Annotated in this window: 55 protein-coding genes and 1 riboswitch (1 of these 56 cut by a window edge); of the genes, 4 read left to right on the top strand and 51 right to left on the bottom strand. The window is 40.3% G+C overall.

Annotation, left to right across the window (positions count from 1 at the left end; all coding sequences use genetic code 11):
• The 22 genes from ACOXXR_RS03920 to ACOXXR_RS03815 all read right to left on the bottom strand — a co-directional run.
• Positions 1-201: the 5' portion of a hypothetical protein gene (locus ACOXXR_RS03920; protein ID WP_445278781.1), read on the bottom strand. 288 nt of this gene lie to the left of the window's left edge; the window shows 201 of its 489 coding nt (coding positions 1-201); it begins with the start codon at positions 199-201; the stop codon falls past the left edge of the window.
• Positions 194-1546 carry an SNF2-related protein gene (locus tag ACOXXR_RS03915; RefSeq protein ID WP_445278780.1) on the bottom strand — a complete coding sequence of 451 codons (1353 nt, stop codon included), beginning with the start codon at positions 1544-1546 and terminating at the stop codon, positions 194-196. The genes ACOXXR_RS03920 and ACOXXR_RS03915 overlap by 8 nt, the downstream gene beginning before the upstream one ends.
• Complete coding sequence (locus ACOXXR_RS03910; protein WP_445278779.1) at positions 1497-1808, bottom strand: VRR-NUC domain-containing protein; 312 nt, start codon at positions 1806-1808, stop codon at positions 1497-1499. The genes ACOXXR_RS03915 and ACOXXR_RS03910 overlap by 50 nt, the downstream gene beginning before the upstream one ends.
• 243 nt (positions 1809-2051) lie before the next feature.
• Positions 2052-4406 (bottom strand): VapE domain-containing protein, encoded by a 2355-nt coding sequence (locus ACOXXR_RS03905; RefSeq protein WP_445278778.1) that lies wholly within the window; start codon positions 4404-4406, stop codon positions 2052-2054.
• A 10-nt stretch (positions 4407-4416) separates the two neighbouring features.
• Positions 4417-6348 (bottom strand): DNA polymerase, encoded by a 1932-nt coding sequence (locus ACOXXR_RS03900; RefSeq protein ID WP_445278777.1) that lies wholly within the window; start codon positions 6346-6348, stop codon positions 4417-4419.
• A gap of 35 nt (positions 6349-6383) precedes the next feature.
• Entirely contained in the window at positions 6384-6917 is a 534-nt protein-coding gene (locus ACOXXR_RS03895) for a DUF2815 family protein (protein WP_445278776.1), read from the bottom strand.
• Between the two features lies 1 nt (position 6918).
• The gene (locus tag ACOXXR_RS03890; RefSeq protein WP_445278775.1) at positions 6919-8061 is read right to left on the bottom strand and encodes a DUF2800 domain-containing protein; all 1143 of its coding nucleotides are present in this window, start codon (positions 8059-8061) and stop codon (positions 6919-6921) included.
• Positions 8045-8341 carry an rRNA biogenesis protein rrp5 gene (locus ACOXXR_RS03885; RefSeq protein ID WP_445278774.1) on the bottom strand — a complete coding sequence of 99 codons (297 nt, stop codon included), beginning with the start codon at positions 8339-8341 and terminating at the stop codon, positions 8045-8047. The genes ACOXXR_RS03890 and ACOXXR_RS03885 overlap by 17 nt, the downstream gene beginning before the upstream one ends.
• 13 nt (positions 8342-8354) lie before the next feature.
• Positions 8355-8879 carry a DUF7768 domain-containing protein gene (locus ACOXXR_RS03880; RefSeq protein WP_008282373.1) on the bottom strand — a complete coding sequence of 175 codons (525 nt, stop codon included), beginning with the start codon at positions 8877-8879 and terminating at the stop codon, positions 8355-8357.
• Positions 8880-9049: 170 nt separating this feature from the next.
• Positions 9050-10912 carry an ImmA/IrrE family metallo-endopeptidase gene (locus ACOXXR_RS03875; RefSeq protein WP_445278773.1) on the bottom strand — a complete coding sequence of 621 codons (1863 nt, stop codon included), beginning with the start codon at positions 10910-10912 and terminating at the stop codon, positions 9050-9052.
• A 222-nt stretch (positions 10913-11134) separates the two neighbouring features.
• Entirely contained in the window at positions 11135-11563 is a 429-nt protein-coding gene (locus tag ACOXXR_RS03870) for a YjdF family protein (RefSeq protein ID WP_000778909.1), read from the bottom strand.
• Positions 11560-12312, bottom strand: coding sequence for an alpha/beta fold hydrolase (locus ACOXXR_RS03865; protein ID WP_000992810.1), 753 nt, complete (start codon positions 12310-12312; stop codon positions 11560-11562). Before ACOXXR_RS03865 ends, ACOXXR_RS03870 begins: the two co-directional genes overlap by 4 nt.
• Complete coding sequence (locus tag ACOXXR_RS03860) at positions 12275-12736, bottom strand: SRPBCC family protein (RefSeq protein ID WP_000865291.1); 462 nt, start codon at positions 12734-12736, stop codon at positions 12275-12277. The genes ACOXXR_RS03865 and ACOXXR_RS03860 overlap by 38 nt, the downstream gene beginning before the upstream one ends.
• Positions 12737-13501: a cyclase family protein gene (locus ACOXXR_RS03855; RefSeq protein WP_000238214.1), complete on the bottom strand. Its 765-nt coding sequence runs from the start codon at positions 13499-13501 to the stop codon at positions 12737-12739.
• Between the two features lie 2 nt (positions 13502-13503).
• Positions 13504-13797 (bottom strand): carboxymuconolactone decarboxylase family protein, encoded by a 294-nt coding sequence (locus ACOXXR_RS03850; RefSeq protein WP_000343399.1) that lies wholly within the window; start codon positions 13795-13797, stop codon positions 13504-13506.
• A gap of 5 nt (positions 13798-13802) precedes the next feature.
• Positions 13803-14192 (bottom strand): cupin domain-containing protein, encoded by a 390-nt coding sequence (locus tag ACOXXR_RS03845; protein WP_001039061.1) that lies wholly within the window; start codon positions 14190-14192, stop codon positions 13803-13805.
• Positions 14185-15615, bottom strand: a complete 1431-nt coding sequence (locus tag ACOXXR_RS03840) for an AMP-binding protein (RefSeq protein ID WP_445278772.1) — start codon at positions 15613-15615, stop codon at positions 14185-14187. Before ACOXXR_RS03840 ends, ACOXXR_RS03845 begins: the two co-directional genes overlap by 8 nt.
• Positions 15608-15976, bottom strand: a complete 369-nt coding sequence (locus ACOXXR_RS03835) for a 4'-phosphopantetheinyl transferase superfamily protein (RefSeq protein ID WP_445278771.1) — start codon at positions 15974-15976, stop codon at positions 15608-15610. The genes ACOXXR_RS03840 and ACOXXR_RS03835 overlap by 8 nt, the downstream gene beginning before the upstream one ends.
• A gap of 1 nt (position 15977) precedes the next feature.
• Entirely contained in the window at positions 15978-16586 is a 609-nt protein-coding gene (locus tag ACOXXR_RS03830; protein WP_445278770.1) for a class I SAM-dependent methyltransferase, read from the bottom strand.
• 1 nt (position 16587) lies between these two features.
• Positions 16588-16815 carry a hypothetical protein gene (locus ACOXXR_RS03825; protein WP_000651810.1) on the bottom strand — a complete coding sequence of 76 codons (228 nt, stop codon included), beginning with the start codon at positions 16813-16815 and terminating at the stop codon, positions 16588-16590.
• A gap of 2 nt (positions 16816-16817) precedes the next feature.
• Positions 16818-17975, bottom strand: a complete 1158-nt coding sequence (locus ACOXXR_RS03820) for a beta-ketoacyl-[acyl-carrier-protein] synthase family protein (RefSeq protein ID WP_000213426.1) — start codon at positions 17973-17975, stop codon at positions 16818-16820.
• A gap of 9 nt (positions 17976-17984) precedes the next feature.
• Positions 17985-19232 (bottom strand): beta-ketoacyl-[acyl-carrier-protein] synthase family protein, encoded by a 1248-nt coding sequence (locus ACOXXR_RS03815; RefSeq protein ID WP_000883312.1) that lies wholly within the window; start codon positions 19230-19232, stop codon positions 17985-17987.
• A 231-nt stretch (positions 19233-19463) separates the two neighbouring features.
• Here ACOXXR_RS03815 and ACOXXR_RS03810 point away from each other — a divergent pair, with 231 nt between their 5' ends.
• Positions 19464-20318, top strand: coding sequence for a helix-turn-helix domain-containing protein (locus ACOXXR_RS03810; RefSeq protein WP_117277113.1), 855 nt, complete (start codon positions 19464-19466; stop codon positions 20316-20318).
• A gap of 161 nt (positions 20319-20479) precedes the next feature.
• Here ACOXXR_RS03810 and ACOXXR_RS03805 read toward each other — a convergent pair whose 3' ends face one another.
• The gene (locus ACOXXR_RS03805; protein ID WP_445278769.1) at positions 20480-20935 is read right to left on the bottom strand and encodes a hypothetical protein; all 456 of its coding nucleotides are present in this window, start codon (positions 20933-20935) and stop codon (positions 20480-20482) included.
• Complete coding sequence (locus ACOXXR_RS03800; protein WP_445278768.1) at positions 20932-22059, bottom strand: recombinase family protein; 1128 nt, start codon at positions 22057-22059, stop codon at positions 20932-20934. Before ACOXXR_RS03800 ends, ACOXXR_RS03805 begins: the two co-directional genes overlap by 4 nt.
• A gap of 242 nt (positions 22060-22301) precedes the next feature.
• On the opposite strand from ACOXXR_RS03800, the gene ACOXXR_RS03795 reads away from it, so the two are divergent.
• On the top strand, positions 22302-23306 hold the full coding sequence (locus ACOXXR_RS03795) for an HNH endonuclease (protein ID WP_125347290.1): 1005 nt from the start codon (positions 22302-22304) through the stop codon (positions 23304-23306).
• Positions 23307-23365: 59 nt separating this feature from the next.
• Here the strand turns inward: ACOXXR_RS03795 and ACOXXR_RS03790 are convergent, their stop codons facing one another.
• From ACOXXR_RS03790 to ACOXXR_RS03730, 13 genes are all read right to left on the bottom strand, one after another.
• Positions 23366-25906 carry a helix-turn-helix domain-containing protein gene (locus ACOXXR_RS03790; protein WP_445278767.1) on the bottom strand — a complete coding sequence of 847 codons (2541 nt, stop codon included), beginning with the start codon at positions 25904-25906 and terminating at the stop codon, positions 23366-23368.
• 251 nt (positions 25907-26157) lie between these two features.
• A complete protein-coding gene (gene rlmD / locus ACOXXR_RS03785; RefSeq protein ID WP_445278766.1) occupies positions 26158-27513 on the bottom strand; it encodes a 23S rRNA (uracil(1939)-C(5))-methyltransferase RlmD in 1356 nt (451 codons plus the stop codon).
• 64 nt (positions 27514-27577) lie between these two features.
• On the bottom strand, positions 27578-28903 hold the full coding sequence (locus ACOXXR_RS03780; RefSeq protein WP_445278765.1) for an LCP family protein: 1326 nt from the start codon (positions 28901-28903) through the stop codon (positions 27578-27580).
• A complete protein-coding gene (pheA, locus tag ACOXXR_RS03775) occupies positions 28900-29754 on the bottom strand; it encodes a prephenate dehydratase (RefSeq protein WP_445278764.1) in 855 nt (284 codons plus the stop codon). Before pheA ends, ACOXXR_RS03780 begins: the two co-directional genes overlap by 4 nt.
• A complete protein-coding gene (locus tag ACOXXR_RS03770) occupies positions 29745-30230 on the bottom strand; it encodes a shikimate kinase (RefSeq protein WP_154853185.1) in 486 nt (161 codons plus the stop codon). Before ACOXXR_RS03770 ends, pheA begins: the two co-directional genes overlap by 10 nt.
• Entirely contained in the window at positions 30223-31506 is a 1284-nt protein-coding gene (gene aroA / locus ACOXXR_RS03765) for a 3-phosphoshikimate 1-carboxyvinyltransferase (protein WP_445278763.1), read from the bottom strand. Before aroA ends, ACOXXR_RS03770 begins: the two co-directional genes overlap by 8 nt.
• A gap of 117 nt (positions 31507-31623) precedes the next feature.
• Entirely contained in the window at positions 31624-31962 is a 339-nt protein-coding gene (locus tag ACOXXR_RS03760; RefSeq protein WP_061564079.1) for a YlbF/YmcA family competence regulator, read from the bottom strand.
• Between the two features lie 102 nt (positions 31963-32064).
• Positions 32065-33171 carry a prephenate dehydrogenase gene (locus tag ACOXXR_RS03755; RefSeq protein ID WP_445278762.1) on the bottom strand — a complete coding sequence of 369 codons (1107 nt, stop codon included), beginning with the start codon at positions 33169-33171 and terminating at the stop codon, positions 32065-32067.
• Positions 33172-33183: 12 nt separating this feature from the next.
• On the bottom strand, positions 33184-34350 hold the full coding sequence (aroC, locus tag ACOXXR_RS03750) for a chorismate synthase (RefSeq protein WP_445278761.1): 1167 nt from the start codon (positions 34348-34350) through the stop codon (positions 33184-33186).
• Between the two features lie 20 nt (positions 34351-34370).
• The gene (aroB, locus tag ACOXXR_RS03745; protein WP_445278760.1) at positions 34371-35435 is read right to left on the bottom strand and encodes a 3-dehydroquinate synthase; all 1065 of its coding nucleotides are present in this window, start codon (positions 35433-35435) and stop codon (positions 34371-34373) included.
• A gap of 101 nt (positions 35436-35536) precedes the next feature.
• Positions 35537-36412: a shikimate dehydrogenase gene (gene aroE, locus ACOXXR_RS03740; protein WP_342992007.1), complete on the bottom strand. Its 876-nt coding sequence runs from the start codon at positions 36410-36412 to the stop codon at positions 35537-35539.
• Positions 36402-37079, bottom strand: a complete 678-nt coding sequence (aroD, locus tag ACOXXR_RS03735) for a type I 3-dehydroquinate dehydratase (protein WP_048716962.1) — start codon at positions 37077-37079, stop codon at positions 36402-36404. The genes aroE and aroD overlap by 11 nt, the downstream gene beginning before the upstream one ends.
• The gene (locus ACOXXR_RS03730) at positions 37076-38239 is read right to left on the bottom strand and encodes a class I SAM-dependent rRNA methyltransferase (protein WP_445278759.1); all 1164 of its coding nucleotides are present in this window, start codon (positions 38237-38239) and stop codon (positions 37076-37078) included. Before ACOXXR_RS03730 ends, aroD begins: the two co-directional genes overlap by 4 nt.
• 242 nt (positions 38240-38481) lie before the next feature.
• Between ACOXXR_RS03730 and ACOXXR_RS03725 the strand changes: the two genes are divergently transcribed.
• Positions 38482-40668 carry an LTA synthase family protein gene (locus ACOXXR_RS03725; RefSeq protein ID WP_445278758.1) on the top strand — a complete coding sequence of 729 codons (2187 nt, stop codon included), beginning with the start codon at positions 38482-38484 and terminating at the stop codon, positions 40666-40668.
• A 475-nt stretch (positions 40669-41143) separates the two neighbouring features.
• Here ACOXXR_RS03725 and pulA read toward each other — a convergent pair whose 3' ends face one another.
• From pulA to ACOXXR_RS03705, 4 genes are all read right to left on the bottom strand, one after another.
• Positions 41144-43441, bottom strand: a complete 2298-nt coding sequence (gene pulA, locus ACOXXR_RS03720; RefSeq protein WP_445278757.1) for a type I pullulanase — start codon at positions 43439-43441, stop codon at positions 41144-41146.
• A 76-nt stretch (positions 43442-43517) separates the two neighbouring features.
• Entirely contained in the window at positions 43518-44486 is a 969-nt protein-coding gene (locus tag ACOXXR_RS03715) for a diacylglycerol kinase family lipid kinase (protein ID WP_414282206.1), read from the bottom strand.
• Positions 44487-44494: 8 nt separating this feature from the next.
• The gene (ligA, locus tag ACOXXR_RS03710; protein WP_445278756.1) at positions 44495-46453 is read right to left on the bottom strand and encodes an NAD-dependent DNA ligase LigA; all 1959 of its coding nucleotides are present in this window, start codon (positions 46451-46453) and stop codon (positions 44495-44497) included.
• Between the two features lie 290 nt (positions 46454-46743).
• The gene (locus ACOXXR_RS03705; RefSeq protein ID WP_048716949.1) at positions 46744-47253 is read right to left on the bottom strand and encodes a QueT transporter family protein; all 510 of its coding nucleotides are present in this window, start codon (positions 47251-47253) and stop codon (positions 46744-46746) included.
• Positions 47251-47387, bottom strand: a riboswitch (PreQ1 riboswitch). Its footprint overlaps the gene before it by 3 nt.
• Before the next feature lie 28 nt (positions 47388-47415).
• Between ACOXXR_RS03705 and ACOXXR_RS03700 the strand changes: the two genes are divergently transcribed.
• Entirely contained in the window at positions 47416-47853 is a 438-nt protein-coding gene (locus ACOXXR_RS03700) for a GtrA family protein (RefSeq protein WP_287515929.1), read from the top strand.
• Positions 47854-47908: 55 nt separating this feature from the next.
• On the opposite strand, the gene ACOXXR_RS03695 is transcribed toward ACOXXR_RS03700, so the two are convergent.
• From ACOXXR_RS03695 to ACOXXR_RS03650, 10 genes are all read right to left on the bottom strand, one after another.
• The gene (locus ACOXXR_RS03695; protein WP_414293495.1) at positions 47909-48616 is read right to left on the bottom strand and encodes a B3/B4 domain-containing protein; all 708 of its coding nucleotides are present in this window, start codon (positions 48614-48616) and stop codon (positions 47909-47911) included.
• A complete protein-coding gene (locus tag ACOXXR_RS03690) occupies positions 48613-49077 on the bottom strand; it encodes a MarR family winged helix-turn-helix transcriptional regulator (RefSeq protein ID WP_287515927.1) in 465 nt (154 codons plus the stop codon). The genes ACOXXR_RS03695 and ACOXXR_RS03690 overlap by 4 nt, the downstream gene beginning before the upstream one ends.
• A 116-nt stretch (positions 49078-49193) precedes the next feature.
• Positions 49194-50162, bottom strand: a complete 969-nt coding sequence (locus tag ACOXXR_RS03685; RefSeq protein WP_006596065.1) for a YihY/virulence factor BrkB family protein — start codon at positions 50160-50162, stop codon at positions 49194-49196.
• Positions 50163-50250: 88 nt separating this feature from the next.
• On the bottom strand, positions 50251-51111 hold the full coding sequence (locus ACOXXR_RS03680) for a methionyl aminopeptidase (RefSeq protein WP_287515926.1): 861 nt from the start codon (positions 51109-51111) through the stop codon (positions 50251-50253).
• Between the two features lie 18 nt (positions 51112-51129).
• A complete protein-coding gene (spxR, locus tag ACOXXR_RS03675) occupies positions 51130-52407 on the bottom strand; it encodes a CBS-HotDog domain-containing transcription factor SpxR (protein WP_006596063.1) in 1278 nt (425 codons plus the stop codon).
• Positions 52400-52951 carry a GNAT family N-acetyltransferase gene (locus ACOXXR_RS03670; protein WP_048688090.1) on the bottom strand — a complete coding sequence of 184 codons (552 nt, stop codon included), beginning with the start codon at positions 52949-52951 and terminating at the stop codon, positions 52400-52402. Before ACOXXR_RS03670 ends, spxR begins: the two co-directional genes overlap by 8 nt.
• Before the next feature lie 12 nt (positions 52952-52963).
• Positions 52964-54226 (bottom strand): UDP-N-acetylglucosamine 1-carboxyvinyltransferase, encoded by a 1263-nt coding sequence (locus tag ACOXXR_RS03665; protein ID WP_445278755.1) that lies wholly within the window; start codon positions 54224-54226, stop codon positions 52964-52966.
• 238 nt (positions 54227-54464) lie between these two features.
• Positions 54465-54671, bottom strand: a complete 207-nt coding sequence (copZ, locus tag ACOXXR_RS03660; RefSeq protein ID WP_445278754.1) for a copper chaperone CopZ — start codon at positions 54669-54671, stop codon at positions 54465-54467.
• A gap of 48 nt (positions 54672-54719) precedes the next feature.
• Positions 54720-56948, bottom strand: a complete 2229-nt coding sequence (locus ACOXXR_RS03655; protein WP_445278753.1) for a heavy metal translocating P-type ATPase — start codon at positions 56946-56948, stop codon at positions 54720-54722.
• Complete coding sequence (locus tag ACOXXR_RS03650; RefSeq protein WP_287515919.1) at positions 56945-57379, bottom strand: CopY/TcrY family copper transport repressor; 435 nt, start codon at positions 57377-57379, stop codon at positions 56945-56947. The genes ACOXXR_RS03655 and ACOXXR_RS03650 overlap by 4 nt, the downstream gene beginning before the upstream one ends.
• Positions 57380-57671 lie beyond the last annotated feature (292 nt).

Raw genomic sequence — 57671 nt, 5'->3', positions numbered from 1 at the left:
CTTGTAGGATAAAGCTATGACCTCACTGCGATAAGGATTCTTACTGGTCTGCACCCTTGGTTCATCAGACCGACCATAGACCATGGTGTCCAGCATCTCATTTTCTGAGACGCCGACAAACTGGTCCAACTGGCTGCGTAAGAGCTTCATCTCCTTTTCCATGTTCTTATAATCATAGAAAAGGCTCTCTATTTTATCCATCCACTTCCTCCTCTCTCAATTCATATTTGACGGCATCAATCAGGGATTGCTGAGAGATGTCCTTTTCTCTCAATCGTTTCATGACATGTTCGTCTATGGTATTCTTCGTAATGATGTGGTGAAGAACCACCGTTTCTTTCTGCCCTTGACGCCAGAGCCTGGCATTAAGTTGCTGGTACAACTCCAAAGACCAAGTTAAGCCAAACCAACAAATGGTATGACCGCCGGCTTGAAGATTAAGCCCATGACCGCTGCTTGCCGGATGAATCAAGCCAAGGGGAATCTTTCCCTTGTTCCAATCCTCAATATCCTGATTTCTTTGAATCACTCTTGCTTCTGGAAAGCGTTCCTTGATGCGTTTCAAATCATGCTGGAACCAATAAGCGACTAACAAGGGCCGGCCGTTCATACTCTCCACCATTTCTTCAAGAGCCACTAACTTCTGATCATGCAAGAGTACAGTATCCCGATTCTCATCATAAATCATGCCATTAGCCATCTGCAGTAATTTATTCGAAAGGCTAGCACTGTTTACGGCATCCAGCACCTGTCCTTTAAGTGAAACCACCATCTCTGCTTTGAACTCCTTATAAATTGCAAATTCGGTCTCCGACATCTCAACTAGAACTTCATTGTCCACTCGCTCTGGCATATTAAGATAATCCACTGCTTTCATGGAAATGGTCATGTCCGCTATCTTATCGTAGATGGCTTCTTCAGCTCCAGCTTTAGGCTTATAGGAAAAGATAACCTGACCGTTTCGTTTGTCGGGGTCAAAATACTGATTGCGAAAAGCTGTGATGAAGCGCCCTAAACGCTCTCCGCCATCTAAAATACCAATCTCAGAAAACAGATCCATGATATTTCCAGGGGTTCCAGTCAAACCGACCATGCGCTTGATTTTAAATCGAACTTTCTTTAAAGCTTTGAATCGTTTGGCTTGATAAGACTTGAAGCTAGATAGCTCATCAATCACCACCATGTCAAAATCAAAGAGTTGATTCTGAATCAACCAGACGATATTCTCCCGGTTAATGGTATAGATAAAGGCTGTGCGTGATAAGGCATCTCTTCGTTCCCGTTCACTGCCAATAGCCATCGAAATATCAAGGCCCTTTAAATGCTCCCACTTATCCAACTCACTCTTCCAAGTATGACTAGCAACACGAAGTGGGGCAATGACCAAGACTTTTCTGACCTCAAATGAATCCAATATCAAATTCCACAATGCCGTTAAGGTAATAACGGTTTTGCCTAGTCCCATATCAAGAATCAAACAGGCTGTCTCATGCTCCTCAATGAATCGAGTCGCCACCTCTTGATAAGGATGTGCCTTGTATGTCATCTAGTATTTCTCCAATCTTTCCTTTATCATCCAGCACATAAACCAGAAAACCTAGTTTTCTTAACTGCTTCATGCGCCTTACCTGAATCTTTTTTGGCCTTTCTCCTAGAGCTTTTAACTCCACAAAACCAAGCCTACCTTGAGGTAAAATCACAATTCGATCAGGCACTCCTACCAAGCCAGGCGAGACAAACTTCATGGCAAGACCACCCCGCTTCTGACTTTCTAGTCTCAGTTTTTCTTCAATTTCTCTTTCTCGCACTTCTTCTCCTCCCAGGGTTTCCGATAGGGGTTGCCAAAAGGGTTCAAACTCCTTACGCACGTACGGGTGCCCATTACCCCTATTTTACTAGTAGTAACACTACTCTCTTAGAGAAGATAGGCAACTAAGGAAACTAGCACTAGAGAAACCACTATTGGCAACGGCTTTGAGAGGTTTCCCATTCGGTTGCTAAAAGGTAAAATCGAAAACCTGTGGAAACCAACTAACGGTTCCCAAGTTGCCTTACGTCATCCGAACAAAAGCACGCTGAGTGCCATACAGGGAAAATTTCATCTTACCAGTCGTGTTTCCAGTGTACTTATTCCAGCCACCGATTTTATTTAGAATCCCTTCAATTTCGTAGGAATCAGCCTTTTTGATATTCTGCCGTTCCTTGCCAAAACACTCACACCAAATTTCCATAATACAGACCCGGTCACGTTGCTCTGTCCCTTTCAAAGTCTGACTGCCAAAGTCACTACCAGCCAAGAAAGTCCGCCTCTCATATAAGTCCATCTTGGCCCAGGTATCGGGCAATAAGGTATCCAGGTACTCAACTACAATGCCTTCTCGGTCATCTGATTCCATAGCTTCCTGTCGCTCTTTATTCGCTTCATTTTCTGCTTTTCCTTTTAGAAACAATTCTTCTCCTGATTCATAATAGACCTTGGCTTCCGCCCACAGCTGGTCCACATCGACTAGTTCCCAAGGTTTCAACTGGCTGGTATCTGCTACTCGCACCGGCCAAAAGCGACGATTCCCAGTCACATCTCGTAAGAAGCCACCTTCTGAATTGGTTGACCCCACAATGATACAAGCGCGTGGGTGACTTTCGACATTCACCCCATAGGCTTGACGGAACTTATCATCCTGGCGAGATATAAAGGATTTGACAGTTTCCACATCCGTTTTTCGAATCCCAGTCATTTCAGAAATTTCTAGAATCCAATAGCCCTGGAGCTTCTCTGCTGCAGTTTTATCCCGCATATCAGAAATCGCCAGAGAATCCGAGAACCATTCTTTTCCTAGCTTGAGAAAGAAGGTAGACTTTCCTATCCCCTGTGGTCCATTTAAAACTAAGATAGAATCAAACTTAATACCTGGTTCATAAATTCTTGCTATCGCAGCCACCATAGTTTTTCGCATGACTGCTCGTGTATAAGCTGTGTCCTTTGACCCAAAGTAAACGATAAGGAGCGAATCAATACGCTCAACACCATCCCAGACTAAGGGTTCTAAATACTCCTTAATTGGATGGTAGAGCCGATAAGAAGTCACCACAGCTAATAGAGCATCCTTAAACTTGGTAGGTGACCAAATACCATAGACACGCTCAAAGTAGAGCTTGGCATTAGCTAAGTCCGAATCATTCCAGCCAGGACGTGACCGTCTCCAAGGCAGCTCACCAATCACATCAATAACATTCTTGAATTCGTTGTAGACAATGTTTTGAAGGTTGGGGTCAAAGTGGAGAATGGTTGCAATGTTGGATAAGGTATCCTTAACACGGCCAGTCTTATCCAGCTCTAAGCTCGCCTGCCAATTCTCCGTATCAGTGAATTCCAAAGTTGCATCAGCTAAGCGCTCTTTTGCCAGTGTCTCCTTGGTCACATCATCTTTTAGGACAAAGTCCTGCATAGCCTTATAAGACGGTTGCTTAGCTGAATCTTTCTTTTCCTCATCATCCTGATCACCAAAGAGATGCAGGCGAACCAGGTCAAAAGCCGATAAAAGCCTGTGACCATAAGGGTCGGTCGCATGATGGCTATATGCAAATTTGTCATCATAAAGAACAACCCCAGCACTAGTTGTGGCATGAATATAATCAAAACGACCTGGAATTCTGGAAGGCTTGTAAACATCTCCTAGAAATTTTTCAATTGCTTCTGTAATGGTGTAGGTTCGGTTAAAAGCCCCAATCAAACCAGATTTTCCTAGTGGGTCTGCTTGTTTGGCAATGGCTCGCTCCAGCAGTTTGTTCTGCCGGCTAGATACTGGCCACTCAGTTGTATCTTTCCAGTTTTGATAGCGTGCTAGAACCGTATCCGGATTAAGGAAATTTCCCTCCAGTTTTTTGAAGACAAACTCTCCGTCTTGCGAGGTTGAAGGCCAATACATGAGGCGACTTGGTTCATAGGTTGTATCATCAAATAGCTCCATACCGATATCTTCAGCCACTTTTCTGGCAACAGCCTGGTATTCTTCAGCCGTTACTTCCCGAGATAAGGGGATAATCAAACGTAGCCTTGGATGCTCTTTGGTATGTTTATGCGTTGAATAGAAATAGGCAAAGAAAGAAAAGAAGAGTTCGACTTCATCCATAATGCCAGGTGTCGCAAAGTCCATATCTAAAGTCAGAGCCGAGCGAGACAACACCGCATCTTTCTTTCGTCTTCCTTTGTCAAGTTTTCCTAAAACAAAACCGCCGACATCTTTAATGTTATCTTGTTTTGATTTCGCTAGTTTCTTATACTCTGCAACGGTCTCAGCCGTTCGGATAGTGGTTGAAATGCGGGCTTCAAACTGCTCCAAGCTATAACTGGTTTGCGTCCAAATCTTATCGGTTCGTTTGTTTCCTAATGAAATGATAAGTTCCATTCTTTCCTCCTTAATCTTTCTTATAAAATTCACAGGCATAGCCGTCGGCCCGTAAAGGCAGACCTTCGGCCCAGTCTGGCTTTGTGGCAAGTAGCTGGCAGACTTCTGCCACACTTCCTTCTCTCACTTCTACCACGGCTTCATCATGCACATGAAGAACAATAGCTAACCCCTTTTGCTTGAGCTGCATCATGCCATAAGCCAATAAATCTCGGGCGATACCCTGCACAATATTTTCGACTAACTTTGGCCCATAGGTCTCAAGTCGAGTCCATTTCTTACTCTCACCAATCCCTTCATAGGTTAAGCCAAGTTTTCCAAATGCATTCATGCCCATGCGAGGTTTGACATAAGCTAGCTTTCGTCCAGAAGGCAGCGTAATAAAGAGCATGCCAGATTGATAGCTGATGACGAGATTCTTAATCTTCTTCGGTTCTCTTGTTTCATATACCTGTTTTGCGACCTTGTCTATCTCCCACCAAAAGGTTACAATATGCGGATTGGCCGACCGCCACTGATTGACAAGTGGCTGCAGCTCCTCTTCTTCCAGTCCCATATCCAGTGCTCCCATAGCGGTTAAAGCACCAACTGAACCGCCATAGCCAAGAGCCAGCTCCGCAATCTTACCTTTCTGACGAAGGTGGCTATTGATACCGTGTTTTTCAACCGGTACTCCAAACATAGACGATGCGGATGCACAGTAGATATCCCCGCCCTGTTCAAAGACTTCTAACCGCCAAGATTCCCCAGAAAGCCAAGCCAGCACTCGGGCTTCAATCGCCGCAAAGTCAGCGACGATAAACTGATAGCCTGCTTTAGGGACAAAGGCAGTCCGGATGAGTTCGGAGAGGACACTAGGGACATTGTCATAGAGAGTATCCAAGGTTTCAAACGGTCCCTCCTTGACAAGACTTCGAGCAAGAGACAAATCCTTGAGTTTGTTCTGAGGGAGATTTTGTACCTGGACCAATCGTCCAGCCCAGCGACCGGTACGGTTTGCCCCATAGAATTGCAGGAGACCGTGTACCCGACCGTCTGAACAAACGCAGCGTTCGATAGCCTGGTATTTCTTGACGGAGGTCTTGGACATCAAGAGGCGCAGTTTCAACATTTCAAGGACTTCACCATCCGCTTCTTTTAGTTGTTTGGTCACATATTTCTTTCCCAGCGAATCCATGAAGATTCCCTGCTCTTTCAGCCAGACTTTTAATTGAGAAACGGAATTCGGATTTTCTAGGCCGCTTAGCTCATAGGCGCGCTTCGTCACTTGCTCCTTATAAGAGAGGTCACAAAGAATGGCCTGTTCAACCAACTGCTGATCTACTTCTATTCCTCGGTCATTGATTTCTTGATCCAGCTGATAGAGAAACTGCTCACTCTCAATTAAGGGATAGTTTCTTAAACGAACTCGAATGGCTTGTTCCACCTCTACATCTTGCTTGCAATAGCTTTTAAACAGTTCCCAGTCCTCAGGTGCATGATGAGGAAAGTTTCGCTTGCGCATACCATTTGCTTTTGTTGCTTTACAGGGCAGACAGAAATAGCGAATCAGTCTGGCTCCTTCTTTCATCTTTTGTTCTTTTATGTTGAGAACTCGTCCTACTCCTTCAAGGGATAATGGTAGACCTAAACTTGCTGCAAGCACTGCCGTACAGGACCAGGAATTAGCTGAAAGATGCTTTCCTAGAAGCTTGGAAAGACAGACCCTCTCAAAGTTGGCGTTGAAGGCCGTTTTTATAATGGCATCATCTAATAGAGCTAAACGAATCTCTTCAGGAATCTGCTCTCCCTGAGCCAAGTCTACCACCTGCGTTTCTTTCTCGTCCTCTTTATAGGCAAAGAGCAAAATCTCAAAGGCTAGACTATCCACATAGCGATAGACTCCGCATTTTGTTAAGTCTACATCTGAATAAGTTTCAATATCAATGCTTAGAGTTTTCATCCGTCCTCCAATAGGTAAAGAGGTGGAGACCCACCTCAGGCTAGAAAGTCGTCATCATCAACGGTTCCGAATTCATCTTCTGCTCGAACTCGGCCACCCAGTGGATCTCCGTCTTTCAATTTTTGAATGTTTCCAAGGCCAGCTGCTACCCCACGATTGCCATTGGAATTAAAGCCATAAAATGTCACAGATACCCGACCATAACAGCCTGAATAGACTTCCGCCTGATCTAGGATTGGCTGAACCTGCTGGTCTACGACCTGCGGCTTTTGTTTGGAATTGCAGTTAATAAAATAACTATTGGCATAAGCTTCATCATCCGGCCGGTCAATATCTCCGTCTCGGAGTGGTAGTTTCAGATTGGCTGGAATCTTCCCTCCAAATTTTGAAATAGCTTCTTGTTTGGCCTGCTCTACGGCTTGTTGGATTTTCTGAATCGTGGCCTTATCGCTCTTTGGAATAATAACTGATACAGAATATTTCGGTTCTGAACCATTGATAGATTGCGGCTCCCATACATTCGCATAGGATAGACGTCCAGGGACGATTACTTTTGTTTCTTTTGACATATTAGCTTCCTCCAAATTCAGCTGCTGCTGGAATATATTCTTTTCGTTTATCACTTTCAGGAACAAGGGTCAGCTTGCCTTGAGGTTTGCGGACCAAATGCCCTAACACTCGGTTAAATTCTTTCTTGCCCATCCGTTTCTCCAGTTCAGTCAGAGAAACCAGACTTTGTTTATAGATATCCGTGAAGCCTTCTGCTTCCGCAAGTTTGGCTACCTCATCCTCGTCGGTAAACTGACGGATAGACCGGCATTCGACCAGTTTAAACCCTTCCCATGATTTATGAGATTCAATAGCTACCTTGGTCGCATAGTCTTTTACCTCTGTCGCCCATTTGACCAGATCATCCACATGAAGAAGAATTTCTTCAATCTCTCCATCTGTCAAAAGATGAGGGGAAGCCAACTGGAATTGTTCAAGCTCTTTATGATAGTCCATTCGTGCCCGAAGAACGGCATTACAAGGTGAGAACTGACACCAAGGACCATAGGTGACCTCTCCTTCTCCTTTAAAAGCCAGTTCAGCCTTAGGTTTCAGATTCGTCTCAGCCCACTCTAGCAAATCTTCTCGTTGTAAAATAGCCGTTGAGATATTCCCTTTTCGTGGCTGAAAAATGGTCATCTTGACTTCTTCAATATCATAGAGAGCATCGTAGAACTCCAAGGCTCCCAGGGCATAGAGCTTCATCTGCGGGTTGTTCTCGGCTTCGACCAGCACCCCTTTGCCATACTTGAAGTCCACAACATGCAGGGTGCTGTCTACCACAATGACACAGTCAGCCGTCCCAAATCCTTCTGGAACATAGCGAGAAAAGTCAACTTTCTGCTCAATAAGAACAATTGGATCACTGGTACCTTGTTTCAGTTGTTCAAACTCATCTATGATGAAGGCAACATAATCTTCCGTGGCTTGTTCCATCTCAAGCGTCAACTCACCTTCCGGTTCTTCTGCTTCTATCCGAAGTGCACTTTTCAGCTTATACTCAGCTAGAGCATGGGCCAGTGTCCCCTCTTCTGCTGCAGGATTAGTCTTGTGTTCAAAGAACTCCTCTAAGCGAGCAAGAGGCGGCACCGTCAGCCAGCGGTGGCTGGAGGATGCTGATAATAGTGCGTGTTGTTTTCCCGCCATATCAGAGTCCTTTCGCATCTTCAAGAAGAGAAGAATAACGCTTATCTTCTACCGCAGAGAGCTTGTTTGCTCCATACTTTTGAAGGAGTTCTCGCACCCGTTCTGTTTTACCAGCTCGGGACTTTTCGGCCAGAACTTTACGGATATCTTCAATAGTGACTGTTGGTAAAGCTGCCTTTTCAGCTTTTTCCACAGGTGCTTCATCCGTTAAGTCGACTACACCACACAGTTCTTCCAAACTATCTGCCAGCATTCGTAAGTTGGAGACAACAGTTTCTAGTTTTTTCATTTGAGCCATAGCTTTTCCTTTCTTATTCTAAGAACATGCTTGGAAATTTCGACCAAACAGAATCTTTCGTATTAGTAACTCTTGGATTCTTTTCTCCTGCATAGCGAACTTTGTGGCCACTACATTGGAGGGCAAACAAGGGTTCTACCCGGTCATCAATTTCCATGGTATGTGGATTGATAGGCTGACCATTCTCGTGGAATAATCGGAAAGGTTTCCCCAGCTCTTTCGCCGTTTCAATCTCATACTTCATACCTTGAGAGATATTGGGACCATAGACCCAAATCTCATCACATCGCTTCAAAAGCTCCTGCCCCATGGTCAAGCCCTGGATTCGTTCATCAGGATTCCTGTCGTTTAAGAACTGTGTCAAAAGCAGATGCGGTGCAAGGGGGACATAGCCAGCTTTGGCAGCTTGCTTGGAATAGGCAATGGCCTTCTTTTCATTTTCTGCAACATTCCCTCGATAGGGTGAACAAATAAATACTATTTTCATTCGGAAAATTCCGTCCTTCATCAATTTTTTGGAGTTACTATCGATGGCCATCTCCAACTCACAAGACTAGTATAAAACCATTTGGCGAAAGTCAACAGAGCAAAAAATGAGGGGTTTTGAACGTTAAAATAAGTCTTTGATATAATCCATTTGTTTAAAAAAACCTGTTAGAACGCAAAAAAGCACCCCTCAAAAAATGAGGGGTGCAACATAAAAAATTTTTAAATTGTTTTCACATTCATCGATTTTAGTTTTTCATTTACTTCTTCTAATGAAAGGTGGTAACAACTTCTTAGAATCATTTTATAAGCACAGTGGTGAGGAAGCAGGTCATTAAAACTGTGAGTGCTCTTCCTAATCAAATCAAAGCTAAAATCTGGATACAGCTTTAGGCCGATACAGACGGCAATTATGTTCTTCAACTTACCATTCTCTCCGTGCTTTGTTTCCATTCTCTCTATTGTAGAAACACTAACGCCACTGTATTCTTCCAATTGTTCCTGTGTACAATTCTTCCTATCTCGGTGGAAACGCAATGTACCACAAAAATGATTCGGAAGAGATTCCATAATGCGCTGAATCTCAGGGAAAATATGGCCGGAGTATTCCGGGATTGAGTTGACTTCAATGATGTGTTCTGAGAAATCTATCTCAATTTTTAGTTCAGGCAGATTTCCACGATACAAGATATAATCATTGAAATCCTTAAAACTAATACTTTTCCGACCTGCATAGTGGATATCAAATACGAGACAGCATTCATCCATGTGAGAGTATGCATAATCAGTCATTTGATAAACTCCATATTCTACCATACGAACATACTTCTCAGAGTTTATGCAAAAATGAGAATCTACATAAACATATTTTCCCGAATCCATTAGCTCTCTAAAACGTTCATTCTTGAAGTTCAAAAAACAAGCATTGTTAAAAGAGATGGTAAATGTTTGATTGTTCTGAATCGCATCCGCTTCACAGGTATAGCTCTTGATGTATTCATGCCCCACATACTTGTAGATGCCTTCAAATTCGGTATAACCAAGCTGCATCATGCGAATCTTAACAGCCCATCGAGACACTTGAAAGAATTGAGCTAAATCATCAATCACCTGTTCAAACATAGTGATCCGTTCATCTTCATCAAAAACTAATGAATATTTGAGAAACAGTTCTTGGACCATCATTTTCGTAGTTTTTCTAGGCATCAAAATCCTCGCAGCAATGCCATTAGCCTGCCACTCCATCCAGTCATAAGTACTCCATTTATCTTCTTTGATAGCTGAGCGATTTAAATAGCTGGAAATTTTGGTATCTTTCGAACCAAATAAACTCTTATATTCATTGTGAGTACGATGTAGGAGCCAGTGAACACATTCATGAATAATGGTATTATTAAAGCTTCCCTGATTTCGAAGTCCTTTTACCTGAGGGTCAACGAGAGCGGTTCCGGCCTTCACAGTACGTTTCTTTTCTTGATCTCCATCAAAGAAAGTCACAAGACTATCTTTAAAAAACATCTCACCAAAAATAGAGCCATCTGAGGAAAGAGTAGCTTCTTCAACCTCAACTCCAATATTCCCTGCAAAATCATAGATGGGCAGTGCCATAGGAGCTTGTAGCATCTCTGGATAATATTGTTCTAAAATGTCTTCTGCAATACTATCCATATTCTTCGCGCTAACATAGGGCACAAATTCTTTTGAAAAATAAGGAACAGGCCCCTTCTCACTTGAAGGAACATAAGGCTTAATTTTTAAGACAGAAAATTGATGAAGACCATCTGCCAATAGGTACTTTACTTTTACTGAAAGCCAGATTTCAGCACTGTCATTTTCATAGCCAAATCGACCATGACCTCCAATATTTAAAAAACCAATTACAAGTAAATCCGAAACAATAAAGTCTCCACTTTTATTGCTTGCATGAATACTCTTTATAGAGAAGTCATCTAGTTTGGCAAAATTGATATCATCAATTGAATATGAGGATATATTTAAAGATTCTCTAGAGTTATAAACATACGAATTAATCTTAGCAAAAAGCTCATTATAAAATGTATTTTGGAATAAGGTTTGAAATGACATAACAATCTCCCTTTATAAAATATTTTTCTCCTTACATTTCGTCCTACCCCAAATTAGCCCTTTTAAAGCTAATCTAATTATATTCTTTGACTCCACTTTTAGTATCATTATAACAACAATTCTTGAAAAAAACTACTTTTTCCCATTGTATAATCTATATTCAACCTTATATTCTGTAAAAGCAAAGGGTATCATAATAATACTTTTAAAACCAAAATATTATTAATGCCCTTTTCTTTTTTCTAGGCGTTTTTGCGCCTTTAACTGAAATCGACGTTCCTTCATTTCCTCTTTACGTCTCTTGTTACTTAATCTTTTTTCTTTCTTCACTAACTCATGAACCTTAGATAATTCCTTCTGAGCCTTAGTAGATACTACAGGTTTATTTTTAGCCTTATTTATCTCTCTTTGCATCCTTTTGGGGTTAATTTTTTTATCTTTTGGTAATGTTTGTAACTCTGACGATGAAACTACAATTTTATTATTTTTTTCAATAAGATAGGGTAATTTTTTATAGATAAACTCAAAAACTTCAAAGTCTTTAGGTTCGCTACCAAATAAATGTTTAATTACTCTATAATTATTATTATAATCTGTATATTCAATTAGGCCATACCAAAAAGCATTATCAAAATAAATAGTTAATTTCATATCTTTTCCTCAATAAAACGGGCAATAGAACTGCTTATCAATTTTGGAGATTCATAGATTATATTGTGTCCGCCGGCAATAAATTCAGTAGTAGCATATGGAATTTTTTGCAACAATTTTTTAAACCTTCGATTAGAAATTACTTGATCGTATAATGGTCTTACTATCAATGTTGGTAGTTCAATGATTCTATTAATTGAGTTCAGACTACTATGTAGTTCAATATCTTTATTTATGACTGAAAGGCCTATTTCCCTCGTTAATTTAAAATACTCTTGTTTGAGGTCTCCTGTAACATCCGATTTAAATCCTTTTTCAAGACTATATTCAAATTCTTCATATGAGCTAAAAGTTAATTGACCTAACTTGATTGACTCAAATGGAGAGATTAAGACTCTCCCCTTTGGTAAAAATTTATTAAGTTGAAGTGTTATATAAGCTCCTAACGAGTGCCCTACAATAAAATAATTGTTACATTGTTGTATATGACATAATCTACGAATAACACATTCTAATATTTGTGATTCATTTTCAGAAAACGAAGAATCATATCCTGGCCTATATAACACACAGCATCTATATGTTGGTAAATAAGTAATAATCTTTTCCCAAACTAAGGGATGTTCTGATAGACCATGAATAAAAAAAAGTAAAAGATTATCTTTACTTTTTTCCCAAGATGAATTAATAGAATAGCACATTATTTTATTTTTAATCTTTATCTTTTTCTTTTTTAACAATGCGTTCATATCTTTCTTTTATATATTGCAATTCTTTTTGAGGACTATTCAACATATGTTCAATAAGGCGCTTTTGGTCAGCAGGATTCAATGATTTAGAAGGGATAAACTCTTGCTCCCATGACAATTTTGTCCCTTCCTTAACCCGTTCATAATACCATTTCAGTTTCATATAATCAAATGGAAAAACTGGATCTAATCTCTCACCTTCTACTGAAAACTTTTTTCTATCGGTCTTCCGTAAGGAAATCCATGAAATCTCTTTTTGACCATCATTCATAAATAATCTAAACTTTATACTATTTTCATCTTCTTCAAGTATTTCAACTTTTGTATAGTTTTTGAATAGCAACGGCCAGTTTCTAACATCATTCGTTATTTCAAAGACATCTTCAAGTCTATCTTTTATTATTATTTCATTCTTTACTTTCATCTACTCCTCCACAATTGCTATTGCCCTCACCCAAGCTGCATCCGCTTTATCTAACTTTATTGGAAATAAAGACAGCAAAAACCCCTCTTTAGGTAATTTATCTAGGTTGCACAGCTTCTCTATATGAACATATTCACGCGTTCTTCCAACGAAATGAGATGGCCATAGCACATTTCTATTTCCAGTAATTTTGAATTCGTTTAACATTACTGGAAAGGATCTATCAAATCCATAACTATCAATTCCTATTACCTTAACACCCAAATCTAACAAAAATTCTGTAGCTTCTTTAGACATCCCTGGCCCATCAGTAAAATATTCTTTTGTTCCATATAACTTATCCATATCCGTATAAACAAGTACGATGTCGTTTGGTTTAATTTCAATTTTTTCCTTTTCTAATACCTTTACTATATCTTCTTTCTCTATATTCTTTTTTCTAGGAAATTTTGAAAAGTTTAATACTTTGCCTTCACCATAAAACCATTCAAGTGGCAATTGGTCAACAGATTTTGTATTTATATTTTCTACATTCTCACTATCCCCAAAATGAATGGGAGCATCAACATGTGTTCCCATATGAGTCGATAAAGTATAGGTATCAAGTGTCAAAAATTCATTATTAGGGAAAGAAGATATGGGTATTCCTGCTTTTTGTGCTAGTCCCTTTGCTCCCTCTGAACTAGTTAACCTAGTGTGCTTAAATTTAGAGGGTTCTGAATCGTTATCTCCCACAGAAACACTTAGATCAATAAATTTAACCATTTTTATTTTTCTCCAAAAATTTTAGTTGCTTCTTTAAAAGCAAGATTAACGTCTGTAATTCCAACAACTGGAAGGCCTAATAAAATTGTATGATAAATTTCTTCCTCACTTGCTCCAGCAGATAATGCTCTATGAATATGAGTATTAAGTCCACTAATTCCTCGATTTACAAGGAACATTGCAATTAATATCAATTCTTTTTCTCTTTGTGAAAAATCAATTTCATTTGTAATTTCTTCCGTTAAGGCGAAAAAAGCTTTTACTACCTCAGGATTAAATTCTTTAATTTCATCCATATCATTTATCCTTTCTCTATGTAAGTATGTCCTAACTTTGGGTTGGGAGCTAATGGAAATGCAATGTAAATGACTTTGACCTCTGCATTTGTTTCATTCTCAATCTTATAAGCTTGACCTTTAGGTATAAATACACATTCTTCTTCATGAATATCATATTTTATATTATTGACATATATATTAAATTCTCCAGAGATACAAATAATGATTTCATCACTAAATTCATGAAGAAGTTCTTGGCTTTTACCCGAATTTAAACTAGAAATACCAAATGTGAAGTCAGGAGTAGTACTTAAATAGAAATTCTTTAGTATAGGTTTTACCCAACCATATGGAGTTTTTACATCCGTTAGCTCTTTTATATTAATTATTTTAAATAGATTGTTCTTATTCACTTGTCTTTATCTCCGCTCCTCTATTTATTTTTCCTGTAATTCCCTTTGGAATTTTAGGAACTCTAAAAAATTTATCAGGAATCCCATAATGAGGGATTCTCTTTCTTAATCTACTTTTTAGTTTCAAATCTGATATTTTTTGATTATCAGCCAAAACAATATATGCCTCAATTGAAGTTTTGTTGATCGGATTCACTCTAACCATCGCTTCATTAATTTCAGACTGCCTAATCAGTTCGTTTTCTATAGTAGAACTCTTAAACCAATTTCCATTAATTTTAAATAAATCATTTGTTCTTCCACAATAGTAATAGTTATTACCTGCATCACGGTAAAACAAATCCCCGGTGCTTATTTCAGAAACTTCTTTATTCCAGCAACTCCTTCCAGATACAAATAATTCCCCAACCTCATTAATTTCGGCTTCACTGCCATCTTTTTTGATAATCCTTGCTGAATATCCGGGTACAAGTGTTCCAACACTACCACTCTTTGGTGAATGTAAACTATTTATAAAAAAAATGTATAAAAGTTCTGTCGTTCCCATTCCTTCAACTAAATAATTATTTGTCCTTCTGCTCCATTCTTCAAATACTACATTAGGTAATGTTTCTCCACAAGAAATGCACATTCTAAACTTCGAACCTATTTCATTTATGTTATCATATAATTTTAGAATTGCATTAAAAAATGTCGGTACTCCAAAAACTACTGTAGGATTATTCCTACAAATACTTTTATATATCTGTGAAATGGAATCATATTCGCAAATGAATACTGTTGCACCTGCATAAAATGGTAGATATACACTATTTCCAAATCCATACGCAAAAGGAATTTTAGACACTGAAAAAATTAAATCCTCTGGTACAATACATGTAGAAGTAGCTTGAAAACTTTCTATACAATTAAGTACATCATCCAGAGTATGTGGAATAATCTTAGAATTTCCAGTGCTTCCCGAAGTACATAAATAAAAAGAAGGAACATCACTAGGTAAACAATCTATATTACTAAAATTCAATTCTTCAGTACATTTTTTTGTATTAAGGTAAGAACGTATATCATCAAGTTTCACTATTGCTTGATTGTCATATTCTAAATCAATATCACTAATTAAATAAACTGAGTTTGAATTAGAGTATAAATAATCTAAGTTTGCCCTATTCATTTTTTTATTTATTAAAATAGGTCTAATTCCCGAAAATATACATGCCCAAAATAAGAAAACATATTCTGGACAATCATTCATATATATTGATACTGTTTGGTTTTTATGAATAGAAAGCCTAGATAAATATTCCTTGAGACAAAAAATATTAAACAGTAAATCTTTATACGTAAATTTAGTTTTGTCAGTAATTATTGCTAACTTTGGATGCTTACTTGGATCAAAAAACATTGTTTTAATTAAACTATTCATACTCTACCTCTAAAATAACAGATGTGTAAATATTATTACGATCACATGTAAATGATAACAACGCATTATAATTATCTTTAAATAAACCTTCTTTAATATTTAAAATATAGGTTTGTTTTTCTATTTTTATCTCTATATCGCTATATTTAATTCCTCTAAAACCAGTCCCAAGTGCTTTTGACGCTGACTCTTTTAGTGAAAACAATAAGGTCGCTCTAAAAATACAGTCCGTATTACATTGCTTAATAAATTTCCACTCATTTTCAGTATATATGAGGTCAACCATTATTGAATCATATTTTTCTAACAATACACGAGTTCGCTCAAAATTTTGAATATCTATACCATGGCCATAAATCATATTATTTATACCAAATGGTGAACCATCCCAGTGGAAACTGCCTATCTTGGGTAGAAAATGATAGGATACGCTCAAGATGTTCTAACTTAAATTCAGGATAAAAAGTATCCAATAATTCTTCACTTGAGATTCTCCTTGGTTGTGCTCCAGGTGAAATTTTATCGGAAAAACAACGAAGAATAAACATACCGCCAGGTTTTAAGAATTTAAGGATTTGCTTAGCATAAATTTTCCTTTCATCATCTGTTAAATGATGAAAACACCCTTGATCCGTAATAACATCAAAACTGTTCTCTTCCAATTCCATTTCAAGAATGTCACCGACTTTCCAATCCACAACTACATCATATGCGCTAGCAATTTTTTTAGCTGTCAAAATAGCAGATTCTGAAATATCAACTGCAGTCACATTCATTCCCCTAATTCCTAAAAAGACTGATTCGGTCCCTAGTCCACAACCTATTTCTAAAATATGAGACTCTGGCTTAATTTTCTGCTCATATACTAAGTTAACTAACTCTGGATTGGCTGTCCCTGCTGTCCATTCATGAGCAGATGGACTCTCGGTTTTATATATTTTTTGATAATATTCTTTAATAAGTTTACTCATTTTATTTCTCCTTTTTTGAATAAATTTCATTAGATAAGTCAATCAAACTTTGTTTATCATCTTCTAAAGCAACTTCAACAAAATACTCCTGTTTTATAGCTAATGATAAATCTACTTTCTCTGTAGAATCCAAGTCGAAGTCCGATAAAGAACTACTGTTGTTGATTTCTTCTTTCTCAATTCCAATATTTTCCAATGCTTCTTTTAAAAAATTTAAAATATCCTTCATTTTTAGCTCCTATATTTTTTTAACAACGTTCCTACATTAATACCTTCTCTTGTTCTTGATGAAACTAATATTGTATCAACCTCATCAACACTACTTACCCTCATATTATTATTTCGAGTGTCAACTATACATATCGAATCCTCTATATACATAGTTCCAATTAATACGTCTGTTACCGTAGAGGCTCCATATTGATGACCAAATAGCTGTTTAGGGGTCGAAATAATAGTATTATCTGATAAAACATCATCAATGAATCGATCTTCAATCTTATCACATTCATAAACTCCACATGCTTCAGGCAAAAAAACATCTAAATTTGAATAAGTTAATTCTAAACCTGACATTAATTTATCCATACATTTTATATAGTCTCCTCTGTTAGATTTCGAGCCTACAATTTCTCCATATATTTTAGCCCCCCTACTTAAAGCATGTTCCAATTCCTCAAGTACTAAAAAACTACTCCCTTCACCTAGTACGATTCCATTCCCTCTATTATAGAGAGAATAGTACACTGCTTCCTCACTTTCATATAAGTCTTTTGTTTGCGAATAGCAAACTGTAGCTAGTTTAGTAATAGGAGCCTCAGTACCTCCACAAACAACAACATCATTAAAACCAGATTTAATTGATTCATATGCAAATTTTAGGCTCATCGCACCACTTGCTCTGTCTGCAACAAAACTCTTAGAATAACCATGGATTTTGTTAAGTATTGTGATATATCCCTGAGCTGCCGCAGGAAACCAAGCTGTTGCCTGCCACGGGTTAACAAATTCAGCTCCATCTATGTACAATTCTTTGAATCCTCTTTCAGAAATGTCCCATCCTCCTGAATTATTCCCGACAAAAACACCTGTCCTATATGAGTTGTAATTACTACATTCTTTAAATCCGCTATCCTCCATAGCTTGTTGAGCTGCATATACTGCATATCTAATAAAAGTATCAATTTTGTGATTAACTCTTCTAGAAATTACCGATTCGTCAAAATTATCAATAATTCCTGCAACTTTAATTCTATTTTTGGAAGTGTCATACCTCTCTATTTTTTTTATACCATTTTGCAGTGAATATAAATTATGCTTGAATTTTGATATTTTATTTCCTAAGGGATTGACAATCCCTCTTCCTGTTATAACAACTCTCGTGGTCATTTCAATTCCTCATTTCCCAATTATACAGGCAGAATGTATACCTCCAAAACCACTTGCAGTAACCAATGCAGTATTAATTATTTTATTTGTTGGTTTTAAGGTAATGTTTAATTCGCATTCGTGATCAGGGTATTCGTAATTTATATTTGGTGGAACTATTGAATTCTGAATTGCCCCTATTGTACTGACTAAGGCAACTAGGCTCGCACTAGATAATGGATGTCCCATCATGGATTTAGTGGAACTTACTGGAATTTCATCTATTAAACTACCAAATACATTGTGAAATGCCTCGCTTTCACATTTGTCATTCTGTTGTGTCGAACTACCATGAGCATTGATATAATCAATACCATTAAGATTTAATCCACTTCTTTGTATTGCTTGTCGTATGGTTTCTGATAAAGCTTCTGAATCTTTTAAATCGGTCATATGATTCGCATTACAAAGACTCGCTACTCCTTTTAGATAGCCATAAATACTTCTTTCCCTTTTTTCAGCTAGTTTCTTCTTTTCCAAAACTAGATAAACGGATGACTCACTTATAACAAATCCGCACCTTTTTTTATCAAAGGGTCTAGATGATTCACTAGGTTCACCTTCCCATTTTGATAAAGCTCCGATAGCATTTAATGTTGAATAGGTCAAAGTGCATAAAGGCGCTTCTGATGCTCCCACAATTGCTATATCTAATTCATTACTCTCTAATAACTGAATTCCAGTTATTAAAGCATCCAAACCTGCTGTACAACCTGTGGAAAGGGACACGCAAATCCCATTAAAGCCAAATATTTTAGATATTTCAGTAGCTGGATAATTAAACATCCCATTATTGTAAAATTTATCTCCTACATTTTTGTACTCTATATCATCTATACCTCCTTGTGTTATTTCTTCATAAATTTCTTGAATTTCAGGTGTTCCTCCAATCGCTGAGCTAGAGATAATTCCCACTTTTTCTTTATCAAGATAATTTATTATCTGTGCATCAAGTATAGCCTCTTTTGCTGCAATATAAGCATTCTTAGCAAATTTCGATTGATTTTTCAATGTCTGTTCTTCTATACTTTGAAGATGGTTTTCATAATTCAATTCTTTTATTTTTGAATAAGTAGATGATTTCATTCCAGCATTCATCATCTCTTTACTCTGTATAATAGCTGATTTCCCATTTAAACTATTTTTCCAAAATTCTTTTTTTCCGATACCTAAGGGAGACACGATGCCGATCCCTGTGATTACAATATCATCTAGCATACACCTACTCCTATAATATATGGAACTCCATAAGTTCTCTATCATACTTTTTTACGTGTTTTGTTAAAGTAACATAACATAGTTATTTATACCAATGATAATAATAATATCCAATATTAAAAAAAGGAATAAAAAAATTTTTTTCATAGGTTTAAGTCCTTTCTTTTTATTACCAGATATTGTATAATATTTTTTATCAAAATATTTTTTTGTTGTGAAAGTGGGAATATCATGAAATCATCTTTAGGCAAAACACTAAGAGAAGTTCGAAAGGGTAAACAAGTTAGTATCTGTAAAATAGCCGATGAATATCTTTCTAAATCTCAAATTTCAAGATTTGAGCGAGGCGAATCTGAAATATCATGCATCAGACTAATGAATATACTTGATAAGCTTAATATTACTCTGGAAGAGTTTTTGACCATTCATAGCAATGAAAATCATCCTAACAATTTTATTAATCTTATTAAATATATTCAGGAAGAATACTCTAAACAAAGATTCTCAAATATAAAGCTATTATTAAATGAAGATGTAACATACAAAATTTCATCATTAGAAAGGACAATGATAAAATCTATAATTTATACTTTTGATAAATCTATTAAGCCTACTAAAAATGAATTATTAGAATTGTCTGACTACTTATTTAAAATTGAAAAGTGGGGCTATTATGAAATTATTCTCCTCGGAAATTGTGTGAGAACACTAAATTATGATACTCTCTTCTTATTGACAAAGGAAATGGTAAAAAACTATTTTTACTGTTTTGTTAGTAAAACGAATAAAAGGTTAGTTACAGAACTTGCTTTGAACTGCTTAATCGCAAGTATTGATAATTATAGATTTAATCATTGCAACTTTCTAATACAAGAAATAGAATTGCTTTTAAAGAATGAGTTGAGCTACTATGAGAAAACTGTTTTCCTATATGCCCAAGGATATTTTGAGTTGAAACAAAATAATAAAATTGAAGGAAAGCATAAAATGAAACAAGCTTTACAAATATTCAAACTTCTTGATGACAAGCCGACTTTCATGAGATACAACGAACACTATTCATTAATATTTAAAGATGAACAATAGTTGTACGTTCTAACTTTTACTGTTTACTAAATGCCATAAATTTTTCTCTAAACAAATATTGATAAACAGGTCTAGAAAAGTGAATATACTAGACCTGTTTCTTTTATAATAATGGATTTTCAGCTTTATAAAGTTCATTACTTTTAAAAGCAATAGGAAATTTATAGATTCTTGTTTTTTCTATTTGCTAAGTCCTCCATATCATGGTGTGTCTGTTTACGAAAGTCCTCAAGAACCTCATAGCCTTTTAACTCAAAGACAAAGGCCCTATCCTCAGCAATGTATATACCTGGTACTTTATAGCGTTTCCCACTCTCCCAGTCTGGCATAATTGTCAAGATGGCTTCTTTCAGATTCTTATTCATCATCTGAACCACACCTTTTCTAATCTTTTTTGACTTGCAAAACTCATAAGACCCCTTGGTATTAGCATGGCATACCTGAATCCCCATGACTTTTGTGTCTTTGTTAAATGCCACAATGACATGACTAGGATAGTTCAGCTCAGCAGCTATGGCCTTGCTGAATGTTACGAAATTCTTATTGACAGTCATGCTGTAATCACTAGCAGTTTTCTCTATAGTAATAACCTGTAAATCGTAGTCTGAAAATCTCATGGTTTTTCTCCTTTAAATACAGTTTGAATCTCCTTCTTTTTCCAAGAAGAATCGAGTACAATAAAATCCTTCAGTATTCCTGACTTCACCCTTTTTACATAGAGTTTTGGCACAAGAGCTACTTTGGCAGATTTCGTTCTTGTTCTCGGTTGAGAGAGCAGCTCTTGAACCAAACTCCAGTCAGAGTCAGATATAATTGAAGGAATTCCATTTCTCAGTCGGTATTTCGGACGCTCACCATTATTCTTCCGCGTCTTATGACTAAAGCAGTCTACCGTATAGGTCTTCTGCATGATAATCTCACCCTTATATTTCTCATTCCTAAGGATGTTATTAACAGCAAGAGTAGACCAGTTTTCAAGTCCAGTAACCGTTGGAATATGGTGCTTCATTAACGCATCAGCAATCTCACGCGCAGTCCTACCATTCATATAGGAATCATAGATATACCTTACTACCTTAGCTTCTGAATCATCAATTACGATTTGACCATATTTGTCCTTGGTATAGCCAAGAAGATTATGCGTTGGAATAATAGGAATACCACGTTTGAAACGCTCAATTATCGACCAAGTAATAGAAGCACTCTTCTGTTCACTCTCTCCCTGAGCTACTATGGACATGACACCTAAAACAAGCTCACCTTTGGTATCCAGTGTGTTTAGATTAATGTCTTCTATTAAAATACCCACTGGATGAGGTAAAGCTTTCAGCTCCCGGTATATACTAATGAAATCTAGCTGATTCCGAGCAAAGCGACTGATACTCTTAACCAGTATCAAATCAATTTTTCCTTGCCTACAGTCTTCCAGCATGTTCTGAAACTGTTCACGTTTCTTGATGGTAGTACCAGATGCTCCCTGATCAGCATAAATTCCAGCCAACTCCCAGTTGGGAGTATTCTGAATCCTTTCCAAATAAGTTTGTTTTTGTAGTTCAAAACTGCCTGATTGGGATTCATCAAAAGTGCTCACCCGACAATAAGCTGCCACACGGGTCTTCTGCTCTCCCAAGCTAGCATTCTGCACCACTGCTGGAATGACCTCAACTGTTCTTTCGGACTCAAAAGCATTACGGATACGCTCTTGCTTCTTCGTTAATTTTTTAGAACTCCTTCTGACCATTTTTCCTCCTTTCCAGAAATCTGCATCTTAATTATAAGCGATGAAAGATGAAAATCTGGACTAAATTAGCAAATTCATAAAATAGGATTACTGCCGAATAAGTTATTAGGTGAGTACAAAATTACGATTCTTCAATCGAACACCAAATTTCAATGTAGATAGTTAAAATAGACATTGAAAATTGTTTTTAATCAGCTTTTGCGATACAATAAAAATAAGAAAACAGTACTAAGGAGAAAATCATGGCGCGAAGATCCCCCTATAGTAATTTAACTAAATCAAACCAAATTCGTTCTGAGCATGTAAAAGGTATGGGAGATATTGTTTTCAAAGGATTTAACTGTTTAAATCCTGACTGTAAGGAATTCATTTTTGTACGGGAAGATGAACTACCAGAGAATTTTACCATCTCTTGTCCAACATGTAATTATACTCATAAATCGGATGGAGAAACTAAATTTTATGATTATTCGATGGATGTTAATGATGAGAATGGCAATCCGATTTCTGTTAAAACTGGTGAATTTACAATATACCATGACGAATACATTGAAGAATCCAAGCAATATAAATACTGTATCATTTGTAATACTATAAAACCGCTTGAATTATTTGATAAGCACTCATCACGTGCATCAGGGAAGCAAGGTGAATGTCGCCTTTGTAAAAAGGCATATAATGCTATAAAAAATGGTACTCGACTTTCGGATCAACACAGAGAAGCTGCACAAAAAAGACGCCTCCTTCTTAATATTGCGGGAAATCCCAAAATCAATAGCTCCGAAATAGAAAAACGATATGATCATAAGTGTTTTTGTTGTGGAAAAGATCTTAGTGCAGTCACTGATAATAAAGAAAAACCTCTTGACCATACTTTGCCAGTATACTACCTTTGGCCGTTATCAACCGAGAACGCAACATTATTATGCCGTGACTGCAACGGTCGTAAATCCGGTAGCTGGCCTGCAAATTTTTATGACGATAAACATCTCAGAAAATTAGCTATTTTAACTGGATTTGACTATCGTCTACTATCGGGCAAACCAAAGTATAATCCTGATGCGATTCAAGCATTAAATGATCCTAATAAAGTTAAAGAGCTACTTGAAAAATTCGCCGCATATATACCTGAAGTGATTAAACTGAGAAATAGAATTTTACGAGATACAGGATTTGACTTTTTTGCTGTATATAAAGACATTTCCCCTGCATATGTTCGTCAAGCCGATGATCTAATGAAATCATAACCTCACCTATGTAAAAAGGTAGTATTTCAAAGCTAAAACTCTAGCTCTGAAATACTACCTTATTTTTTTATTAAAAAGATAAACTGGTGCGCAATGGTAGAACCGATATCCACTACACCATGATTTTCTCCCTCAATTAATTCCTCTCCAACAGCTACAGTATCAAACCACTCCCCACATCTCTGAAGAAGCTCTTTAGACATATCAAATTGTTTTGATTTTCCAACATGTAGTATAAGTTTGCCGTTTTCTTTTAACATTTCATTGCACGCTTTAAAATATGAATAGTAGATATCCATATCTCGATTTTGTTTATTGTCAAAAAAGAAAGTATCTGCTTTCTCAAAAGTTTCGGGCTCCCAACCCGAAAACCATAATCTAAGCCAATTTTGAGTATAGAACTTAAAAGATGATGCAAATGGTGGAGAAGTGATTATTACATCTGATTTTTCTTTTAAATATTGACCAAGCTCTAAAATATCATAGTTATAGGCTTCCCCAATATTCCATACTTCTTCCCCTTCAATAATTCTATAACTTCTAAGTACTTTTTCTCTTAGATGTTTTATCAAATTCTTATAAATAAACTCTCCTTTAGGAGCATAGGGAGTCAGAGGGTGAGAATTCCTAGAAAGTGCATAAGGTCTATTACCATGTAAAATATGCATTAAACATGACATCGTTAAACAATCACTCGATGACAAATCTCTATTCATATAAAAAGCCCTAGCAGCTAATATTTCTTTCATAGTTTCCGGATGGTAATACTCAATAATCTTTTTATTCAATCCGAAACGCCTAACTTCAGAATTATCAGAATACTTTTCTTTATTGTCTTCTATAAACTTTTCTAGTTCTGAAATATTTGCCTCTACATCCTCAAGAAGCGGCCTCTCCACCTTCGCTCTCGAAATAATGTAAGCCATTTCGCTTAGATCATTTGCAATTCCTATTCTACCTTGTAAGCTAGCTTCTAAAGGAATTGTTCCAACTCCACTCATAGGGTCTAAAACCCTATCACCTGGTTTGGTAAATCTTGTTACTAATTCATTTGCTATCGCCGGTTTCAATTTACCTCTGTAGGAACATAAAGAATGCCAAGGGTGTCCCCAATTCCTCCCCTTTTCTTGATATTTCATTTTCTTTAGAAATTCATAAGCTTCTTTTTCATACTCTGATTTCAACCTATTCACCTTTTTTGATAGATTAAAACGAAGAATTCTCTGGGTTAACTCAAGACCGCTTTTAGATTTTCTTGTCCTAATGACTTCATTTTCATAAAGTACAAAACCATGATTTTTAGCAATTTCAATTAGAATTTCATGAGTAGGGACATGTACCCCCGCAAATTGAGAATCACCAATATCAAGTATCAACTTTCCACGATCTTTAATTGCTCTACTTAAGGATTCAAATACTTCATTCATATCATTAAAATATGCAATAATCATCTTTTGAATTCTTGAATCATAGCTTACATCATCTAACTCTTTGATAATATGTTTTACTAAATTTATGGGTTCATAAATTCTTGCACCAACTGACACATTATTTATTCCAGCAACTATTCCTTTTTTATGCATTGCCGCAAGCTCCTGTTCAGAAGATACATAGTCTAATAACTTCAATTCTAATTTAGTATTTCTGATATAATTTGTGCCGTTTAGATAAGGTGGGGAAGTTATTACAACATCAACAATATTTTCACTTGAAATATTTCTGGCATCGTTAGTAAGGAATATTGATTTTCCTACTTTTATATTCCTAATTGATTTCAGGTCAGAGTGGATTCTATCTAGCTTCTTTTCAATTTCAATTAAGAAATTTTTACTAGTTTTGTTTAATTCTTTCCCCTTAGCGTATCTAAGGTCGCCACGTCTAATCATTTTTGAAACATTTACAGCAACCCCTGCTAGGGCAATCTTAAATACATTCTCAATAATCACATCATCAATCTTTGAGATAAAATGTTTGTATTTCTTAATATAAAAAATATTTTCTTGTTCAAAATATTTTTCAAATCCCTGCATCTCTAACTTCTCACGAGTATTGTATTTAGAATCTTCCAAATATTGTATCACTCCAACCTTATAGTCATTGAATTTTTCCATCTTCTCGGGATCAGATGCTAGCTTAAACGAATCTTCTGTTTTTATTTTAGAAACAAATGCCATTATAGGATTTGTTTCACAGTAATAGCTTGTTAAGCCATTAAAAACTCCAACTAATGGTGTTGTCCCTGAACCACTAAATGGATCCAATATAGATGTTACTCCATCTAACTTACTTAATTCGGTTTCAACTAATGATTTTGAATATCCCTCTAAATATGAAAACCAATTATGAATATCTTCGTTTTTATTAGGTGTAAAAGTTCCTAAAGAATCATCTATTTTATAGGGAGTATATACATGCTCAACAATATCTCCAATATCACATTCCAAATATTCACATAACCTGTGTAGTACTTCCATACTAACATTTTCATTTTTACTTAACTTTGCTAAGGTAGTAGGAGTTATTCCAACATGTTTTTTTAGGTCTACTTTTTTTAGGCCTTTATCTTTTATCAGTTTCCATAGTTTTTCGTAATCAAACATTTAAATTCCTCAAAGTATATATTTATGTATCTCGATTATACCATATTCAAATCACATACTCAATAAAGAAAATTGTTTCCTAGCGTATAACATCCACTCAGTCGTCTATGGAAATAAATAATAACAACCAGCCTGGATATTATGGCAATATAGCAACAACTACAGTTTTAGTTGTTACTTTAATACATCCCCACTAAGACTAAAAAGCCACTGTTTCCAGTGGCCTCATAAAGCCTTTCGCTAAAAGGTTTCTAGGCTTTTACGAGCAGAGAAACACACTCGACGTGGTGCGTTTGTGGAAACAAATCCACCGGCTGGACTTTCTTCAATTCATAGCCCAACTCTTGATAGAGCTTTATATCACGCGCCATGGTTGCGACGTTACAGGAGATATAGGCGATGCGGTCAGCTCCTGTTTGGGCGCTTGCTTTAATAAAGCTTTCGGTCAAGCCCTTGCGTGGTGGGTCGACCAGGATGGCAGTTGGTTGGATGCCTTCCTTGAGCCAATTCTTCATGGCATTTTCTGCTGTATCACAGACATAGTGAGCATTGCTGATACCGTTCAATTCTGCGTTCTTCTGGCTATTTTCAACGGCTTCAGGGATGACTTCGACCCCATAGACCTCCTTGACATGTTTAGCGACTGATAAGCCAATGGTCCCGATTCCTGAATAGGCATCGATCACCACATCATCTTCTTTTAACTCCGCAAAGTCAATGGCTGTCTGGTAGAGCTTCTCTGCCATTTCTGTATTGACCTGGTAAAAGGCTGGTCCAGAGATTTGGAAGCTATTCCCCAACATTTGGTCCGTAATGTAATCTTGACCATAGAGAACCCGCCATTCTTTCCCAAAAATGGCATTGGTATTCTGGTCATTGATATTTTGCATAACAGACACAATCTCTGGGAACTGCTTGATGACTTGTTCAATCAACTGTTCAACTCGGAAAATTTTAGGACGAGTGGTCACCAAAATAACCATGATTTCTCCAGAATGATGCCCACGACGAACAACAAGGTTACGAATCAAGCCAGATTGTTCCCTTTCATCATAAGGCTTGAGGTCAAACCGACGAATCAAATCACGAAGCGCCAAGACCACTTGGTCAATGACTGGATCTTGGATATAGAAATCTTCAATCGGCATCAAATCATGAGAGTTCTTCCGAAAGAAGCCTGTCTCTACCTGACTATTGACACGACGGACAGGGACCTGGGCCTTGTTGCGATACTGGACGGGATGGTCCATTCCCAAAGTGAGGGGCACTTCGATATCGGATATTCCTGCTATCTTGTAGAGACTATCCTTGACTTGTTTGGCCTTGAATTTCAGTTGCTCCGGATAAGCCAGGTGGCCCAAGTCAGCAATGCCGCTTCGCAAGTAAGCCAGGTCCAGTTCTTCATTGCGGTGAGGAGATTTTTCCAAGTACTCCTCTACTTTACCGTAGCCGATCTTTTTGTTGACTTTAAGCACGCGCATGCGGATCACTTCTCCTGGTAGGGCATTCTCCACAAAAAAGACCAGGCCATCGACCTTAGCCACCCCTGCTCCCTCATGGGTCAAATCGACAATATCAACTTCTACAATATCATTTTTCTTTAACATGGTGTTCAATCTTTCTACAAATTAAAAGGGATGGAGTTTTCAAAACTCCTATCCCTTAATTATATCATCTTAAGCCCATTTGGGACAATTTCTTTTTATAAGCATCGAAATCGACCAGCAATCCTTGTCCGCCATACATATCATAGGCATCGACCCAATCACCATTTTCTGGAATGGTAATGCGTTCAATCCCCTTGCTAGCACTTCCGACTAAGCCAATTCCGTTTGTCAACAGGAAGGAGAAGGGTACATTGGTTGAGGTCATAGCGAAGACCTTTCCTAGTGCTTCAGATCCAGTAAAGAGCTTGGTTGGATCCTTGATTTGGTGAACAATGGCAGACATAACTTCTTGTTGGCGTCTTGTCCGGCCAAAGTCGCCCTCATCATCCTTACGGAAACGAGAATAGTTGAGGAGGGTGCGGCCATCCATCCGTTGTTTTCCGACCTTGATGGTTTGCTGAGGAACGACACCGTCTTTCATGTTCAAATCGTCTGGCACTTCCACTTCACTGACCTTTTCACCATCAATAGTGGAAAACTGCGCATTCATCTCGACCCCATTTGGGAAGAGGGTATCAATGGCTGTCGCAAAGGTTTGGAAATCGACCATGGCGTAGTATTGGATATCAATGTCAAAGTTATCCTTGAGCATCTGACGGACCAATTCCGCCCCTTGGTTGTTATTCTGCTCTCCAATGGTAAAGGCCGTATTCAACTTCTGGTCATAATAATCTTGATATTCTGGATCTGTTTGCTGGCTCACGCCATCAATATGTACCAGAGTATCCCGCATGAAGCTGACCAATTTTACCTTACCGTCCTTGTTGTTGACATTAACGACCATGATAGAGTCCGTTCGCGTCTCAGACGAGTTTTCCCCTATTCGACCATCTGTTCCCAAGATCAGGATATTGACCCCGTCTTTGGTCTTCTGACCGTTGAAATACTCTTTAACAGCTGGTTGGGCGTTGGTCCCACCAGGTTTGCTATTCAAGCCTTTGAGAAACATAAAGACCATTCCACCAAGGACCAACAAGACGAAAATGGCAATCCACTTTAAAATACGTTTGAAGCGGATTTTTTTTCCCTTCTTACGTTTGGGAAGAGCTACTACTTCCTCTCGTTTCTTTTTATTGGTTTGGGTTTTATCCTTTCGGCTCCGTGATGGATAGACTGGTAATTCATCAGACTCGTTTTCGCTTCTACTTGAGGAAACCACAGACTCTTCTGCACTTGCTGAAACGGAGTCATCTTGGGATCGTCCCTCTGATTTATTCTTTAGATACTTGTATTCCAACTGCTCTTTCTCATTCAGATAATGATAGTTGGAATAAAGATAATCCAATCTCTTTTGTTCATGATAGGATAGGTTTTCTGATTCTCTACTCATACGTTCTCCATTTCATTGTTGTTTAGCACATAGACCGAATAGTGGCCCAAGGTTTTGATAGATGCTCCTAAGGATTCCAGTTCTTGATAGGCAGAAGCAAACAGTGATTCGTCAGCATCCACCACATCGATAATAAAAAAATATTCCCCTAGGACCGTCTTTAAAGGACGACTCTCAATTTTTGTTAAATTTAATTCTCTGGAAGCAAATGTAGCTAAGGCCTGGCATAAAGAACCTGCAATATTACTTGGTAAGGTAATGGCCAGACTATTCTTACAGGAAACTTTCTTTAAGGAATGACTACCTTTAAAAGGTCGCTGACCAAGAATCCAAAAGCGGGTATAATTTTGATCCATCTCTTGAATATTACTGGCCACCACTTCCAGACCATATTCATCCTTGGCCTCCAAAGGCGCAATGGCTGCAATAGGAAGCTCTGGATGTTGAGAGACATATCGAGCTGCATAGGATGTCGAAGTTGTCATCTCTAGTCTGGCTTGAGGAAAATGTTCCTGAACATAGGCTTTCCCTTGAGCTAATGCTTGAGGATGCGAATAGATCACTTCAATGGATTGATCCTGCTTAACTGCCAAAAGTTGTTGCTTAATGGGATAAACCACTTCTGCAATAGCCTGGAAACGAGCCTGGTGAAAGAGGTAGTCAATCGTCTCATGGACACTGCCTTCGATGGAGTTCTCAACAGGGATAACCGCATAATCTACTTGGTCGGACTCATAAGCTTTGATCACTTCTGTGATAGACCCGTAAGGGCATAAGGTCGCCTCTTCAAAACTTTCAAGGGCTACATGATGGGTAAAGGATCCCTTAGGACCGAGATAAGCTACAAGCATCGGATGATCTCCACAATTTCTTCTGGTGTCTTATCAGCAACATCAATCACATGTGTGGCTACTTCTTCATAAAGGGGCAGGCGTTGCTCATACAAGGCACGAAACTCTTCTGGTTTTTTATTAAGAAAGAGGGGGCGCTTAGTTGCAGGATCGGCAGCCAGTCTTTGATAAAGCCGCTCAAAATCAATCCGCAAATAAATATTATAAGCATTCTTCTTGAGAAGCTTGCGATTTTCTGGTTTCAGGACGATGCCCCCACCAGTTGAAATGACCGAGCTCTCTTGATTGAGTAACTCATGCAACAAAAGCGACTCTTGCTGGCGAAAACTGTCTTCTCCATAGCGAGCAAAATAGTCAGAAATCGGCATTTCTAAGCGTTGGACCAAGAGTTCATCCATATCTGCAAAAGCTGGGTCCAATAAAGAGCCAATGGTCGTTTTCCCTGCTCCCATAAAGCCGAGTAGTACTTTAGGCATGAGACACCTTTTCTAAATCTGCAAAGAAGGTTGGATAGCTGGTATTAATAGCTTCAGCACGCACAAGTTCCACTTTACCATCGCTTACAAGCAGGGCTGCAATAGCTCCCATCATACCGATCCGGTGGTCACCAAAGGTTTGTAGGCTAGCACCATGTAAGGGCGTTTTCCCCTCAATAATCATCCCATCCTCTGTTGGTGTGATGTTAGCCCCCATGGCATTTAGACTATCTGCCACTACTTGGATGCGATCCGTTTCCTTGACTTTCAATTCTTCAGCATCTTTGATAATGGTTTGGCCAGAAGCTTGAGTTGCCAAAAGAGCAATTATTGGAAGCTCATCAATCAAACGAGGAATCAAATCACCCGAAATTTCTGTTCCATGGAGGTCGGAAGTCTCTACGACAAGCGTCGCAGCCTTAGCAAGGGGATCAACATCCAATATTTGAAGCTTGCCTCCCATTTTTTCAATAACCTCTAGGATACCTGTACGAGTCTCATTGATCCCGACATTCTCTAGACGAATCTGACTATTAGGGACAATCAAACCAGCTACCAACCAAAAGGCTGCACTGGAAATATCACCTGGTACCGTCACCTCACAGGCATGGAAGCTTTGAGGCCCACGTAGGCGAATTTCTTTGCCCTTCACGCTGATCTGGCCACCGAACTGCTGGATCATATCTTCAGTATGATTCCGTGTCAGTTCTTTCTCTAGAATGACTGACTCCCCTTCTGCTTGCATGGCAGCAAATAGAAGAGCTGACTTGACCTGAGCAGAGGCTATCGGTAATGAATAATGGATTGGTTGTAATTCTTTTGTCCCATGAAGGTGAAGAGGAAGCATATCTCGCTCAGTTTGCCCCTGGACAGTGACTCCCATCTCTCTTAGGGGGATCGCCACCCGATCCATTGGTCGTTTGGATAAGCTGTCATCTCCAACCATGGTGACTGGGAATGGACTTCCTGCTAAGACACCCGCTATCAATCGAGTGGAGGTGCCTGAGTTCCCCATATCCAGATCATTCTTAGGTTGTTGAAAGGCTTCAAAGCCTTTCCCCTCGATGGTGATCACTTGACCATCATCTTGGATAGAAACGCCTAGGTCTCTAAATACTTGAATAGTGGATAAGACATCTTCACCACGTAGGATATCATAGACCTTAGTGGTTCCATGCGCAAGGCTACCAAAGATAATCGAACGATGACTGATCGATTTATCCCCTGGAACACGAATGATTCCATTTAAACCCTTACAATTCGTTTGTAATTTCATGGCTTACCCCTTCAAGCTTTTCTAAAAATTTTACCATAAAAAACAGCCATTTTCAACGTTCACTTGGAAGGTCCTCTAAGATGGGAGAGAAAAAGAGGTGGGCTCTCCACCTCTCCCTTATTTAAATAAATCTTGAACTGGATCAAAAATAATCCGTTCAATATCTCCTAGATAAACAGACAATTGCTGTTGTTTGGTGAAAAACTCATTTACAATTGGGTTTCCTTGTAACTTCCCAGCGAAGTCTTGCATTTTCTTTTGTTGGTCTTCAGTTGGCATTTGTCCAGACTGGATGACTCCATGAATTTCTTGTTGGAAAGCCAGGTAGTCTCCGAATAACGCTTTTGCATCGGCATCGGCATCAATGGCTTCCTTACTAGCAAGGACAGCCTTGTATTCTGGTAAGTCACGAATTCCGCGTGACAATTCATTGGCTAGATCATAAATATTTGACATGTGATTTCTCCTTAACAATTTGGTTTTGTTCTATTATACAAAGATTCTGTTACATCTTGTGTTAGAAACTGCTATTTTTGTAAAAATCCTACTTAGGACCTACTATTTGATCACCACACTATAATCCGTTTGCTCGGTGATCAGGGCTTCAGCCCGCGCTTGATCTGCAGCCGTCTTAAAGGAAATCTGAAGAATCCCGTAGACATCTTCCCGGTTTTCCTCATTAATATGAATATTGACCAAGGAGGTACCTCGAAGCAATTCGAGGATCCGAAGGATGACATCTTCTTCGTCTGGGACATCCACAAAAATATCGAAGGTGCTTTCCACCCCGCCTCTTTTATGGATCTGCATATGTTGCCGTTGCTCTCGACTGTGATTGAAGAAAGACCAGATATCTTCTTCTTGCCCTTGGCGAATCATCTCAGCAACTTGGTCAAGGCGAGCCTGAAAGTCTACTATCCGATCGAGAACAGCAGCTGGATTGGATAGCAAAATGGAGGTCCACATGCTGGGCTCACTCTCCGCAATCCGCGTCATATCACGAAATCCTCCTGCAGCAAAGCGACCTGTTAGGCTGTGATCTTCTGTATAAGCAGCTGCTTGTCCCATCAGGGTAGCTGCCAATACATGAGGAAAGTGACTGATCTGGGAAGTGACCCGATCGTGTTCCCTTGGATCTACCTCGATGAAACGGGCTCCAAGCCCTGAGAGTAGAGCCTTCAATTCCAAGACCGAACTCGGGTCAGTCGCAGCTGTTGGGGTAAAAATGTAATAGGCATTTTCAAAGAGGGTGGAGTCAGCTGAGGCAGCACCTGTCTTGTGACTTCCCGCCATGGGATGCCCGCCGACAAAACGGACTGGGAGATGTCTAAAAGCATTTTCGCCAGCTTCTACAATGGCCCCCTTGGTAGAGCCCACATCTGTCACAATGACTCCTTCTTTCAGTGGCATTCTCGCCAGTTGCTGAAAGGTTTGAATGGTTTGCTTGACAGGTAGGGAGACGATGATGACATCAGCTCGAGAAGCAAACTCTTCCAAATCAGCCGTCACCTCATCAACAATTCCCTTCTTTAGAGCAATATCTCGTGAGGCTTGACTACGATTATAGCCTAGTAAAGTCATTTGCGGATGAGCTTTTCGGATTCCCATAGCTAACGAAGCTCCAATCAGTCCTAGACCTACGATATAAACAACCTTTTCTTCCATCTATTTCTCCAGTTAGAAAGCTTTGGTATAGGCCCGATGACGCTCGACAGCTTCCTTCAATTCTTCCAGATTATCAGAAGAGAACTTGTCCAAGACTTCTGTGGCTAAGATCGTTGCCACCACAGCCTCCATGACAACCCCTGCAGCTGGAAGCGCTGTTGGATCACTCCGCTCCACCGTTGCCTTATACGGTTCGTGCGTTTCAATATCGACACTCATGAGGGGTTTATAAAGAGTTGGGATTGGTTTCATTACTCCACGGACGATAATTGGCTCTCCATTGGTCATGCCGCCTTCAAATCCGCCCAGATGATTGGTTCGACGAGTATACCCATCTTGCTCAGACCAGAGAATTTCGTCCATGACTTGACTGCCTTTTCGACGACCTGCTTCAAAGCCTAGCCCGAACTCTACACCTTTAAAGGCATTGATAGAGACAACCCCTTGAGCGATCTTGGCATCCAATTTCTTATCCCATTGGACAAAAGAACCCAGACCGACAGGCACACCACCTACAATCGTTTCGACGATCCCTCCGATGGTTTCCCCTTCTTTCTTCACACTATCGATATAGGCCTTGATTTCCTCTTCTCGCTCTCGATTAACGATGGAAACCTCGGATTGAGCAACCGCTTCCTTGATTTGGGAAACCGTTAGATTTTCCGGAACCTCTACTTCGATGCCACCGAAATTGACGATGTGGCTGGCTACTTGAACCTCAATCTCTTCCAATAGACGTTTGGCTACTGCACCTACTGCTACCCGCATGGTTGTTTCCCGAGCGGATGACCGTTCCAAAGAATTTCGCAAGTCATCAAAACGGTACTTGATGCCACCGACCAAATCAGCGTGGCCTGGACGAGGCTTGGTAATTTTCCGGAGGCCCTTCTTCTTTTCCTCCACATCACTAACAGACATGATTTCCAGCCATTTTTGATGGTCTAGATTGGTGACATTCAAGGTGATAGGACCTCCCATGGTCAAGCCATGGCGAACACCAGAGGTGATCTCGACCTGATCGCTTTCAATCTTCATCCGTGCTCCACGACCGTAGCCTCCTTGGCGGCGTTTTAATTCGACGTTGATATAATCAGCTGTCAAAGGGAGCCCTGCTGGCACACCTTCGATAATAGCTGTAAGTCGTGGTCCGTGTGATTCTCCTGCTGTTAAATAACGCATGCTATCTCCTTTGTCGCTTTCTAGTGTAAGAAGTCTCTCATCTCTTCCAATGGGACTGGATGGATCTGACAAGTTCCAATTTCTGGTACCAAAACGAGTTTCAATTGATTGCCCCTCGCCTTCTTGTCCAAGGTCAAGGCCTGATAAAGCTTTTCCTTATCCCAAGTATGGAATTCTACTGGTAAGCCAAATTTTTGACACATTTGGCGAATAGCCTGCGTTAAACCGGCTTGAACCAATTCCTTAGCTTCTGCCACCTTAGTAACTTGCACCATTCCAATCGCTACGGCTTCCCCGTGCATGACCTGGCCATAACCGGCTGTTGCTTCGATCGCATGGCCAAGGGTATGACCGAAATTCAAATAAAGACGAATGCCCTGGTCTAGCTCATCTTCGACGACCATCTTGCGCTTGACTTGACAGGAATGGGCAATCAGGGATTCTGCATGCTCATAAATAGACTCAATGGAGCCATCCATTTGATCCAGTTCTTCCCATAAGGCAGGATCTTCGATGAGACCGTACTTAATGACTTCCCCCATGCCCTCGATCAACTCGCGTTTGCCAAGAGTCCGCAGCACTTCAGGATCAATCAATACCCCATCCGGTTGGGCAAAGGTTCCTACCATGTTCTTAGCATAGAGTGTATTGACTCCGGTCTTACCTCCGATAGAGGAGTCAACCTGAGCCGTCAAACTAGTCGGTACTTGAACGAAATGTATGCCCCTCATATAGGTGGAAGCTACAAAGCCAGCTAGATCACCAACAACACCACCCCCAAGAGCAAGGATGCCATCAGATCGTGTCATGCCATTCTTGGCTAAGAATTCATAGACTTTTTGAACGGTCGTCAGATTTTTACTAGCTTCTCCTTCCAGGAACTCATAGCTAATCACTGTAAATCCTTCACTTTCAAGGCTTTTTACCACCTGACTTGCATAAAGAGACCCTACATGATTGTCTGTAATGACTGCTACTTTTTGAGCTTCCCATAAATGACTGAGCCAGGTTCCAACCTTTTGGATCGCTCCATTCTCAATGACAATCTCATAACCATTCTTTGGTAGATCAACATTCACCTTCATAAGGATCTCCTTTCAAATCCATGTGAAAAAGATTACAATTTCACTATTGTATAAAAATAGAAAACAGAGCATACTTGATTAAGTTTTTCTGTTTTCTTCCATCATTTTTCTAATACATAATCTGGGTATTCCAATTTCAAAGCTTGCCAGACTTCCTCTTCCGGGAAAGTTTTATCCGTCATCAGTTCGAAGGCAACGGCAGCTTGTTGGAAGAGCATTCCCAAGCCATTTAAGGTTTTTGCCCCTTGTTCTTCTGCTAATTGAAGAAATGGTGTCTTGGCAGGAAAATAAGCTAAATCAGCCACTAGACAACCTTTAGGAAAGATAAAGTCTTTCGGAATAGGGAGAGAAGACCCGTCCATTCCTATTCCTGTAGCATTGATCAATAAATCGGTCCCCTCTATCGTTGCATTTAACTGATCCCGACTGGATAAGTCATGAAGGACAATTGAAACAGCAAGAGCTTCAGATAGTGGAGCAAAGATAGCCTGATACTTATCTAAGCTTTCGGGACGAACAAATAAATGAATCTCGCCAACTCCTTGCCGACTGGCCTCTACAACAATAGCAGTCGCAGCACCACCTGCTCCTAAAAGGACAAGTTTCTTATTCTTTATCGAAAAAGTCTTGGGGAGACTCTTTAGAAAACCAAGTCCGTCTGTGTTGTAGCCTGTTAAACGACCATCTTTCTGAACAACCGTATTGACCGAACCAATAAGTTGTGCACTTCCATCTACCTGATCTAAAAATGGCAAGACCTTTTTCTTGTAAGGCATGGAAATATTAGCGCCCAACATATCTAGTACCCGTAACTGTTGAAGACTTTGTTCGACTTGTTCTTCTTCCACTTCCCAAGCAAGATAGACTGCATTGGTCGCGGTTAGTTGGTAAGCTTGATTGTGAATAAAGGGTGAGATACTATGACGAATGGGCTTAGCAATCACAGCCGCCATTCGCGTATAGCCATCAATCTTCATCTAAGATCTCCCGAATCTTGTGCATGCTGGACAAGCTAATTTGTCCTGGTGCACTTTCCACTCCTACACTAGCATAGGACCAAACAGAACCAGTTAAATCGGCAGCAATGCGAGAGATTCGGCCGATTTTCCCCATAGAAATGGTAACGAACTCTTGTTCTGGATTTAGCGTCTTAAAACCACGTGTATAGTTCATTAGATCCAGAACATCCTGCTCGGTATGAGCCATTACAGATACCTTGACCAATTTCGGTGTAAAGCTGGTTAACTCTGACATAATTTCCATCATATTTTCAGGGGTTTCCTGAAAATTATGGTAGCTTAAGCAAAGATTGGAATAATCCATCATCTGGTTAAACTCGGCCTGATGACCAAAGTACTCAAAATCGACATAATCCGGATGGTAGATGTTGTTGATATCATGGATAAGAGCTACGTACTCTTCGCCAGAAAGCTCAATTTCTCCTCCCTGCTCCCGAGTCCGTAGCGTAAATAAAATTTCACGGCCTGCAAATTTCTCAAAGATGGCAGGCGCCACTTGTAAGATATCATTTTTGTCTAAATAATCCGCACGCCATTCAATGACATCTGCATCCTGATAACGACTGGCATCAATGGCCTGTGCTTCTTCAAAATTTCTTGGCATTACAGAAACGACTAATTTCATTGATCCACCTTAATTGTAAAAACTTTCAAGTAATTACTACTTTCTTCCCTTTCATTGTATTGAAAATCAGCTGGAAGTCCTACTTCACTGATATAGTGATGCTTTTGGCCTTTGAAGCCCTTTTCAATTTCTTTCTTAAATTTATCCCGACTGACATTGGCAGCATTCGTACTAGCAATCAAAATACCTTTTGGTTTCAAGATCTCTAGGGACTGCTCGATTAGTTTGTGGTAATCCTTCGCAACTGAGAAAGTTCGCTTCTTATTGCGAGCAAAACTCGGAGGATCTAGAACGATCACATCATAAGTCAAGCCATGACGCTTAGCATACTTATAATAATCAAAAACATCCATGACGATAAAGCGGTGCTGGTCCAATGCTAGACCGTTTGCCACAAAATGGGCTTCAGAGAGTTCACGACTCCGCTTGGCCAGATCAACAGAGGTTGTTTCTACTGCTCCTCCCATAGCCGCTGCTACCGAAAAAGCCGCTGTGTAAGAAAACATATTGAGCAAGCTTTTACCTGCAGCTAAGCCATCTACTAAGCTAGCACGCACATCGTGTTGGTCTAAGAAAATCCCTGACATCAAGCCATCATTCAGAAAGACTTGGTAGCGAACACCATTTTCCAAAATCAAAAAATGCTCTGGAGCTTCTTGACCAAAAAGATGGGCTGACTCATAACCTGGATCCTTGAAACGGATTTTTTCATATCCTCCCAAGACCTCTGGAAAGACTTCTTGAAAAGCCGCAACAAGCAGCTCTCTGATTTGATAAACAAAGGCATTGTAGATGGAAAAGACGGCATAATCTCCATAGAGATCAATGGTCAAGCCACCAAATCCGTCGCCTTCTTGATTAAAAATTCTAAAAGCTGTATCCAATTCCGACTGATAGTAAGACTGACGCTTGGACTTAGCTTTAGCAAATAGCTGACTAAAGTAAGCCTGATCCAAGGTGATTTTCTTGGTGGAAATGACCCAACCAAGACCCTTGTTTTGCTCTGAAAGATAGCCTGTCCCTAGAAAATGACCTGAAGCTGTGACCAGCTCAACCACCTCATTGTCAAAGGGGAATTGACCAAAGTCAATCTTTTCTAAAATCTTATAACCTTTATGGATTTTCTTCTCAACTTGTCGGTTAATTGTCAGCTTTTTCATACTCTCTATTGTATCAAAATTTTCAAAAATTCACAAAGTCTCCTAGTGAAAAAACCGATAACAATCGAGTGTCCCATGTCTTTTTAAACATTCTCCCTCTTTTTGTTTAGTAATGAAAGACAAATCTCAATCTTATACTTTCTGTCGCCTTTAATCTGCTTGCTTTATTTTCAAAACGTTTTAAATTATGGTATACTGTTGTAAGAAAATTTTTAGGAAATAAGGCAAGGAAGTATATTTTTGTGAAAAAAATTACCAAAACGATACTCGATGCTATGAGTACCAGACTAGGATTTGTCTTTACCCTACTGTTGCTTTATTGGTTTAAAACCATGTGGGCCTATACAGTAGACTTTAATTTAGATATTCAAGGCTTCTATCAGGTTTTTCTTGCAGTCATTAACCCGATACCCTTAAGCCTCTTATTGATTGGTCTCGCTTTTTATATTAAAAGAACCAAACTCTTTTATTTGCTATCTTTTAGCATCTATGTCATTTTATTTATCTGGTTGATTTCCAACTCGATTTATTATCGTGAGTTTACAGACTTCGTAACGGTTAATACCATGCTGGCCTCTAGTAAGGTTTCCGCCGGTCTTGGAGCTGCAGCCTTAGAATTATTCCGTCCCTGGGATATTATCTATGTGTTAGACTTCCCGATTCTAGCTTTCCTCTTCTTAAAGAAATTGGTCAAACTAGATCACCGTCCCTTTAACAAACGGGCAAGTTTTGCAGTGACTTCGCTCTCTGCTATGCTCTTCTCGGCCAACCTTTTCTTGGCAGAGATTGACCGTCCGGAATTGTTAACGCGTGGCTTCTCCAACTACTATGTGGTTCGTGCGCTTGGTTTACCTGCCTTTTTGGGTTACAGTGCCAACCAGACTTACATGGCCAATAAAGAACGATCAAAGGCTTCTGAGGTTGACTTGAAGCCAGTTGAAGAGTATGTTGCTAGCCATTATGCTCAACCAAACCCTGAAACCTTTGGTCTTGCTAAAGGTCGTAATGTTATCTATATCCACTTGGAAAGCTTCCAACAATTCTTGATCGACTATAAATTGAAAGTCGATGGCAAAGAATACGAAGTGACCCCTTTTATCAACTCGCTCTACCATTCAAACGAAACCTTTGCATTTGCCAATGTCTTCAACCAGGTAAAAGCTGGTAAAACATCGGATGCAGAGACCATGATTGAAACGGGCTTGTTCGGTTTGAACCAAGGTTCCTTTATGGTGAACTACGGTGGGACCAATACTCAGCAAGCAGCTCCTTTCATTCTTTCTAAGAATGGCTACCAATCCAGTGCAGTTTTCCACGGAAATGCCGGAAGCTTCTGGAACCGTAATACAGCTTACAAACAATGGGGCTACCATTACTTCTTTGATGCCTCCTATTTTACCAAGCAAGATGATACCAACTCCTTCCAGTATGGACTTAATGATAAGATCATGTTGAAGGATTCCATCAAGTACTTGGAACACATGCAACAACCGTTTTATACTAAGTTCATTACCGTTTCCAACCACTATCCTTATACGACGAGTCTGATTGGGGACGAAATCGGCTTCCCTCTTGCAGAGACGCAAGATGAAACCATTAATGGCTATTTTGCAACAGCCAACTACTTGGATGCTTCCATCAAGGCCTTCTTCGATTATCTTAAAGCTTCTGGTCTTTATGAGAACTCCATTATTGTTCTGTACGGGGACCACTACGGTATTTCTAATTCTCGAAATCCAGCTCTGGCTCCTTTGCTAGATAAGAACTCTGAAACTTGGTCAAGTTATGACAATGCCATGTTGCAACGTGTACCGTATATGGTGGTCATTCCTGGTATGAACAAGGGAAAAGTCATTGAGACCTATGGTGGAGAGATTGATATGCTTCCAACATTGGAACACTTGTTAGGCATTGATTCTAAGAACTTCCTTCAAGTTGGTCAAGACTTGTTATCTCCAAATCATAGCCAAATCGTAGCTTTCCGTTCTGCTAACTACTTTGTGACTCCTGAGTATACAAGTTACAGTGGCCGAACCTATTACACCAAGACTGGTGAAGAAATCACCAATCCAGACGAATCAACGAAAGAGCAACTGGATAAAATCCGTGAGGCAGCGAATCTACAACTCAAGATTAGTGATAGTATCCAAACAGGAGACCTCTTACGATTCTATACAGGAAATAATCTTGGAAAAGTCAACCCAGATGACTACTCCTACAATAACTCGATGAAAGCATTGAAGAAAATTGAAAAAGAAAAAGGGGATGCCTCAACCAGCCTCTATAGCCAAAGAGGCAATCAATCAACCGTTGATCTCTTCAAAGCGCCAAGCTATAAGGAACTACACCCTGAACAGTTCAGTTCATCTTCTTCAAGTGAAGATTCCAGCTCAAGTAGCTCAAGCTCATCTTCATCAGAAAAAAAATAAGATTGGGACCTCCCAATCTTATTTTTGAATATAGACAAACTGTTTTTACTTTAAGGAAGCTGGACTGTTTTTCAAAAAACACTTCTATTACCTTGGATTATTAAAGCAAATCTAAAACTTTCCGCTGCGAGAAAAGTACTTGAAACATAGTGTTTCAAGTACTCGGGAGTTTTGAAACTTTAGGTTCAAAACTAAGTCTTGGAACTTCCTGGATTGCTGAAATCATCCACTGGATAATTTCACCTAACCTCCGTACTCACCTAAGGAAAGTTTTTAAGAGGGCATTATCTTCTATTTGAAATAAGATTGGGACAAAAGTCCTAGCCTCTCAATTATTTTTGGATTGTCGAGCAAGACGCAGTGGTTGAGTGGGCTCTACTACGCTGATTTCATCAGCTTTTACAGCCCTACTCAACTGTGCGGAGGTGGGACGACGAAATCGAATTCTAACGAATTACCGATTTCTGTCCCACTCTCATTTCTTCCATTCAAAGACAGATGCTGTTAAATTCTCTACATAGAATGGACGTTTGTTTCGGCTATTTCCAACAAGGAGCTCAAGATGATTTGCGTTCTGGAGATAGAATGGTAGTCCACTGGTGTTAAAGATAACATAATAGTGTTTATCCCAGGTCAATTCAAAGACCACAACACCACTACCCATATCGGCAGTATGTACAAAGACATGTTGATAAATCTCCTCATAAGATTCGAGGGACAAGGCAGGTAGGGTCTTCTTCAAATGGATGATTTGACGAACATATTCGATTGTATCCTTGTTGACAGATACTAAATCCCAATTGACTTGGTTGACGGCATCAGGCGCATTATAAGAATTCATAGCCCGTTCTCGATCTTCCTGTGTCACTTCGCCATCTTCGCCCGTTGCAACTAGTTTGGTTCGTAGGAACTCTTGTCCAAGCTGCATAAAGGCCATCCCTTGGAAGAGGAGATTCATGGCTGTCGCCATTTCTACCTGCTTCTTAATTTTTTCATGAGAATCATTTGGATGGACATAAGAAAGTAAATCATAGAGGTTATAGTTATCATGGGATTCTACATAGTTGAGGACCTGACTTGGGGTTAAGAAAGATCCCAACTCTGCACTTCCAAGTACGGAGCGCGCAATGATATCTTCTGTAGACTTCCGACTGACATACCCACGTTTGATGGATCCGAAGACTTCAGCTCCCTTTATGGCATCTCGAGAGGTATCATTAAAGAAACCGACTTGGGCCATTTGATAAGCATTGTCCTTTTTGGCCTTATCTTCTGGAGCCAATCCTGTCCCCATATCCCAACCTTCTCCATAAAGGAGAATCCGTGGATCAATCGCGTCCATGGCTTCACGGATTTCATTCATAGTATCCACATCGTGAATCCCCATTAAGTCAAAGCGGAAACCATCAATCTTATATTCTGTTACCCAATACGTCAAGGAATCAATCATGAATTTGCGGTACATCTCATGCTCACTGGCCGTCTCATTCCCAACTCCTGTACCATTTTGGAAGGATCCATTTGGATTCATCCGGTAGTAATAATCAGGAACAGTTGTTTGGAAAGCTCCATCTTCTGTCGAATAGATATGATTATAGACCACATCCATGACTACCGAAATACCCGCTTCATGATAGGCGTGTATCATTTCTTTTAACTCGCGCATGGTGGTCTTAGGATCGTGAGGTTTGGTCGAGTAACTAGTCTCTGGAGCAGAGTAATTCTGCACATCATAGCCCCAATTGTAGAGGACATTCCCGTCTTCATCATAGGTCTTATAGCGGTCGGTCACTGGTTGCAGTTGAACTACATTGACCCCTAATTCCTTGATATAGTCAAAGGCTGTGGCATCCCCTTGGGCGTTCTTTGTCCCAGTCTGGTGAGCTCCTCGGTAGGTTCCTCGATAGGCTTCATCCACACCGGAAGTTGGAGAGATGGTCAAATCCCGGACGTGCATTTCATAGACAACCGCCTGACAAGGATTATCCAGACGCCAGTCAGCCTTTTCATAAGCTTCTGACTGAAAGGCGGGGAAGATGCAATCCTGATGAGAAAGAATGGCAGATTTTTTACCATTTTCACTGGTAGCGATCGTATAAGGATCACGCGCAACCTCTGTATGGTAATCAAAATAAACCTTATACTGATAGGCTAGTCCACTGAGGTTTCCCATGACATCTGCATACCAGACACCACAGTTATTGCGAACATGGTCGCTAGATTCTCTCTGACCACGAACCATTGGGACAACCTTCCAGACCTTGCTGTCATTGGCGACAGAATCATAGATAAGAAGGTCTACTTTATTGGCAGTAGGTGCCCAAAGTTTAAAGCGGTAATCATCATCTTGCTGGCGATATCCCAACCAACCCTGATAGCCCCATTTGGCATCAAATTCCTGGTAATGAGTCGCCATATCAAAAGCGTGTGGCTTCCGACGGCTGTATTCATGACTGGTCATTGCAGCCTGCAAGGAATAATAAACGGTGTCATCTCCTTGAATCAACCAGACTTCCCGCACTTTCCCTTCTGGCAAAAGCTCAATATGGTATTCATCCGACTGACTAAGCCAGTTTCCTTCCTTGATGATGACATGGCCAATGTGTTGAGGTGTCTCACAGTTATAAACTAGGAGCCCCTCAACTCCAAAATAATCGAGCTTGGAGAAGGAGACTTCCTCTCCCCATACTCCTTCATGCCACTTCCACATATCACGGGCAAAATAGTCACCTACGGGATGATGGTAGTGGATTTTTACTTGATACTGATGCATCGTATTGTATTTCCTATTTCCTAATTAACTAAGTAAGAAGAAACTGGCATTGCCCACTCTCAGCAATATGTCTCCATTATTCTTCTGATTTGTATTCTGAATGGACCAAGGCATCGTCATTAATTTCATCGATGTTGGCGAAAAATTCTAAGTGATTGTGAAAGACTTCCAGTTCTACTGGCGTATCGCCACCATATTCACCATCTAAATTGATTTTAAACTCTTCCTTGTTGTCCAAAACTTCAATCTTCAATTTAGAAGTCTTGAGGTATTCAATATTTGAATCGTTGACGTGTTTTCCACCATTAACGGCTTGCATAATGAGGGACAACATATCAAATAATTTAGCGGTTTTCACTAAAATCAAGGTGAAATTCCCATCATCAAGTTTAGCATCTGGTGCCACACTTTCAAAGCCGCCGATTGAATTGGTCAAAGCCACGAAGACAAGCGAAACTGGTCCAACATAGACCCCATTGTCGTGCTCAATCCGCACCTTGCGGGTTTTATTCTTAGGGAACTTCTTCACTGCCTCCGCTACATAAGCAAAGTAGCCATAGCGCGACTTCACCTCACTCGGCACACTAAAGGTCAATTCAGACAAAGTCCCTGCAGCGGCAATATTGATAAAATATTTACTTCCGTAAGCACGTCCGATATCCATCTGAATGGTTTGATTCTTCTCAATGATCCGTGCAGCTGCAACTGGGTCTCCCATCGGAATCTTCAGAGCACGTGCGTAATCATTGGTTGTACCAGTAGGTATAAAAGCCATCTTTGGACGGTGTTCGAGGCTAGCAACCCCATTGACCACCTCATTAATGGTCCCATCTCCTCCAGCAGCAACGATCAAATCAAAACCGGCTTTTGCAGCTCGCTCTGCTTCTAACTGGGCTGATAAGGGCTCAGGAGTGGTCTGATAGGCACTTGTTTCGTAGCCTACATCCTCTAACACATCCAAGACTTCTGCGATGTTCTTTTTAATGATTTCCTGACCAGAAGTCGGATTATATATCACTCGTGCTTTTTTCATCTTATTTTCCATACATGCCTCTATAAACTTTCAAGCCAGGCTTCATCCTGTATTTCAATCGATAATTCCTGCGCTTTGCTTAATTTACTTCCCGCATCGCTACCTGCAACTAATAGGTCTGTTTTCTTAGACACGGAGCCTGTAACTTTAGCCCCTAAGGCTTCTAATTTAGCCTTAGCTTCCGAACGTGTCAGACGTTCCAGTTTACCGGTTAAGACAACTGTTTTACCAGACAATGGTGCATCTGCCGCAACCTTTTGACCTAGGTAATCTAAGTTTACCCCAGCATCCTTAAGCTCTTCTAAAAGAAGTTGAGAACCTTCTAAAGCAAAGTAACGCTTGAGACTTTCTGCAACCACCATTCCTAAACTGTCTATCGCCGCAATCTTTTCAACCTCTGCCTCTGCTAAGGCTGGAATGGAATGGAATTCCTGGAGCAAGAGCTGGCTAGCCTTACTTCCCACATGACGAATTCCCAGTCCAAACAATAGTTTTTCAGCAGAATTTCCCTTTGATGACTGGATCGCATCTACTAATTTTTGAGCAGATTTTTCTTTAAAGCCATCCAATTGTAAGAGATCATCCACGGTCAAGCGATAAATACCTGCTACATCTTGAACCAGTTCTTTAGCAAACAGTTTTTCAACCACTGCTGGCCCCAAGCCTGTAATGTTCATGGCATCACGGCTGGCAAAGTGGGCGAGTCCTTCTTTTATTTGAGCCGGACAGCGAGGATTGATACAACGCAAGGCCACTTCATCTTCAAAATGAAGGAGCTCGCTCTGACAACTCGGACAGTGACTCGGAATCTCTAATCTTTCTTCCGATACTCGTTTATCCATGACAACTCGCAAGACAGCTGGGATAATGTCCCCGGCCTTATAAACAATGACCGTATCATCTTTGCGAATATCTTTCTCAGCAATGTAATCCACATTATGGAGGGTAGCTCGACTGACCGTCGTACCTGCTAACTGAACTGGCGTCAAATTAGCCGTTGGTGTCACCACTCCTGTCCGACCGACTGTCCAATCAACTGACAAGAGTTTCGCTTCTTTCTCCTCAGCTGGGAATTTGTAAGCCACTGCCCATTTTGGAGCCTTGACGGTAAAGCCAAGTTCTTCTTGGACAGCCAAGTCATTCACCTTAATCACGACCCCATCGATATCATAAGGAAGTTGGTCGCGCATGGCTGCCACTTCTTGAATATAGGCCCAGACTTGCTCGATACTAGTCGCTGTCTTGTGATGAGGATTGACAACAAAACCGAGACGGTTTAATTTGGCTAATACCTTCTCTTGGGTCGCTTGATCAGTAGGACTAGCTTCCTGGTAGAGGAAGGTCGCGAGCTTGCGCTCTGCAACAATCTTTGTGTCCAACTGTCTAAGAGTACCGGCTGCCGCATTTCGAGGATTCGCAAACTCTGCCTCTCCATTTTCTTGGCGGGACAAATTTACGGCATCAAAAGACGCACGGGGCATATAACATTCTCCTCGAACGGTTAAGGTAAGAGGTTCCGGTAAGACTAGAGGAATATCGCGAACTCGCTTGAGGTTTTCTGTGATATTTTCTCCAATGCTCCCATCCCCCCGTGTAGCACCCGTTTCAAGAACACCATCGACATAAGAAAGTGAAATAGATAGGCCATCTATTTTTAACTCACATACATAGGTGACAGATGGAAATTCCTTACGAACCCGTTGGTCAAAGGCCACCAATTCTTCATAGGAGAAGGCGTCCTGTAAGCTATAAAGCGGGTAAGTATGCTGGTATTTTTCAAATCCTTTGAGAATAGTTCCTCCGACCCGATGGGTTGGACTATTGGGTTGGACCAATTCTGGATGAGCTTCCTCTAACGCAACCAGTTCCCGATAAAGCTGGTCGTACTCATAATCTGATACGGAAGGAGCATCTTTTGTATAATATTCTTCTGCATATTTGTTTAATAAGTTTACTAACTCTTTTATTCTGGTTTCCATATCTCTATTCTACCATAAAAACGCTTTACTGTGGCCTTTCTGACTACTTCACATGCGAAAAAATATCGTTTTTCAAAAGAGATCGGAATCGGTCTGGACATCAAAAAAGAGGCTGGGACAAAAGTCCTAGCCTCTCAATTGTCTTTGGATTATCGAGCAAGACGCAGTTGTTGAGTGGGCTCTACTACGCTAATTTCATCAGCTTTTACAGCCCTACTCAACTGTGCGGAGGTGGGACGACGAAATCGTATTCTAACGAATTTCCGATTTCTGTCCCACTCTCTAGTGAATTATTGAGTCAAATCAATTCGTTGGGCAATCTTTTTGATCAAAATAGCTCCGACAATCAGGGAAGCAAATTCACCCAAACCAGTTGTCAACCAATTCAAGAAGAATGGTGTTTTGTTTAGAATATGCAATTCTAGGGCAATCGTGAACATAGAGAGGGCAAAGAAAATTGAGAATAAGAAATGGTCCTTGCGAATCCATCCATTAAAGAGATCTGTCTTTTCATAGCGTTTAAAAAGATAGACTCCAAGTGTAACGAAGACCAAGGTAGATCCACCACCAACGATCACGTCGACGATTCCATAACTCAAGAAGTTAGAAATCATACACCCAATGGTAACGGACCAAATGTATTTCCGATTGTAGAAAGCCATGAAGTTGAGCATTTCAGAAACACGAAATTGGATCTCGTTGCTTCCGATGGCATTCAACGGGGGCGTAATGGTCAAGGCCACATAGAGAGCTGCAACTAAGGCAATCTGTGCCAAGTCACGAACAGTATAGTTTTTCATCGTTTTCTCCTTTAGCGGTTTTCCCGCGTCTAATATGCTTGGTGAAAGAAGCTAAGCACCAAGGGTTGATTTTTGCTAATGAAGTTCATCTGAACGAGTTGCATTCAACAAATCAACTTTATAAGTATAGCACAAATAAGGGAATTATGATAGACTAATTGTATGAAAAAACTAGTCCATCGAATCTTTGATAATGAAATCTTAGCCTACCTGATTTTTGGTGTTGCTACAACGATTGTTTCTGTTGCTACTCGGCTGATTGTTTTCCAACTGACAGACCAGGAACAACTAGCTACCTTGATTGGAAATATTTCAGGAATACTTTTTGCCTTTGCTACCAATGATACTATTGTCTTTAAACAAGAAAGAAAAGGCTGGTTGAAACGGTTAATTGTCTTCTCTTTTGCTAGAATGGGGACACTGGTGCTGGACCTCCTGATGACTACCATCTTTGTAACCCAGTATCCACAAATCATCGGTCAGTTCGTTAATATGAATCGGACGGCTATCAATACCATCGAAACCTTTGCCGCCCAATTTATGATTGTCATTTTGAACTATGTTTTCAGTAAACTATTTGTCTTCCGAAATAAGAGATGACATCTCATTATACACAGAAAAACCGTCAGAACTCTTATGGCTCTGACGGTATTTTTTATACTTCCAGACTAGCTTCTTGGGCGCTCAAATAAGAGATTTTTCCTTCCACACCAAAATAGTCCTTGACCAAGCCTTTTAATTCGTCCATCGCTTCTTTGGCCCGTTCTGCTTGCTCTTCAGTCACTGCCTCCATCACAAGAATAGCCTGTCGCGTTTCTTCTGTCAGCATGGTTCTTTGGGCTTCCCGCCAGTTTAAACAACGGCAAACAGCTCCCTCTTGATCATAATAGATAATCTCTTCCGGCAAAGCTGGAGCATCCTCCTCCGCTCCTAGCGGGAAGAATGGCTCTCCCCCCTTGGCTTTTCCTAAAGATAAGCCTCCAGCTATCTTTTCCATATCCTCACCACCACAGGGGATAGCATAGGCTAGCGAAACACTATTGTAGAGATCAACCAAAGGATTAATGGGATAAAACTCCCGTCCTTGCGACACACGTTTCAATAAGGCTTCGATTGACGAACGTGCACCTTTTTTGGTCTTAAATTTAGTAAAAGCCTGACGCCATTCCTGAACGACTGGACTAGCAGTGAACTGATCTTCATCAATATATTCTTTTGATCGTACGATTCCCTTGTCGAGCAGATCCTTAAAATAAGGATCCTTGCTCTCGTCAACATGATTGTCGATACCTTCTACTGTCATCACCACTACTTGTGCTTGGGGAAACAAGTCCCAAAATGCTTGATCTACTGTAACTTTCATTTCTTTTCCTCACTATAATTTCTTTTTCGACCTTTTTTCACTAGCTCCCAATCCGCTGCAACATTTTTACTCATTTTAGCAAGCCATTCTTCTAGTTGAAGGATTTCTGGCTTTGAAAATCCCTTTAAGGCAGTCTTCTCAGAATAAGCATGCTCAGCAAGGATAAAAGGATAAAGCGCTTGTCCCTTTTCCGTTAGAATCCATTTTTTTATCTTTTGATTGGAAGAATCAGTTAATTCTCGGATGAGACCTTTATCAGCTAATTTTTTAACAGAGCGGGCTACTGTTGAGCGATCCACTTTTAATAAATCGGATAACTCCTCTTGAATGATCCCTGGTTGCTCCCCGATCCGTACTAAATATAGGTATTGACCTCTTGCCAGATCCAAATCTCGGAACTCAATATTGGCAATCGAATCTAAGGCTCGGGCTATGATGCCAATCTCTCTTAGAACCTTCATCTGTTCCTCCTTTCTTTATGAATGATTCTATCATATTTTTATTGCAAATGCAACAAAAATAACAACCAGAAAAAAGCCGGCTGAAAACCGGCTTGCTCCTATTTTATTCTTTAACATCAGTCCTGTTTTTTTCTCAAGTTTTTAAGATGGAAACGACGCTTGAGAGAAGCTTCCTTTTGGTGAAAAGCTACCTTAGAAGACTTGTACTTGGCTACCACATCCCCATCTTTTGTTTCAAATCTCGCTTCAATCGCATATTGAATACTAGCATTTAAGATACAGCCAATAATCAACACCTTAGCTACCAGGATAAACCAGAACATAATGATTGCTAAAAGGACTGACCCGAAGAAACGAGCATCTAGGAAACTCGTGATGTAGTGATCAACATATTTCCAGAAAATATTCAAGGTCAAATAAAGGACTGCTGTCACAAAGATGGCTCCTGGAAAGACATAGCGAAACTTAGGAATTTTGATATTGGGTAGGGTGTAATAGAGCAAGAGCAAGGTTAAAAAGAGAAGGAAGTAAACCGAAGGTCCTGAAATATTTAAGAGACGAAGGTAGATACTTTCATCAAACTTAAAAATCTCATAGACAGAACGAATAATCATCCGGCCAAACATGGTCAAAACCAGAGATAGACCAAACAGACCTTGCAGAGCAAAACTAATCAAAATACTGAAGATTCTCGACCAGATAATCCCCCTCTCCTTCTCCACTCCATAACTTTTATTGAAGGCTCTCTGCAGGTAAGCGATACACTGTGAGGAGACCCATAAAGCCGAAATGATGGAGAAACTCAGTAAACCAGTAGACGGCTTAGTAAGCACTGATGAAATCACTTGCAAGACAATGCGGTACATGGAGGCAGGTAATACTTCACGCAAGGTCAGCAAAATCTGAGTCGGACGAATCTGAAAGTAAGGGAGAATATTGGCTGCAATCAACAATAAAGGGAGAATGGAAATCAATAAATAATAGGCCACTGCTATACTTGTGATGTCCGATTCAGAGGCCATATAAAAGCGCAAGAACCCCTTTATAAACGGTCGTTGGCCTAGCCATTTTAGAAACTTTTTCATATCTTTCCTCCCCTAAACAAAGTCATAAAAAGAGAAAAGAGCGAAACCGTTATTTATCTTCAGCTCCATTCTTTCCTCTCTACTTATTTTAATAGGTTCCTTCTTCGCCTTGACTGGTCAAAATAACCGGTCCATCTTTAGTAATAACAAACTGATGTTCGTACTGACAAGAAAGTCCACCGTCAAGGGTTTTGTGGGCCCAACCTGTCTTCATATCGGTATCGATTTCCCAAGTTCCGGTATTAATCATTGGTTCAATGGTGAGTACCATCCCTTCACGTAAGCGCAAGCCACGTCCTGCACGTCCGTAATGAGGCACCATTGGTTCTTCATGCATAGTTGGTCCTACACCGTGACCGACCAAATCGCGTACTACACCATAACCTTTGCTTTCAGCATATTCTTGAATGGCAGCTCCGATATCACCTAGACGATTTCCGACAACCGCTTGTTCAATCCCCCTATAGAGACATTCTTTGGTGACATCCATGAGATCTTTGACTTCTTGGGAAACATTCCCAACTGCATAGGCCCAACAAGAATCAGCCAAACCACCAGAGTAGTTTTCTGTATACTTTTTCACCTGTGCGACATTATCAAAGTCTAATTTTGAGACATCAACAACAGACTTCTCTAAGGGTTCAGACAAGACCATATCCACCTTTAAGAGATCACCGTCTTTTAAGACATAGTGGCGAGGAAAGGCGTGAGCCACTTCATCATTGATCCCACAACATGTCGCATAGGGATAGTCCATCAAGCTTCCTTCTACACCAATCTGAAGGGGCAAGACATTGGCTTCTTTACAGCGACGTCGAACATACTCTTCTACTTCCCAAAGATCGAGACCTGGTTTGATCAAATCCCGAAGGCCAATATGGATACTAGCAAGAAAGTCTCCTGCACGGTCCATGGCTTCGATTTCACGCTGTGATTTCAATGTAATCATCTATTTCCTACTTCCATTCTAATTAATTTTCAAAGTGACGGTGGCCTTCGTAACTAACTGTAAATTCAAATACAAATCAAAATCTATAATAGCCGATCGTCTAGTCTGTCGGACAATACGCGTTTCAATCCGCAAGGTATCGTCCACTTGAACAGCTTGGAGGTAATAGACCAAGAGCTGTTCGATAATTAAATTTTTTCCAGAATTCATCATGAGCTGGCGAGTGACTGTTGTGAGAACTTCAGTGAGAACACCATTCGAGAGAACACCACTCTTTTCTAACATACTTGGTTCAACCGTCAATTCAAAATGATTGGCTTGAAGAACCACTTTTTGACTGATTTGTTCACTAAAGGTTGGCAAGCCCGACAATTGCTCCTTGCTCATCCGGTCCATGACCGCACGACGAGTAATAACCCCTAATAGGGTCTGATTGCTGCGAATAACAGGAATCATCTCAAAATCTTCTGCAATCATGCGTTGACTGACATTGGCGATACTAGAGGATAGGTTTGTCGTAAAGACGCTACGGGACATGACCTTGTCCAGAGTTGTCTGGGGCGTCTTGTCTCCAGCATCTCGCATGGTCACCACTCCAACAACCATCTGGTGTTGATTGACGACAGGAAAACGACTAAACCGGCTCTTTCTTACCAAATCTAAATAGTCACGTACGGTATCTGTTTCCCGTAAAAAGCCGTATTCATGCATGGGCGAATAGACTTGTTCGACCGTTAAAATATCCGTTTTAATTTGCATGTTGGCGAGAGCACGGTTGATCATGGTCGCAACAGTATAGGTATCATGCTTGGTACGTAGGATAGGAGTTTGACCACTGCGACCCAGTTCCAAAATAGAAGGATCGACGTCAAAACCACCAGTTACAAGAACAGCATTGTCGTGTTGGAGGGCCAGACGCTGGATATTGGTCCGGTCTCCCACAATGAGGAGTCCACCTTCAGAGACATAATCTAAAATATGCTCTTCTGTCATGGCCCCGATATAAAACTTGTTGAACTCTCGTTCCAGCCCTTCTTTCCCTGCCAAGACTTCCGAACCGGTAATTTCTACAATCTCTCGGAAAGTCAGATGTTCTAGGACAGCCTTTTTGGACTTGACACGAACTGTCCCACTACGAGGTCTCGTTTCAACAATTCCACGATTTTCAGCTTCTTTAATGGCCCGATAGGCGGTCCCATCACTCACCTGCAAATAATTCGAGATACTTCTCACACTGACACGTTTGCCAATGGGTAGTTTCTCCAAATAATCTAAAATCGCTTGGTGTTTACTCATTGAGATCTCCTCTATCTATGCAGAACTCGTAATAATCCCGCATCTTTCGGGTATAGCGGTCACTCCCCTTGAATTGCCGTTTCAAACTATAACCGGCATGTAAAGCCACCTGTTGACTGGCTATATTTTCAACATGGGTAATGATTCGGACTTGTTTGAGATGAAATTCCTGAAAGGACAAGAAGGTAATCTCTTTGACAACCTCTGTCATGAGGCCTTGACCCCAATAGTCCTTGTGTAAGAAATAACCAAGTTCTGCTTCTTTCTTAATTTCATCCAACTTTTCAAACTTAATCGATCCAATCACACGGTCTGTTCCCTTGTCACAAATCGCCCATATTCCTAAAGGATTCTTTAGAAAATAATTCGCCAAGACATACTGGCATTCCTCTAGGGACGTTTGTGCTGGGAAAATAAAAGGCAAATTCTCTGGATTGGAGGATATGGTATAAAAGTCAGCGGCATCACTATATAGAAAGGGCCTCAAGAAGAGGCGCTCTGTTTCAAAACATGAAAATGCTGCTAGTTGCGTCCAAATGTTCATAAAAATCGTTCGTTATGCTTCATCAATCAGCTCGATGTCAGCTCCCAATTGTTGCAATTTTTCAATAATATGCGAATAGCCACGAAGGATAAACTCAATATTGGTAATTTCCGTTCTACCCTGAGCCATCAAACCAGCAATCACCAAGGCAGCTCCTGCACGCAAGTCTGTCGCCTTAACTGGAGCTCCTGTTAATTGGTTTGGTCCTTGGTAAACAATGCGATCACCAACTGTTTCAATGGTCGCTCCCATGCGCATCAGTTCAGCCACATGGTTGACCCGCTTTTGATAAATGGTATCTACGATGCTTCCCTTTCCATTAGCTGTCAAGAGCAATGGAGTCAAGGGTTGTTGCAAATCAGTTGCAAATCCAGGGTAAGGAGAGGTTTTAATGTGAACAGCTTTCAGATTTTCTTGCTTTTCAACAAACACACTATCCTCAGAAATGGTCATCCGAACACCCATTTCTTCCAGCTTAGCGATAAAGCTTTCCAAGTGTTCATAAAGGACATTGTTGATTTGAATCCCTTCTCCAACAGCTGCAGCAAGGGCGATATAAGTCCCTGCTTCGATGCGATCGGGGATCACTTGGTGACGCGTCCCGTGGAGATAGTCTACTCCTTCAATGGTAATGATATCTGTACCCGCACCACGAATGTGTGCTCCCATATTATTGAGAAGGGTCACGACGTCAATGATCTCAGGTTCACGAGCAGCGTTTTCAATAACGGTACGACCTTCCGCTTTAACAGCCGCTAGAATGGTATTGATAGTTGCTCCAACACTAACCGTATCCATATAGATGGCCGCCCCACGAAGACGCTGTCCATTTGTGGAAAGGTTCATACTCGAACCATCCATGGTCATCTTAGCACCCATCGCCTCAAAGGCTTTTAAATGCAGATCAATGGGGCGTGGACCTAAATCACATCCACCTGGTAGACCCACAGTTGCCCGGCCATAACGTCCCAAAAGACTTCCGTAGAAATAGTAAGAAGCTCGAAGACTGTTGATCTTTCCAAATGGCATTGGCATATCTTGTACACCACGCGGATCGATAATAAGAGTCTCCCCATCTCGCTCCACTTTTGCTCCCATGAGGGTCATAATGTCAATCAAGCTAGCCACATCTGATATATCTGGAACACCATCAAGGGTCACAATTTCGTCTGCTAAAATAGTTGCTGGAATGAGGGCCACCACACTATTTTTTGCACCACTAATGGTCACCTCACCTTTTAATGGGCGACCACCATTAATTATAATTTTTTTCATGTAAATTTGTATAAGCTCTTTCAATCATTCGGTAAAAAATTACCGCATCTATTATATCATAAAAACGCTTCATTTTCCACTACTTCTTATCTTTTGATCGGTCCATCCAATCCTTAGAAAACCTCAACTATATGTTTTACTATTTTTTTATATTTTTGCTTGCAAACCTAATTTATTTATGTGTTCTCTTGTTGTTTTTTTAAAAAAGGCAGCCCTTTTCGGACCGCCTTTCCTGACTTTATTTCACTTCATTTCCTAATTCATATTTACTGCCTTTTAAAGCTCGTCTCAAAGACCATTTCCAAGGTTTCCCTTCAATGGTTACTTGTTTTTTCTCTAAATCAACTTTTACTTCTTCCACACCTTTTACTGCGGATAATTTTTCAGTGACAGCATTGGCACAACCTTGGCATTTCATTCCAGTAATTTCGTATGTTTTTGACATAATTATTTTCCTTTCTTTTACTCGAGGAGGTAACTTTTCTCCTAGTTCTTACAATTTTTTTCTCTTTAATCTGAGAGCATTCAGTACAACCGATACTGAACTAAAACTCATGGCTAGACCTGCTAACATCGGGTTTAAGAGCGGGCCACCAAAGAGATAGAGAAGCCCCATCGCCACCGGAATGGCTAAAACATTGTAGATAAAGGCCCAGAACAAGTTTTCCTTGATGGTCTTAATCGTGTAACGACTAATTTCCAAGGCTCGGACAACATCCATCAATTGCGGTTTCATGACGACGATATCGGCACTTTCCATAGCGATATCTGTCCCAGATCCCATGGCAATCCCGATATCCGCAGTTGCAAGAGCTGGTGCATCGTTGATTCCATCTCCCACCATGATCACAGACTTGCCTTCTGCTTGCAAATCTTGGATCACCCGTGATTTTTCTTGAGGAAGGACTTGACTAATGACCTGCTGGATTCCAGCCTTCTTGGCAATAGCCTTAGCGGTCCGTTCATTATCCCCAGTCAGCATGATGACCTTCTTGCCCATTTTTTCTAGGCTAGCAACCATTTCTAAACTATCTTCCTTGATCCGGTCTGCTACCCCAAAAAGGGCCATGAGTTGTCCATTTTCAGCTAAGAAAATCGGGGTTTGCCCATCCTGAGTTAAGTCTTCCAAGTCAGCCTTGGCAAGATGAATATCGATCCCTTCCTCATCCATGAGCGTTTGATTCCCAGCCAGATAAACCTTCCCACCATAGTTAGCAGTGAGGCCCCTTCCTGTTAGACTAGAGAAGTTTTCCATCTCTAATAAGTCTATATGCTCTTCTTTCGCAGCATCCAAAATAGCTTGTCCTAGTGGATGTTCGGACTTGGCTTCCAGAGAAGCTAGGACTTGTAAGGCATGGTTCGTTTGACCATAGGTATAGGAAGAAGACAACTGAGGTTTACCTTGAGTGATGGTCCCCGTTTTATCGAAGACCAAGACTTGCGCTTGGTGAGCTAACTCAAGGACATCCCCTCTCTTGTAGAGGATCCCATGCTCTGCTCCTAATCCTGTTCCCACCATAATGGCTGTCGGAGTCGCCAAGCCTAGAGCACATGGACAGGCAATGACCAAGACACTGATCGTTACCGTCATAGCAAAGGTGAAGGTTTGGCCCATGATGAAGTACCAAAAGAGGCCTGATAAGAGGGCAATCCCCATGACTACAGGGACAAAGACCCCTGCCACTTGATCCGCAATCTTGGCAATCGGTGCTTTGGTTTGTTGGGCATCTTCCACCAGCTGAATGATTTGTGCTAGTAAGGTATCCCGACCAACTTTCTCAGCCCGATAAACCAAACTACCTTGTCCATTAATGGAACCTGCGTAAACTTGACTGCCTTCAGTTTTTTGGATGGGGATAGATTCACCCGTCAGCATGCTTTCATCAATGGCTGATTGTCCGGAAACCACTTGACCATCAACGGCTATTTTTTCACCTGGTTTGACCAGGATCTGATCTCCAATGACCAAGTCTTCTACAGGTAGTTCCACTTCCTTTCCATCACGTAGGACCGTTGCCTCTTTAGCCGCCAGATGCATGAGCTTTTTGATAGCTTGAGAAGTACGCCCTTTTGATAATGTTTCAAAATACTTACCCAAAGTAATCAAGGTCAAAATCACGGCTACAGATTCAAAATAAAGCTGGTGCACGTGATGGTGGTGCCCAAGCAAAATGTGATAAGTCCCATAAAGACTATAAAGAAAGGCTGCACTAGTCGCTAGAGCTACCAAAGCATCCATATTGGGATGGCCTTTTACAAGAGTCCGGAAGCCATTTCGATAAAAGGCTCGTCCTAAGATCATCACAGGGATGGTCAAAGCCAAAAGTACAAGAGTATAAGCCACTGGTGCTTGATCAGGTGAAACAAATGCAGGTGCCGGTAGGCCAATCATGGGCCCCATTGCTAGATAAAAGAGAGGCAGGGTGAAGACGGAAGACCAAAAGAGGCGTTTTCGGATCAATTGTAGCTTGTCACCTTCTCGCTCTTCTTGGCTCTTAGCTGTATCTGGATTGTATACTACTGCCTCATAACCGGCGTCCGCTACTGCTTTTGAAATAGCCTCTGGACTCAAAGGTTCCCCCTGATATTCAACCGTCATTTTTTCAGTGGTTAGGTTCACTGTCGCTTTTTCAACACCCTCAAGATGGTTAACAGCTTTCTCCACATTGATCACACAGGATGCACAGGTCATCCCATTGATGACAAAAGTTTCTTCTTTCATTTATCTTCCTCCACATGACTGGCACAGTGACACTGGCCAGGTTGGCAATCACATTGAACCCGCTCCACGCTCACTTTGGATGCGATGATATCTTGCAAGTCCTTGATCTGTTCTTTCGTCATTGGTGTTTGCTGGATCAGTTCCCCCAATAATTGACTATGCTTGGTCAAGCAGATCTTGCTTAAAACTTCATTGACAGCTGTTAAATTGGCCTCTTCTTCATTAAGGACAGCCTGATACAAAAAGGTCCGACCTTCTCTTCGGCTCGTCAGATAGCCTTTATCTGCTAAGCGTCCCAAGAGGGTTTTTACCGTTGATGCGGACCAGTCCTGCTTGGTAGAAAGAATCTTAGTTATTTCTGTAGAAGTCGTTTCTCCCTTGGTCCAAAGGACTCTCATAACTTCCCATTCAGCACTTGAAATCTTTGCCATTCATTTTCCTTTCTATCTCCTATCATGGATGATTTATTTACATTTGTAGTTTTATTATACACCTTCTTTTTTCTTTGTCAATACTTTTGTTTACATTTGTAGATTTATTATCCAAAAAAGAGGCTGGGACAAAAGTCCTAGCCTCTTTTTTGTCTTTGGATTGTCGAGCAAGACACAGTGGTTGAGTGGGCTCTACTAGGCTGATTTCATCAGCTTTTAAAGCCCTACTCAACTATGCGGAAGTGGGACGACGAAATCGAATTCTTACGAATGACCGATTTCTGTCCCACTC

Source organism: Streptococcus sp. KHUD_013, assembly GCF_052588545.1.
Note: the sequence above shows the minus strand (reverse complement) of the source record. Positions and strands in the feature narration are given on the sequence as shown.

Coding starts and splice junctions, on each gene's coding strand:
- ACOXXR_RS03915 (WP_445278780.1), bottom strand. CDS start 1,546: ATGACATACAAGGCACATCCTTATCAAGAGGTGGCGACTCGATTCATT.
- ACOXXR_RS03905 (WP_445278778.1), bottom strand. CDS start 4,406: ATGGAACTTATCATTTCATTAGGAAACAAACGAACCGATAAGATTTGG.
- ACOXXR_RS03900 (WP_445278777.1), bottom strand. CDS start 6,348: ATGAAAACTCTAAGCATTGATATTGAAACTTATTCAGATGTAGACTTA.
- ACOXXR_RS03895 (WP_445278776.1), bottom strand. CDS start 6,917: ATGTCAAAAGAAACAAAAGTAATCGTCCCTGGACGTCTATCCTATGCG.
- ACOXXR_RS03890 (WP_445278775.1), bottom strand. CDS start 8,061: ATGCGAAAGGACTCTGATATGGCGGGAAAACAACACGCACTATTATCA.
- ACOXXR_RS03885 (WP_445278774.1), bottom strand. CDS start 8,341: ATGGCTCAAATGAAAAAACTAGAAACTGTTGTCTCCAACTTACGAATG.
- ACOXXR_RS03880 (WP_008282373.1), bottom strand. CDS start 8,879: ATGGCCATCGATAGTAACTCCAAAAAATTGATGAAGGACGGAATTTTC.
- ACOXXR_RS03875 (WP_445278773.1), bottom strand. CDS start 10,912: ATGTCATTTCAAACCTTATTCCAAAATACATTTTATAATGAGCTTTTT.
- ACOXXR_RS03870 (WP_000778909.1), bottom strand. CDS start 11,563: ATGAAATTAACTATTTATTTTGATAATGCTTTTTGGTATGGCCTAATT.
- ACOXXR_RS03865 (WP_000992810.1), bottom strand. CDS start 12,312: ATGAACGCATTGTTAAAAAAGAAAAAGATAAAGATTAAAAATAAAATA.
- ACOXXR_RS03860 (WP_000865291.1), bottom strand. CDS start 12,736: ATGAAAGTAAAGAATGAAATAATAATAAAAGATAGACTTGAAGATGTC.
- ACOXXR_RS03855 (WP_000238214.1), bottom strand. CDS start 13,501: ATGGTTAAATTTATTGATCTAAGTGTTTCTGTGGGAGATAACGATTCA.
- ACOXXR_RS03850 (WP_000343399.1), bottom strand. CDS start 13,797: ATGGATGAAATTAAAGAATTTAATCCTGAGGTAGTAAAAGCTTTTTTC.
- ACOXXR_RS03840 (WP_445278772.1), bottom strand. CDS start 15,615: ATGAATAGTTTAATTAAAACAATGTTTTTTGATCCAAGTAAGCATCCA.
- ACOXXR_RS03835 (WP_445278771.1), bottom strand. CDS start 15,976: ATGATTTATGGCCATGGTATAGATATTCAAAATTTTGAGCGAACTCGT.
- ACOXXR_RS03830 (WP_445278770.1), bottom strand. CDS start 16,586: ATGAGTAAACTTATTAAAGAATATTATCAAAAAATATATAAAACCGAG.
- ACOXXR_RS03825 (WP_000651810.1), bottom strand. CDS start 16,815: ATGAAGGATATTTTAAATTTTTTAAAAGAAGCATTGGAAAATATTGGA.
- ACOXXR_RS03820 (WP_000213426.1), bottom strand. CDS start 17,975: ATGACCACGAGAGTTGTTATAACAGGAAGAGGGATTGTCAATCCCTTA.
- ACOXXR_RS03815 (WP_000883312.1), bottom strand. CDS start 19,232: ATGCTAGATGATATTGTAATCACAGGGATCGGCATCGTGTCTCCCTTA.
- ACOXXR_RS03810 (WP_117277113.1), top strand. CDS start 19,464: ATGAAATCATCTTTAGGCAAAACACTAAGAGAAGTTCGAAAGGGTAAA.
- ACOXXR_RS03805 (WP_445278769.1), bottom strand. CDS start 20,935: ATGAGATTTTCAGACTACGATTTACAGGTTATTACTATAGAGAAAACT.
- ACOXXR_RS03800 (WP_445278768.1), bottom strand. CDS start 22,059: ATGGTCAGAAGGAGTTCTAAAAAATTAACGAAGAAGCAAGAGCGTATC.
- ACOXXR_RS03795 (WP_125347290.1), top strand. CDS start 22,302: ATGGCGCGAAGATCCCCCTATAGTAATTTAACTAAATCAAACCAAATT.
- ACOXXR_RS03790 (WP_445278767.1), bottom strand. CDS start 25,906: ATGTTTGATTACGAAAAACTATGGAAACTGATAAAAGATAAAGGCCTA.
- rlmD (WP_445278766.1), bottom strand. CDS start 27,513: ATGTTAAAGAAAAATGATATTGTAGAAGTTGATATTGTCGATTTGACC.
- ACOXXR_RS03780 (WP_445278765.1), bottom strand. CDS start 28,903: ATGAGTAGAGAATCAGAAAACCTATCCTATCATGAACAAAAGAGATTG.
- pheA (WP_445278764.1), bottom strand. CDS start 29,754: ATGCTTGTAGCTTATCTCGGTCCTAAGGGATCCTTTACCCATCATGTA.
- ACOXXR_RS03770 (WP_154853185.1), bottom strand. CDS start 30,230: ATGCCTAAAGTACTACTCGGCTTTATGGGAGCAGGGAAAACGACCATT.
- aroA (WP_445278763.1), bottom strand. CDS start 31,506: ATGAAATTACAAACGAATTGTAAGGGTTTAAATGGAATCATTCGTGTT.
- ACOXXR_RS03760 (WP_061564079.1), bottom strand. CDS start 31,962: ATGTCAAATATTTATGATCTAGCCAATGAATTGTCACGCGGAATTCGT.
- ACOXXR_RS03755 (WP_445278762.1), bottom strand. CDS start 33,171: ATGGAAGAAAAGGTTGTTTATATCGTAGGTCTAGGACTGATTGGAGCT.
- aroC (WP_445278761.1), bottom strand. CDS start 34,350: ATGCGTTATTTAACAGCAGGAGAATCACACGGACCACGACTTACAGCT.
- aroB (WP_445278760.1), bottom strand. CDS start 35,435: ATGAAGGTGAATGTTGATCTACCAAAGAATGGTTATGAGATTGTCATT.
- aroE (WP_342992007.1), bottom strand. CDS start 36,412: ATGAAGATTGATGGCTATACGCGAATGGCGGCTGTGATTGCTAAGCCC.
- aroD (WP_048716962.1), bottom strand. CDS start 37,079: ATGAAATTAGTCGTTTCTGTAATGCCAAGAAATTTTGAAGAAGCACAG.
- ACOXXR_RS03730 (WP_445278759.1), bottom strand. CDS start 38,239: ATGAAAAAGCTGACAATTAACCGACAAGTTGAGAAGAAAATCCATAAA.
- pulA (WP_445278757.1), bottom strand. CDS start 43,441: ATGCATCAGTATCAAGTAAAAATCCACTACCATCATCCCGTAGGTGAC.
- ACOXXR_RS03715 (WP_414282206.1), bottom strand. CDS start 44,486: ATGGAAAATAAGATGAAAAAAGCACGAGTGATATATAATCCGACTTCT.
- ligA (WP_445278756.1), bottom strand. CDS start 46,453: ATGGAAACCAGAATAAAAGAGTTAGTAAACTTATTAAACAAATATGCA.
- ACOXXR_RS03705 (WP_048716949.1), bottom strand. CDS start 47,253: ATGAAAAACTATACTGTTCGTGACTTGGCACAGATTGCCTTAGTTGCA.
- ACOXXR_RS03700 (WP_287515929.1), top strand. CDS start 47,416: ATGAAAAAACTAGTCCATCGAATCTTTGATAATGAAATCTTAGCCTAC.
- ACOXXR_RS03695 (WP_414293495.1), bottom strand. CDS start 48,616: ATGAAAGTTACAGTAGATCAAGCATTTTGGGACTTGTTTCCCCAAGCA.
- ACOXXR_RS03690 (WP_287515927.1), bottom strand. CDS start 49,077: ATGAAGGTTCTAAGAGAGATTGGCATCATAGCCCGAGCCTTAGATTCG.
- ACOXXR_RS03685 (WP_006596065.1), bottom strand. CDS start 50,162: ATGAAAAAGTTTCTAAAATGGCTAGGCCAACGACCGTTTATAAAGGGG.
- ACOXXR_RS03680 (WP_287515926.1), bottom strand. CDS start 51,111: ATGATTACATTGAAATCACAGCGTGAAATCGAAGCCATGGACCGTGCA.
- spxR (WP_006596063.1), bottom strand. CDS start 52,407: ATGAGTAAACACCAAGCGATTTTAGATTATTTGGAGAAACTACCCATT.
- ACOXXR_RS03670 (WP_048688090.1), bottom strand. CDS start 52,951: ATGAACATTTGGACGCAACTAGCAGCATTTTCATGTTTTGAAACAGAG.
- ACOXXR_RS03665 (WP_445278755.1), bottom strand. CDS start 54,226: ATGAAAAAAATTATAATTAATGGTGGTCGCCCATTAAAAGGTGAGGTG.
- copZ (WP_445278754.1), bottom strand. CDS start 54,671: ATGTCAAAAACATACGAAATTACTGGAATGAAATGCCAAGGTTGTGCC.
- ACOXXR_RS03655 (WP_445278753.1), bottom strand. CDS start 56,948: ATGAAAGAAGAAACTTTTGTCATCAATGGGATGACCTGTGCATCCTGT.
- ACOXXR_RS03650 (WP_287515919.1), bottom strand. CDS start 57,379: ATGGCAAAGATTTCAAGTGCTGAATGGGAAGTTATGAGAGTCCTTTGG.